Origin of the sequence: Eubacterium album, assembly GCF_025336545.1 — a bacterium.
Taxonomy (GTDB): domain Bacteria; phylum Bacillota; class Clostridia; order Lachnospirales; family Lachnospiraceae; genus Eubacterium_U; species Eubacterium_U album.
The window spans coordinates 57,672-115,342 of sequence record NZ_JAODBU010000004.1 but is presented as its reverse complement, the minus strand read 5'-3'; the positions used below and the strand labels follow the sequence as shown (position 1 = coordinate 115,342).

Below are 57,671 nucleotides of genomic sequence, written 5' to 3'. Positions count from 1 at the left end.
CTTATTTGAAATTCTGATAAAAGGAATAATTTTATATTGATATGTACTACCAACTATTGCCTGTGTATCTTCGTATCCTGTTTCTTTAAAGTTTGCAATTTCCTTATATTCCCCTGTTTTATTATCTAACTTATAAAGCAGGTATCCGTCTGCATAACTTAAGTTATTCCAACTTAAATTTATTTTCTGGAATCCTTTATTGTTTCCGGTAAATCCAAGTGAATTTGAATCCAAATATTCTTTTGCAATTCTTCTGAATACATTTTCAGCATCAATTAACTTTTGGTAGTTAGTTACAAATTTTTCAAGTGAACTATCAAGCTGGTCATATGCATTTCTTGCATCAATTATTGCCTGCTTTGAATCAAGAGTTATAACATCACCTATACCGTTTATTTTATTTACGACATCTGCTGCTTTTTCTTCACCTTCTTTGTCTGTAACGGTAATGTTTACAGTGTCTATTAATGGATCAAATTTGCCGTAAGTAGAAAGTTCATCATTATAAAGTACATAATTAAATGAAACTTCCACATCAGACATCACTGACGTCAGTGCTCTATCATCAACAGTTACATATTTAGTAACATTTCTTGTTTTTCCATTTGAATAAAAAGCTGTAACTTCCATTCCGCTAGGTTCAAATTTTTCGCCTGCTTTATATTCAAGTTTATCCGGCTGTTTTGTTACCTGTATTTTTGTTATTTTGCTTCCAAGTGCCATCATGTATGCTGAGTCGTTTTTAAAATACATTGTTCCATAATCATCCGAAATCAAACTGCAGATTGCATAATTTGCCTGAGCACCTTTTGGTGAAAACAAAACGTTATAATCATTTTCGTCCTCGTACTCACTATCTCTTGTTATTATTGCTTTGGTCTGTCCAGGTTTATCTTTAAGCACTCTTATTTTTCCAGGCTCATAGTTATCTATAAAATACACATATGTATATCCGTCTTTATCTTCATATCCTGTTGTTGCAAGTCCACTTGTCTGAGGATATCCTCGTGTACTTAAGGTATAAGCAATACTCATATCCTCCAAATTTATAACCGCAATATGATGACCTGAATTAACTCCGAACTGTTCTTTTCCCTTAACTCCAATATAAGCCCTTTTATTGCAAATAACCGGAGTTGAAGTACTAGAGCTTCCTATATCCATTTTTTTTACTTCTTCAATTATTCCATCTGAATCAATTTTTGCTGAACAGAAATCTCCACCTTTTGATGTGAAATAAAATCTTTCTGTTTCTTTATCAAAACTAACACTACATCTAATATCGCCTCTTACATCATCATATTTTGATATAAGATTGCCTGTTAACGAATCAAGAACTATCAATGAACCTTTACCTTCTTCATCCGCTTTCGCTCCATCATCTGTTCCTACTACAAGATATTTGTCACATACATAACTTCCTGCCCAGTAAAATCCACCTTTTGATGTATATGTCCAGCTCGCTGTCTTTTTTTCTGTTTTGTCATTTACATCTTCATCTGTAACTGACAAACAAACATAATTTGCATTTCCTGTCTCACCATTCCAAAATCCTGTATAAATATATCCGTTGTGATAGGTAATCGGTGAATTTGGCTGACCATATAATGGGTCTTCATAAACCCATAAGGATTCTAATGTATCTGCATTAAATGCCTGTATTGCTCCACTTGCAAGTGCAACAAATATCATTCCGTCTGCATATGTTGGAGGTGTAATATTAAAAGCTGAGGTTCTTATCATGTTTCCACTTTTAATTACTTTTCCTGTTATGGTATCTACCTTTACAATCGATGTCGCTGTAGTATATACCAAATCATCTCCAACAAGAATCGGCGAACTTGGTGCCCCGCTTCCAAATCCCGTACCAACTTTTTCTGCCCAATAAAGCATAGAATTTGTATAGTCAGTAGGTGTTAATGCTTTTGTCACACCATTATTTTCATCATTGCCTCTGAAATTACTCCATATAGAAGTAATTCCTTTATTTATTGCATTATTAACATCAGCTTCTTTTAGTGTTGCATCTATATTAGTATTTGCTCCTGCAACAAAGCTTCCACTTACAGATTTATATCCGTATTTAGTAACGACATAAGTATATTTTTCACCTTCAAGCAAGTTTTCTGCCGTAAACTGCGTATCAACAACATTTTTACCTGCTATAATTTCTCCATCACTATTTTTTATCTGAATAATACTTCCGTTCGTTAATTTAAAATCTGTATTAGCAAGATTTATTTTTGCAATTTTAATTATGTAAGTCGAATAACTGCACTCATCTTTTTTAACACTAATCTTTATTCCATCTATTTCTGTGCTAATATCAATCTTACTGTTTCCATCAACAGGTTCGTCATTTACATATATGTTGTAATTTTCATCATATGGAACTATCTGTGTTTCTATCTTTTCCAAATTTTTCGGAATGCTTATTTCATATTCGTAAGTATCCCTGTTGAATTCAGGTTGTATGGAAATATTTCTGCCTGTTTTTTTATTTGCAAATGTAATACCTTTTAATGTTGTCTGTCTTTTTATATTGAATGTGTATTTTTCTACAACTTTGCTATAAGCTGCTGTTAATACAAATTTATTATCAACAGTTCCTTTTTCAATGATTTTTCCCAGTTTCTTTCCCAGTTCATCATTTCCACTGATAATTATTTCTTTGCTTTCACCATTTGTATCCGTATAGTTAGCTTTAATTTCTGTTCCATCAGGTACACTTTCTTCCAATCCCACCTTTACGCATACTGAATCTTCATAATCGGGAACCGTAATTGTATATGCTTTTGTATTTGCATCAAATGGTGCATCAAACTTATAAGATTTTGAATTATCTGAAATGCCATTACTTATTTCAATGTTTTTTATTAATCTGCCGTCATATTCTCCGGGATGATTTTCTGTTGTTTCTTCTGATACGTTTTCTCCGGAAACATTGATTACTGCAATTGGTGGTGCAACGCATGCATTTCCTGAACTCAATTTATAATTTTCATAAGTTGATGTTGATGAAACATAATAAGTTCCGGGTTTGTCAAATGTTAATGTTATCTGTCCATTATCGTCAGTTTCCTGACTTAATTCTTTCCAATTATCATTGTTATAATCCGACACCGCCTGCAAAGCATTACAGTACACTACTTTTTCACCGGGCATCGCTTCACCTACGAAAGATGAATTACCATCATTTGCTGCATTTGTTGCAGTTCCCCTCATTGTCAAAGTTATGTTTTCATTTGTATGTATGTCAAAAATTCCGGGATTTGTACACTTTGTGCTTTCACTTGTAAAAAATGAAAATGCACCCGTGTGATAGAAATCCCAATCAGAAAACATTGCCACATCGATTTCCATTCCATCTTCAAGCAAAATGTAGTCAGATGTTGACCCCCATCCTGCTGCCTGAAGTGGATATTCGTGATCAACATAATACATTAAGTTTTCATCATGTCCCCAAAATCTTGTCATATATAAACTTGTTGCAGAACCGGAAATACTCATTGCATCCTGTAATCTGTCATTTACTACAAATTTTTCTCCTTTTCTAAGATAATACTTTTCAAGCATTTTAATGAAAAGATGAAGTAATGTCGGTCTTTCTACAATTTTATCACTATTGTATCTTCCACCTTCTTCAAATGAATCTGCTTCATATCTGTAGTAATCCTCCATACCATATTCAGCTAAGTCAAAATAACTTATAGTCACAGGAATATGGCACAAAACAGTTTCATTATCATCATTTCCCGTTACAAATTTTCCATCTTCACTCAATGTAAAATAAACTGTAACGGTACCTTTCTCTTCTGTTTCTCCATATACAGTAATTAGACTTCCACAATTAGCAAAACATGTGGTTATTACAATTATTAAACTTAAAATCCATCCATAAATTCTTTTTTTCATTTCGTTCTCACTCATTTTACTTTATATGTTTTTTCATAAACTATTTGCTACTATCTTATATTTCTCTTATTTTGCATTTAAACATTATTTAAGGCTTCCATATTTATAAACAAATTTCCATTTAAATTTCTGCCATTTGCTAAGTTTCAGGAAAATATCTTTTCTAACATTTTCACAGTAATATTTCATTTGATTTACCTGCTCCTTAGTACAAGTCTTGTTGCTATATCTTGCCTTTTGATATAATGTCATCATTTCCAAATATCCTGCTTCACACTCACTCTCATAAGCCTTTAGAAATTCTTCATATTTTTCTAAATTCTTAAATCTATTAGTTTTATCAATGATAAAGTATGCATTCATAAGATATGAAAATAAATTCATTATTGCCTTATTTGTATTGGCATTGTTGTTATCCTGTTTTATATTTTTTCTGATAAAATATAATCTTATTTCATAGATAACAGCCGTAATAATTGCAATTGCTAATAAACTGCAAATAATCCATATCAGGTAATTTAATTCAGATTTATTTTTATCATTATCATCATTTTTTTCTTTTTCAGGTTCTTCACCATTATAATTATCTCTGTCTATTTCCTGACTAATCTGCCTGTTATCATTTGTTTCATTCTCCAAGCCCGATGTAAAGCTGTCATTCATTCCCATCAAATCCATATATGATTTAATAGTTTCAAATGGAATCCATCCAACACCATCCTGATAATATTCTGCCCAACAATGAAAATTATTCTTAGGTATGTTAATAGTGCTGTTATCATCAGCATCTTTCACATCATCCTGCGTAATAAGATATCCTTCAACATACCTTGCCGGTATTCCAAAGTATCTGAACATTAAAACTGTTGCCGTGGCATAATCCTTGTCATTACCCACTTTTTCAACTTCCATAAATTCATTTACGAAGTTTCCATAATCATTTATCCCCTGAAACTTTTTACTATATTTAATATTTTTATTTAAATAATTTAGTATCTCTGATTTCGCGTAACTGTATGAATCATGATTATCATTATCTTTTTTCAAATATGTACCAAGTATTTCCTTTTGCTTTACTGTCAAATCCAAATATGTTTTATATACAAATTCATTATAGTAATTTTCGTTTTTTAAATACTTTGTCGGCTTATCTCCATTATTTTTAAGATTTTCCACAATATCTGAATAATTAGTCACTATGTTATCTGACACATCAAGTTCATATTTTCTTGTGCCATATAAGCCTTTTGACAGAAGCTTTTCATCTCCTATTTCATCTTTATCTGTTAACCCATCATTATCTGAAACATATTCATATGGTGAATAAATGTATTTCGAAGATGCCCCTAAAACATTAATAGTCATCTTGTTTATATCAATTTCACTATTGCCCTCGCTTTTTGCATTAAACAATTGTGTCTGCCCATAAAAATTTTCTTTATGTAACCAGAAGAATAAATCTGCATACTTGTACAGTTTCTTTTTATCTGTTTCCTTCCAACCGTTTTGTGAAAAATCTCCTGCCACTAAGCCTTTCAAATAATAAGACTGTGGCTTTGACATTTTTACTTTCAATGCAATCTTATTTTTCTTTAAATATCTCAAATCATCTGTTTTATGATTTATATTTTGGTTTAAGTTCTCCAACATCTTATCTGTATTAGTCTCATATGATATTGGAACACATAAAATGCTAATAACAAGCATTGAAAAGACTATTAATACTTTACTTTTATTATTTTGTTCAAATGCACTGCTTAATCTTTTTTTATTTAGGCAAATTATATTTGCAAATATTAAAACTGCTGCCATAAGGCAACTTTTTTTACCACCAAACATTCCCTGAATAACTACTGTGACTATTATTCCAATTGCAAATACTGCCTGATTTTCATATTTAATTGCAATATATAAAACAATTGCAATTAAAGCTAATAGTCCTATTAAAAGCAAATCCATTTTAAAGTCAGGATTTAATATGTACTTTTGAGTAATCATTCCATAATTTTTTCCGATTAAATCAGAAATATCATTTAAAATAACTTTCATATTTAATCCAAATGCCGTTATCCTAAACTCTGTCACTTTAAATACAAATCCTGTTATTCCAACCAGAACAATTAATTCCATAATCAAAGCCATCAAAATATCTGTTGATTTTTTATCTTCTTTATTCAGTTTTCTTAAATCAACAGTATTTTGATTTTTCATATTTTAATTGTCCTTTTTTGTTTATTTTAAATTTTTCTTTCTTAATTATTTGAGTTTAATTTTTCTTCCTTGCTTTAAGTTATTTGAGTTTAATTCATCATCTACAGTAAGCCACGTAACGCCTTTTGCCGCTATATTATGTACATCAGATTTTGTTTCTGCCACTATAACCGTATGTGCTTTTTCAAATGACATTTTTGCTATATAATTCTCATATTCTGATGTCTTGTTTAAGCATTTTCCTGCTGCTAATACTTTAGGTAATCTGCTTACTAAATCCTGTTCACTTCTTATGTTATATGAAATATATTTTTCTTTATCTTCCTGCCACCATCCTATAGTATGAGGAATATTTTCGTTAAAAAGATTCCTACTTAATGATATGAACATTTCTGCTAAAGCATCCGCCATTTCATATTTGGAATTTTCAAATCGGTTGTCAAAAATTAATATGATTGAATCTTCTGCCTCTTTAGCCATTTTTTTAACCATTGGATTTTCATATTTACCTGTTAATTTCCAATGGATATTTTTAATGTTATCTCCAATCTGATATTCCTTAATATCAAATACCTCTCCTGAAACTCCTGCTACATTCTCCATGAATTGCCATGTATCTGACGCTTCCTTTGCATTTGAATTTCCAAGTTCAATATCTTGTGTAATGGTATACGGCATAACATATACCTGCTGACTTTCATTAAAATTTTTCTTAATAGACGCTATTCCCCAAATATCAAATATCTCGATATTTTTCAGTTCTACCTTTATGCATCCACAATATTTAGATTCAAGTTCAAGTGGCATTTCACTTTTCTTTGTTATACCAAGGAACAAATTCTCTTTAACTTTCTTTGTCTCGCCTGTAAGTATGTTCTTTATTTCAAAATTAAGAACCATCTCATTTAATGGAACAGGGTATTTATTGTTTACTATTATTTTTCCTGTAACATTTTTGCCCTTATCCACTACATTTGTGAATTTAAGTTCTGCATTTAAATTCGTAGTTGCTAATTTTGCATAGGCAAATGTAAGTATTCCTGTCAAAATCATAATTATAGGAATTATTAAAAATAATTTCTGCCGCCACACTACTGCTGATATCAGAAATAATAACAGCAGTAAAAAAAATCCTAAGCTCTTTCTATTCATTTTCTACACTTTCTATTATTTCTTTCATTATTTCGTCAGTGTTTACTTCATTAATCATTGACCTTGATTCCACAATTATACGGTGACTGCATACGTCTTTAAAAATATATTGAACATCCTGTGGCACTACATAATCTCTTCCACCAAGCATCGCTTTTGCCTTCGCCATTTTGCAAATTGCCAATGCTCCTCTAGGGCTGATTCCTAATTTTATGAGTTCATGTTCTCTCGTTTTTTCTACAAGCTTACTTATATATTCATAAATTTCATCTGACACATAAATATTCCCCGCCAATTCCTGCAGGTTTATTAATTCATTTTTATTAATAACATGCTTTACTTTGTCTAACGGATTCTCATGATGTCTGTCTTTCATAATTTCTATCAGATTATTCATATCCGGATATCCCATATTAAGTCTAATCATAAATCTGTCTAACTGAGAATTTGGAAGACTTTGTGTTCCAATCCATCCTGTAGGATTTTGAGTTGCAATTACAACAAATGGTTTTTCCACTGTTCTTGTAACTCCATCTACCGTTATCTTTCCTTCTTCCATTACTTCAAGTAACGCAGATTGGGTTTTGCTTGAAGCTCTGTTAATTTCATCTGCAAGCAATAGATTTGTCATTGCACACCCTTCCATATATTGAAATTCGCCACTATTTTTGTTATATACCGAAAATCCTGTTATATCTGATGGAACACTATCGGGTGTAAATTGCATTCTCTTATAATCAAGTCCTAATACTTTACTAAAAGTTAATGCCAATGTAGTTTTTCCTACTCCCGGCACATCTTCTAATAAAATATGTCCTCCGGCTAATATCGCCATTAATACTTTTTCTATGATTTCATCTTTACCTATTACAACCTTTTTAACTTCTGAAACAATATCTTCTATTTTTTTATTCATCTTTAATACCTTTCTTTTGAAAGCCTAGTCGTTTAATATGTAACACTATATTTATCTTTGATACCATAAGAACCGCTTGACGGATTATATCCTCCAATATCCTTTCCATATGCCAAAGTGTATCTAATCTTTATATCATCACCATCTTTTGGCTTATATTCCGACATTCCGTATTCTTTATATTCATCATTAACACTGTACGCCCAACCTGAACCCTGACAGAAATCAAGTTGTCCTAAGCTATCCATGTCATATATGTACTCTCCGGTTGAAGGGTCTATATTAAACTGAAGTCCATCCTCAATGATTTCATCTTTTAATTTATCATCAATCATCCAGCCTCTTAAAATTCCCGGTCTTGATATAGTTTCAAGATAAAATCCTTTATCCACTGTTCCGCTGTTTGTATATGAGAATCCGCTTTTCTCTATAGCACGTTCAAATATATCTGCTGCGTTATCTCCATAATAAATATCTACTGTTTTAGGTCTTAATAGGACTCCTAAATGAATAACCTTCGCATCGATGCTTACTGTTGCCGTACCAATAACGGTTCCTTCATCTATATATGTACATTTTAATTTGTAACTATATTCCTTATACCTTCCATCGCTGTCTGTTATCTTAACTTCAAGGCTATTGTCTCCATTTTGCAAATTAAGCAAATATCCAACATAATTAGCAGACCATCTGTACTGAATTTTCTTTCCATTTAATTTAACTTCAATTCCGTCATAATAAATTTTATTTTTCTTATAGTCCATTGCCCCAATGTATAAGGTAAAACTCTCGCCCTTAACCTCCATTCCATCAGTGACATTTATATATGAAATAACCGGTTCAGTATCTTTTGTAGCCAACGGAACATATTTAATTGTAAAGGTTTTATTCAAGGATACATTTCCTGAATCTGTTGCCTTAAGTCTAATGGTGTTATTACCAATTTTTAAACCGGAAGTATATGCTCCTTCATTTCCTGTAATTATGTTTCCATTAACAATTACAGATAATTTCGCCTTATCTGTTCCATTTCTTATAACTGCCTGAAATTCAATATTTTCTGCATTAACTGTTTTATTTTCCAAATCGGTTTCAATTCCAAAACCATCCTCATATTCAAGAGTTATTTCATACTTTTTTGTAATCGAATATTTATCATATTCAGCTTTTGCGACTATTGTGTTTTTTCCTTTTTTTAAAATTACAGAATATTTGCCATCTTTTCCCGTTATATTTTTACCATTTAACGATACCTTTACATCTGCATCATTTTCACCCATTTTTGCCTGCAAATTAAATTTGAAAAACGGATTGTTTACAGTCTGGTCCTTCAAATCTGTTGATATAAACAAATTGCCTGTATCTACATTTACCGTATATTTTTTCTTTGCAATAATTTCACGGCCGTCATCTCTTCTGTAATTAACCACTATTTCTATAGTATTGGTTCCTTCCTTAAGAATAACTCTGCCATCAAAATTATTTATCTGCTCATCATTCACATACACTAACTGTTGTTCTACCGTAAGACTTTCAACTAAATGTGTAATCGTAAATGCATATTCATATGTAGAAATTGTTTCTCCATCTATAATTGAAGTTGTAAAATATAGGGTTTCTGTTTTTTGATTAACCTTATTAGCAAAAGATTTACCCTTGCTTTTACCTGATTTTCCTTCATCTGCGGATTCTTTTCCATTTCCTGATTTGTTAGAAGTGCTTTTAAGATTTACATTTCCATTGCCATTTCCATCTGTTTCATTATTAGTCTCTTCACTGTTGTCATTACTGTCATTATTTTCTTCATTATCTTCGTTATCTGAATTTTGCAAATTAGAATAATCATTAAATTCATCTACCTGCAAGCCATCGTTTTCATACACTTTAGATGCCTTTGCCTTATTATTCATTGGGTTTACCGGTGTATCCCCCTTGTGATACCGAATCCCCCACGTTCCTATGATTAAAGCCATGGCAGTAAGTATAACTATTATTCTATTAATAATCCGTTTATTATTTTTCACCATAGCCTCTCCTAATTTTTCTCTTTAAAAAATGGCAACAAAAAAAACACATCCTCCTCACCCGGAAAATATATTTAAACCGCATATATGGCAGGTCTCCTGACTCAGCTTCATCCTTAAAAGCGCCTTCCCGGTTTCCCAGTGACATATTGCTTTCTCGTCTGCATTACAGTAGTGGTGACTGCTTCGGGTTCTAACCGAATTCCCTATTAATCGACACGAATATAATTCTGTCAAACCATATACTGATATGAAATTTAAATCGTATTAATGATAGCATTATTATTTATATAATGCAATTCTTTTGTATTGTTAATTAGCAAAAGAGTGACTATTTTGGTCACTCTTTTACTCTTAATATACCGTATAGTCTATAATTGAACCTTTGTAGTTTGCTTTATACACATATACATAATTGTTTATACTTTATCTCAACTCCTTCAAATGGTCTAAATTATTAACTATAGTGTCGTGCTTGAACATTGTACATATTAAAGTATAAACCTTTTTCGTTTTCCATTAATTCCTCATGGCTTCCCTCTTCAACTACTAAACCATTCTCCAAGACTATTATTCTATCGCAGAATCTGCATGATGATAGTCTGTGAGAAATGTAAATTGCTGTTTTCCCATGAACCAGTTTGTCAAAGTTCTTGTAAACTTCGTATTCAGAAATAGGATCAAGTGCTGCCGTAGGTTCGTCAAGAACAACTATAGGTGCATTCTTATACAATGCTCTTGCAATAGCAAGTTTCTGAGCCTGACCGCCTGATGGTTCAACACCGTTTTCCACAAACATTTTATAAATATGTGTGGAATCTTTTTCTTCAAGGCTGTTAATCCAATCCTCAATTCCTGCAATCTTGTATATTTCATCTAAATCAACTTTTTTATCCTCAAAAACTGTTACGTTTTCCTTAATTGTAAAGGCAAAAAGTCTGAAATCCTGAAATACTACAGACAACAATCTTATATATTCCCTAAAGCTGTACTCTCCGGCTTCCCTGCCATTTATTAATATTTTTCCTTCGTAATTATCGTATAAATGACATAGTAACTTTATGAAGGTTGTCTTTCCGGCACCATTTTGTCCTACAATGGCAACATGTTCTCCTGCCTTAATTGTTGCAGACACGTTTTTAAGAATATACTTTTCTGTGTTTGGATATTTAAAACTTACATCCTTAAATTCAATTTCACACTTATCAAAGTTTGCCAAAATATCTTCTGTTTCTTCTAAAGTTATATTGTCTGACAATCCGTTTTCCGCTGCTGAACTATCAAATTCATTGTCTTCAACAGCTACACTTTCAACAAAATCAATATAGGACTTTAAAACTGAAGATGTATAATTCATTTCAAGATATGAATTAACTATGTTTCTAATTGCACTTGCAAACTCGCCTGTAGCCTGAAATAAACTTGAAAACTCGCCAATGGAAATGGTTTTGTTAAAAATATTTACCACCAGCAATATATAAATGGTCATATCACTTACAGAATAAAATATATTATTTACATTCCAATATTTCAAGAATCCCATGAAATATTTTTTACTTGTATCATATATTCTGTCCACATAGCCGTCATATTTCTTTTCAAATATTTCTGACGCGTCATAAAGACGAATGTCCTTTGCATATCTGCTTTCCTGCAATTCAGTATTAAAATATGTACTGCCTCTTTCCACATTGCTCATTTCTTTGAAGAACTTACGTCTGCCCTTGTTTACTTTCGATGTGGTATAAGAGTTTACCGCAAAAGAAATAATTACAGGAATCATTAACCAAGGAATTCTTGTACAAACAAGAACCACAACTCCAAGTGCTACAAAGAACTTAGTGATAATGTTTGCCAGTGCTGTAATAAGACCATTAACCTGTCCTGTTTCATTTAATGCTCTTTCCGCATTTTTAATAATATCTAAAACATCTGTGTCCTCTGTATTTTTAAACTTCATTTTAATGCAGTTCATACATAAATTGGTTTTAAATATTCTGTCAAACTTTTCGCCAATTCTTGATATGTTTTCTCCTGTCCACTTCTTAAGGTTTGAACAAATAAAACTTCCAATACAAATAAAAGCTACCCAAAACACAATCCAAAACATATTTCTCTTAGATTCATCTGCAATTTCATCAATAAGATACTGGGTTCCAAGAATTGTTACAAAGGGAGACAGTGAATTTACAATTATGTTTAAAATAAGAAAAGCATAATATTTCTTGTCATTCTGCCACGCAAATTTTCCAAAAAACTTAAAGCAACGGATATTATCTTTATTATTTTTCATACTACTGTCCTCCCTCCATTTCAACTTTTAATGCTTCTACACCTTCATTGATTTCTAAATCAGCATCTTCCACATTATCGCTGTTTTTTTGTTTTTCATCATAATATTGTGACTGAATGCCAAACATATAAGCATATTTTCCATTCTTAGCCATTAGTTCTTCGTGAGTTCCTTCCTCAACAATTGTTCCATCTTCAAACATTGCAATCTTGTCGCAGAACCTTGTACTTCCAAGTCTGTGTGAAATAAAAACTGCTGTTTTTCCATAAATCATATTTTCAAATTCACGATACATTCTGTCCTCTGCCAACGCATCAAGTGCTGCTGTAGGTTCGTCCAAAATAACAACTTTTCCATCTTTATACAAAGCCCTTGCCATGGCAAGTCGCTGTTTTTCCCCTCCTGACAAATCAATTCCTTCTTTATCAAAAATTTTTAATAAATTAGTATGTATGCCCTTTTCGTATGAATTGATTTTTTCACTTAAACCACTTTGCTCCAGCACCTCATTTATCTTATTCATATCAGTTTTGTCTTCCTCTGCAAATGAAATATTCTGATAGATTGGCATTGCAAAACATTCCACATTTTGGAATACAGGTGAAAACAGTTTAAAATATTCTTCCCTGTTGTATTCTTTTATGTCAACATCATTTAAAAGGATTCTTCCTTCACTTGGTTCGTACAACTTCATCATAAGTTTTATGAAAGTAGTTTTTCCGGCACCGTTAACGCCAACTACCGCAAGTTTCGCTCCATTCTTAATGGTTAGATTAACATTCTTTAAGACATAATTATCGTGTCCCGGATACTTAAAGCTTACATTTTCAAATCTAAATTCAAACTTATCAAGATTTATTTCTGTAATGTGACCATCTTTTTCATCTGCTGTTTCCCTGTCTTCCTTCCAGTCAACAAAGTTTCTGTAATCATTAATCATAAGACTATTAGTTCTCATATCTGAATAAATCCAGTTAACATATCCTACTGACGCATGGAATGTAGATACAAGTCCAACATAAAGAACAAAATCCGATATCTGATACGCACCTGTAACAACATTGTAAACAAGCCATGTGTACATAAGAATCTTCTGAACAATCAATACTGATCCAAGGCTTACTTCCCACAAAACCATTCTGTTGTGATGTTTCCTGTTTAATTCTTTGTATGTTTCATTTACACCTGATAACTGATTGAAAAATGCATTTGACATATTAAAAAGTCTGATATCTTTTGCAAAATCAAAATTCTTTGTAGTTGACTCTAAGTAATTCATTTTACGCCATGTTGGTGCCATTGCATCTGAAAACTTGATCTTATCTCTTTTTGTAAAGAAAGATGAAATCTTTACTATTCCAAAAGATATTACAATGAAAATTATCATCATTAATATATTTTGGATTCCTATTAATGCCGCTGACAAAATCATTAATGTTCCCTGGGCAATAAAATTTCTACTTTGGTATAAAACTCCATGAAATCCCTTGCCTCTGTTCAATGCTGTTTTTGCTCTTTGGGCACAATCAAGAAAATCCGGTGATTCCATGTTTTTAAAGTCAGTATGAAATAACTTGTCCATTCTCTTCTTTTCAACATAGCCTTCTGTCTTTCGATATTCAAACTCGAAACTGTTGTAACATGTAGTGCTGATAACATCTAAAATCATCATTATTAAGCAAATAATTACTGTATACATAATTATTGTGTTAAATGGCAAATCATCCTCAATAAATGACAGCACATATTTAGGAGCATATGAATTTAACAAAGTACCCACTATGTCTCCTATAGGCTTAATTAATGTAATTGCCAGCAGTCTTAAGTTACTCTTTCTCTCAATATTCAGGGCATAAATAAAATTATTTAAAAAGCTATATTCCTTCTGTTTTTTCATATGTCTCCTCTTTACTAATGTTACATCTAATTTAATTTTGCGACTTTCATTTTCACATAATTAAAATCAGAAATAAAAGTATACTTTCCTTTTCCTTTAACTTCTTTAACAAAACCTATTTCTTTTAATTTTTTCATAACATTCCTAGCCGTTGAAGTTGAACATTTCAATACTCTCTATCTCAGGAGCACCAAATATCTGATTAGTTTCAATTTCTTCATATATTTTTAATATGTTTTTTCGTTGGTTCATTATAATTCTGACTCTCAATAGCAAACTTTATATTTTGAAAAGACAACTTTTTACTCTCAATAGTTAACTTTTCAGACAAATAGGCATCTTTTTCAACGTTGAAATTATAAATGACTGCGTGCAACACAAAAGCATTTGTATGATAAACTGAAAGCTATTGGTGGATATACATTCTGGTCATATTGGGTTCTCCATCTCCCTGTACCATGCACAAAAATTCCCAACCGTATCTTTCATAGAAACTGGTATGGTCTGTAATCAAATAGACAGGTGTTATGTTTTTTGATTTTAAATCTTCTACAACCATATTAAGCAGATGTCCTGAGATGCCCTGACATCTATATTCCTCTTCTGTGTAGACTGCACAAACATTCGGAGTGAGATCTTTTCGAGCATGGAAATCGTTCTCGATTACTCCCAGCCCACCTACAATTTTATTTTCATCCAAGCAAATATACCAACCATATTCTGTTTTCTTATTCAGATAAGCTTCCATACATTCAAGATAAGCTTCTGTTGGAACTCCCCATTTACTGTGAAACCATTCGGCTGCACAATTTTTTAGTTCTGGCTTTTCTCTTAAAGAAATATACGTGTAATTTTTCATTTTTTCACCATAATCCTTTTTCAAATTTCTTTATCTCTACAAATTTTTATCTATATATTTAAAATAAGGTTTCTTATTAACCTCTGTACTATGTTCCAAATACCATTTAACACTATCTCTCAATCCGTCTTCTAATGATATGGTTTCTGGGTATATTTTGTTTTGACATGATACATTCTTTTGCAAAGTCTATAGCCTCTTTTACACTAATTCTACAACTTACATTTTATTCAAATCAATCCAAAATCTTTGTTCCATAACACCATCAACTACAACTTCGTTTTCTAGTATTCCTCCATTGTTTTCAATACTTTTAGCCGAACCGATATTTCCTTTATCACAAACCATCAGAACTTTATTTATTCCTAGCTTTCTACACTCGTCCAAAGCCAACGATATCATTTTTGTTGCAATCCCTTTTCTTCTCTCTGATGGACGAACACCATCTCCTATGTGTCCACCATTTAATAACAACTCTTCGTTTAAATAATGTCTAATATTTACAGCACCTACAACAATGTTTCGTTCTTCATCTAAGCAAAAAAACGTAGAATCAGGAACTAAGCCCTCACTCGTGTCTTTTACTTCCAGATTGTTACAATAGTAATCAAAATCACTATAATCTAAACGACCAATTACACAAGGTATAATTTCTTCGCCAGTATTATTCCACTCATCCAACATATCTACGATTTTATTACGATATTTATTTGTTGCTTTTACTAACTTAAGTTTCACAATAATACCTCCGTCACTAATCCTTTGTTATTAGAATTTATATATCTCCTCTATAATGCACCAATTCCGCTTTGTATATCAAATTTATTTTCTCACATTATATCATCTTCATCTTCTAAATTCCATTTTTCATCTTGGTATTCCCCCTATTTTGATTATTAAATTAATTATTTCTTTACCAATCTTCTCATTATAGATTTTCCTATTTGTAATGTACCAAATCGTATGGATAGTATTTCATATCTTTTAATATAGTGTCATCAATACCTAATAATTTTACAATAGCACCAGCCTCAAAACTCCAATATCCGCAATATGTATAATCGCTTCTATTATGTGAATCATAGTTTTCTCTCCGCGAATTATACCAACCTTTCTTTAATATTTGCTTTAAATCCGATGGATTTCTTGAATTTTCAATGAAATCTTTAAACTTCTCATATTCTTTTTTGAATAACAATTTTATATTATTATCAAATTCTTCACCTATGTAAGTACATGCCAAAAATTCAAGTAACCAATCCTCCTTTTTGCTTTTTTGAAGGAGATTGTAAACTCTTATTATATTCTTCTTTTCTGTTTCAAGACATATTCCTATCGAGAGCATTCTCAATGCCCGATTGTAATTATCCGGTTCAAATACATATATCCATTTCTCAAAAATATTCTCGTACATTTCTTTTATTTCACAAATGTTATCCCCACGCGAATATCTCGCAATCAACATATACTCTTCAATTAAGCTCATTGCATATTTTACAGGTTTTACTCTTTCTTCTTTAACCTCACCTTTTTCAAATGCTGCATTGTATTTCAATAGCATTTCAGTTCGTTTATCAATATATTTATCAAAATATTGTTTAGGCATTATTTTATCTCTCATATTTTACTCCAATACTGTTTTAATAATTTAGTAGTTTACTTCTTCTCCCTGATATCATGCATTCCATATATATTTAAGTTAAACTTACTATATCAGTACTTCTTCTTGGTTTATATTGGCATATTTGTCTATTTCTTTCTGCCATCCTTCAATTGTTTTTTCAGTGATTTTGCTCCAATTTTCTGCCGCTATTACTGCTTTTTTCCGCTCCTCTATCGTTCGTACATGACCTATTTTTTCACTTTTGCACATTGAAAAAAACTCTATTATTGAATCAGCGATTTTCATATCTTTATAGCCTTTCTCATGGTCGCAGAAGAATATTTGCCCCTTATTATCTTCCTTAACTCCAATAGCATAATAATTGCCCCACGTATCTTCTCCTATTGGCATACAACTTTTACTTTCAAAATTTTTCATATGTTCCTCTATGCTATTTTTAGTGTTAATTCCATATAAACATCTAACTATTTCTTTTCTTTTTCCCTTTATTAAAATTGTCTTAGGAGTATCCCCTCCGTTATATTTAAGCAAAAAATTTTTATAGTTCTCTTCCAATAAAATTTTATTTCTGATTTCAAATTCTTCTATTTGCTCAATAGAGCCATTACCATATTTTGCTATTAACATTTATTTTCCCCTTACTCCTGCAATATCATCATTATTGCTATGGTTAATTAGTAAAAGAGTAGCTATTTTGGTCACTCTTTTACTCCTAGTATACCGTATAATCTATAATTGAACCTTTGTAGTTCACCTTATACACATATACATAATTGGTCACTTTATCATTTTTATACTTTACTTTAACTAGTTTAAATGGTCTTATTCTGTAAAAAAACTTATTTCCCGTCCAACCGATACAATCAATCTTTGATTATCATCTATATCTTTCAAATCATTTTTCAACTCACTCACATCGAACATGCCCTTTTTTTCTGCATCTTTACTCCAATTGATTAATGATTCTTTTGTCCAACACCTAAATGTGGGTTTATTTATTATGTGATTACATTCAAATCTTGTTATTTCTTTAATTCTAATAAAATGAAACATCCCACTTATTACGAGAATTATAAGGATTAAACCAATAATAAGTCCTTTTTTAATTTTTTCATATCCTTCTCCAATTACTCTATTATTCAGTATTCTAAAGTATTTTAACCTTTTCTCCTAATATAATGTATAGTCTATAATTGAATCTTTATAATTCACTTTATACACATATACATCATTGGTCACTTTATCATTTTTATACTTTACCTCAACCAATATAATTAGGTGAATTATTGTTTTTATATTATTTTGCAAGTTCCATCATTTTTTCCAGAGACAATCCATCTACGATTATAGACTTTCCCTTTTTGCATGCATCCACTTTGATTTTTTTAATAGCAGCATAATAATCAACTTCTCCTATTATTTTATCTAACGTTGTACTTACTAATACCATCTTCCACTCATCAACTTTTTTTCCATCAACTTTATATTCCTCTTTAGGATTAAGCGGAAGAATAGTACAATTTCCCTCCGTTAATGCAATAGCACCAAATACTCTTTTGTCTGCGTTTGCATAAAAATGTGGTGTTGCCACAAATGCATTATCCATGTTTTTTTCTTCTTTATTTCCATTTAGTTTATTGAATAATCCCATCTCTTTCCTCCTTGTAATGTACCAAATCATATGGATAGTATTTCATATCTTTTAATATAGTGTCATCTAAGCCTAATAATTTTACAATAGCACCAACCTCAAAACTCCAATACCCATAATAATTATTATTGCTAAGATTGTGTGCATTATAGTTTTCTACATTTGCATTATACTAATTTTTAGACAGATAATTTTTTATTCCCATTATTCCATCGGATTCAATAATTATTTTTTTCAGTTTTCCGTATTGTTTTTTAAAGAGCAGTTCAATATCATTATCAACCTCTTCACCTATATATGACTTGACTAAAAACTCATAAAGCCAATCCTCCTTTCTGCTCGTGCAAAGCATTTCATACACCTTCATAATACTATTTTTGCTTACTCCCAAACATATCCCTATTGATAACATTTTAATATTTTTATTATAATAATCGGGTTCAAACACCTCTAACCATTTCGGAAAAACATCCTCATATATTTCTCCAATTTCATCAATGTCATCACCTCTGGAATACTTGGCAATCATTATATTCACGTCAATATTATTAATAAGTGATTTTACTGCTTGTATTCTATCTTCTTTAATTTGCCCATCATTTACATCTGCACTATAAATCAATACTCTTTTCATTTGTCTTTCTATGTATTTGTCAAAATATAATTTATTCTTTATTTTATCTCTCATATTTTACTCCAACATTGTTTTTGTATAAGTACGCTTTCATTCTGCTATTTCTAAACTTTTCTTCCAAGCGCAAAATCTGCTTTCCTTTGAAGTTTAACAGTAACCGGTCCCATATATCTCTTTGCAATTTCCAGTATATTTTTCTCATTTCCCAATATTTCCAATACTGTTACCGAAAAAACATTATTTAGATAATCATCAGCATTAATACTTACATCTTCAAAATAGTCAAATATTACTTGAAGTTTTTTCTCATCTTGATTTTTTTTAAGGAGTTCAATCACTTCCGGCATTATTATTTCTTCAACAACAATAGTGTCTAAGCGTTCTCCATACTCAGATATATGTTCTTCAAGTCTTTCTCTAGTTTCAGGAAAAATTTTCATCATTTTCTTCAAAAAATTATCTATTGTCATTTCATTACTTCTTCTTGAAAAATATCTTTATATTTTTCGTATTCCTTTCTACACAAATTTCGTAATCCGTCAGTAATATTATCTTCTTTTCCATTAGAAATTTTTAAGGCAGAAAATTTGTGAACTCAATATTTGCAAAAGAGTGCCTATTCAGCCACTCTTCCACTTCTAATATAATGTATAGTCTATAATTGAACCTTTGTAGTTCACTTTATATACATATACATCATTGGTCACTTTATCATTTTTATACTTTACCTCAACTGGTTTGCAAGGTCTAAATCTATAAAAGAAACTTATTTCCCGTCCCACCGATATGACTAACCTTTGTTTATCATCTATACCTTTCAAATCACTTTCCAACTCACTCACATCAAATGACTCTTTTCTTGCCGCCTCTTCACTCCAATTAAGCAACGACTCTTTTGTCCAACAAACAAATGACGTATCATCTGTTGGTAATTTACATTCAAATCTTGTAACCTCTTTGACATAAATAAATTGTATAAAGCAATTTATTAGTATAATCATTACGATTAAGCCAATGCCTATTCTTCTAATTTTTCTTTTCATAATCACATTCCATTAATATAATTAGATGAAATATTGTTTTTTATTATTTTGCAAGTTCCATCATTTTTTCCAGAGACCGATTCTTTATCTTCACCTTCAATTATTATATTATTCTTATATCAAAAAATGACATAATATATCTCCTTTTGAATTATCAATATTTTTTCTCTTTAATTTTGCCAACACTGATAATTATTATTCTTCCATTACAATATTACTTCTTCTTGAAAAATATCTTTATATTTTTCATATTCCTTTCTCCACAAATTTCGTAATCCGTCAGTAATATTATGTTCTTTTCCATTAGCAATTAAGCGTGCTTCCCTTTCTTCAATGGTAGATTTGGCAAAATCACTAATCATTTCGCTGTGTGTTGCTTCAACAAATCCTTGAAATGTATCTGAAATTTTTATATTCTTAAAACCTCTTTCATGATCGCAAAAATAAACAATACTATTATTATTTGCAGAAATGCCGATAGAAAAATAATTTCCAAAATTGTCAACTCCAATTGGAATACTATTATTTTTCTTCCAATCAAAATAGATCATATTTTTCTCAATGCTTTGTTCAACATTTAACCCATATAAATATCTAACTGTTTCTGAAACTTTTCCTTTTTTAAATATAGTATTTGGTGTTTCTCCTCCATTATATTTTATTAGGAATTTACGATAATACTCATCAAGATTAATTCCATATTTTCTTTCAAATTCTTCTACCTGTTCTATTGAACCATTTCCGTATTTTGCTATTAGCATCTTAATCACCTCCACATATACTATGACCACCAATATGTGTAAATTGACTATGTATATCTACTCTTACAAATTTTATAACACCATCAATTACATCATGATGAGCAATATATCCCTCTGGGACTTTTTCTAATCCATAATCATCCATTAGCACTTGGATAAGTTTTTTTGTATCTGTTGTTCTATTTCCAGTAAATGAACCAATATTTACACCTTCTAAATCTGGATTTAGATATTTAGTTGGAAATTGAATATATCCATCAATATATGGCACTGAATCTCCCACTGAATTTGTATATGTCCATGTTAAATGTCCATTATTTATATCAATTTTTATAGTGCCACCTTCCGCAAACCACTCTTTTATATCCCTTGAATATTTAGGTTTACATTCATTTACGAATTTACCTACTTTCCTATAAAAGTAATTCTTCATACTATTCCAGTCACTAAACTCTTGACTGCATGTACCATATTTTATTACTGCATTAGTATAAATTATACTATATCCATTTTTTAATTGATTTACTGCATCATCACCATACTCTTTAACTAACTGAATCGCAAGTTTTGTATCATCTTCTGATAATTCCTTAATAATATCAACTAATTCATCCCCATACTGTTCAATTAGCCTTTTTCCATCATCTCCAAAAGGTCTAAGCTTATCTACAATATCCTGACCATATTTTTCTGCAATTTTTTCCCAATAGTCACCTAATGGTCTTTTATTTGGATTTGTATCCGGATCTGCGTCTGGATTTAAATCCGGGTCTGTGTCTGGTTTCACAGGTGGTGTTTTTATTGTTTTTCCGCCCCACTTCTTAGTGACAAATTTATAAAATCCTGATTCATCAAAATTTATTTTTGCACTAACAGAAGATATTAATCGTGGCATTGCAACTTCAAATATTAAAAACATCGCCCCGGCTTCTACAGCTTTTCGAAGTATATCGCTGCCATTCTCAACACTTGGATCAATTATGTATTCATAAGCATCAATTCCAACATTTCCTGCCTCTGTTATTGAAAATATTGCACCCGCCATGCTCAATAGAATTATACAGGTATCCAAAATGCTGATTCCTTCACTTATTGTGAGCGCAACTCCAATCATTGCCGCAATCGCACTCCATGCAAAGTATGCAAATACTGCAATTGCAAATATCGCTGCCACTGCAACTATGATTGTGAAAAGAGTCATTGCCAAATCCTGTGATGATTCACCGCCACACAATCCGCCACTAATCATGTAAGCTGCTTCCCCTGTTTCAGGATTTAGTGTTATATAGCCTGTCCCATTCCAATCATAATACTGTATGCTTTTTTCTGGAACTATTACCGTTTTTCCATTATTTAAAGCTTTTTCGATTTCATTTTTCGCTGCTTTGTCAATTGACAACGTATTTAAAATAGTCTTATTTTCTTCTGAAATAGTGACAATATTAATGCCTCTCTCTTTAGATTCTTTAATGATGGAAACAGAAGAAACTCCTTTTGTATTTGTGGCTTCACCCACAACATATCCTTCAAGGTATGACCCCATCAACCCACTTGCCATCATAAAATTCTTTATGTTGGCATTGTTTCTAACAATTTTTTCTGTTTTTTGGTGTATATTTTCTTCCTGATTATATGCTAATCCAACAGTATCCGTATCAACATCTATATATAAAGTACCATCACTTATTGCAACAGGTACTCCCATAATGTTATTAACTTTTGGAACATAACCTACAATACATTCACCAATACTTCTAGCCCATTGAACGTCTGATGCCTTTGCTATGAGTTGATCATAGTAATCTACATAACTAAAATATACTTCTCCAACTGTATTAGTCAAGGTTGAAGTTGCCTGTTCTAAACTTATTTCACCACTTTGTACCTTATCGACGCACTCTTGTAATTCATTATGTTTATTAGCAAGGCAGTTATCATTTATCGTATTGTAATCAAATGTAATACCATATACTCCTCCGGCTATTAATGGATTTTCAACTTTTACATTTTCAATTCCTGCTTCATCTATATCCATTATAAGATTTGTATATGTCCCGGGTATCTGTTCATTTCCTTCAAGCACTTCATTTTCATCAATAGATATAACCGGTTTTACCCTGACAAGATACGAAGGCGTCGAAAATAAACTTCCATATTTTTCTATTATTTTTTCATCATCTTCAGATGCGGGTTTGTAAGTTAATGATATTTTATGTCCATATAAATCAGCAGTATAAAATGATATACTTGCATCGGGTGTCCCAAGAAACACTTTACCATACAAAGAACTTTGCAAAGAAAATGTAACCTTATCTATGAAGTTTTCAGATAAATAATCATCATCATATACTCTATCAATAACAGTATATGGAAGATTTGATGGCAAATATCCGGTTTCATCTTTTACGATATATCTCAACCCTATTGCATTAGACATTTCTTTTATGTCAATATTGTTATTGGTTAAATAATTCTCTATATCATTTTGTATCTGTAAAAAATCTACACTACTTTTCTCTAAGTCACAATTAAATATTTCTGAATAATCCGATTCAATTAATGCTTCTTTCAATTCATCTTCTTCAGATAAATTCTGCATTTTTCTTACTTCATCTGAAAGTAATTTTTCAACACTATTTTTTTCAGTTTCATCTTCATATTGCTTAAACGATGGATCAAGTTCTATCCAAATCTCTTCACCTTTTATTTTTCCGGCTCCTCTATATGTATCATAAGGAACCTTTACCTTAATCCATGTATGCTCTATTCTAAGTTTTGTAATATTTCCTTTTTCGTCTTGTCCATATTGAGTTGGAACACCCAGCATACTCATCGCATCGACTGCCGCTTTTTCTGTTTTAACCCCAAGCCAATTCATTGCCCTATTAATGTCAATATCAATATTTCCAACTACAAATTTTGCATCATACCCTTTATATCTATATAGTGCTATTAAAAGAGACGCCTGATCTAAATCATTGCCTGCTCTTTGCTCATATGTTCCAATTGCACCAAGTCTAAGTCCTGTGTACTGCTTATACTGATAATTGTTTCTAACGTATTCATACACCTCAGCAGGAGTCTTTAATTCATCTGCTATTTTTCTGATTTCGTCATTCAATTCAAGATATGAATCATTTGCTTCCGGAGTAACTGATAACTCTGTCAAATTAGATTCAACTAGTTCCTCCCCAACTATTTTTTCAGTATCATATCCATCTGCCACACCATGAGCTTTATCGTTATATTTTACTTCCGGCGTTTCCACCTTTTGAATATCATCTATTTCATTAACAATGTCTTTTATTCCTGTCTCAATTTCAGCTGTTGCCATTAAATCCAGATTTTCTGACAATTTGATAATACTACTGTTAATTTTTCCAAGTCCTTTTTCAACTTTTCCCTGATATTCTTCTGCCCTATTAATAATTATTTCTGAATCAGCTTTTTTCTTAGCTTCTTTTACTTCTTTTCTTACAGACTTAGTTATTTCTGCAATTGAATCACTCATATTGCTTAAATATTGCTTTATGTCTTTTTTTGATGTTGTAGCATCATTCAATTGATTTACTGTCTGTGTTAAATTTAGAATTTTTCTTGCTGACTCTACTTTTATCTGCGGTTCTTCATATTTAATTTCATTACTTACCTGTTCTTTTTTGTTATTTTGCTTTTCAAACATTTCAGGTACATATGAAGTCACAGTGACAATTGCAACAACTAATGATACTGCAATTATCATATTATATAATTTATTTTTAAACATGCTTAATGACATTGTTATACCCCTTTTTGCTCCGTCTCATCTTTTTTCTTTAATGCAATACATATTACAATTAATGCAATGCTTTGTATTATTAATGCAATTCTTATTTTGTCCTTTATTGCAAAATCTCCGGTTAATGGACTTATTAAAGTTCCGGTTTTCTTGTGATTATTACCAATACTATTATTTTTATTGTTATGTTTCCTATAGATGTTGTTTTGTCCTTCTTTCTTTGGAACGTATGACACTTTATTACCACTATTAGCTTTTTTATCAACATCTTTATTCGCAACAGCATTTCTATTTATATTAATCTTGCTACTGTCTGTTTTGTCATTACAATTTACATTATTATCTTTACAATTATCACCATCCTGACTGTCATAGTTGTCACTTTTATCTTCTATTTTTTTAGTTTTAGCAAATATAGCTTTAATAGATGCGTCCTTTTTTGGCATGCTAATACTTATATTTGAACTATTAACCTCATTTGATAACAATTCAATATCATCTGACACCCATCTGTCAAACACATAACCCTCTTTGGCTGTTGCCACTATATGTATTAATTCTCCACACTTATATTCACCATTTGTTATGTCTACACTTCCACCTTTATCTGCATTTACTGTTAACTTATACATATGTTCTTTTAAAGAAATTCCTGTTGCATCTAAAGCTGTCATTTCATTGTTTAATTCCGCTATCAAAATAACAATATAATCCCCTTCAAAGAGATTCTCAGTATCAATGTTTATGGTAGTTTCTTTAGTTTGTTCAACATCTATGTTTTGTTCTTTAACGTAAGTGTTTTGCTGATTATTTTTATTAACAAAGAGTACTTTTACTTTTACATTTTTGTCATCTAAATTACTTACATTATCAAAGCCAACATTAGCCTGTAATTCATCTCCAATAAAAGCTTCTTTATCCGACATTACTATATTACCTGAAAGCAAATCCATTGTTACTTCCTGAATATTCTCTGACTTGTTATGCGAAAAAATGTTTAACTCATTATTATTTATTATGTTAGTCGTACCATCTTCATTTTCATCGTAGTTCTCTTCATCATCTGCGACTTCCGGTACCATAGTACTTACATCAGATACCACATCAAAAACTATATCATCAAGACTGACTTCAACATTTTCATCGTTTTCATCTACGTAAGAAAATTTAATATCTTTTAACAATTCTACCTGTCCTTCTAAAGAAAGATTTGATAATAGAAATTTTATATTTATCATTAAATCTTCACCGACACTTAAATAATTTCTGTCAAATTTTATTGTTGTAGAGCCATCTTCATTTACATTTCTTCCTACAGGTTCTACCCCAAATTGCACATTATCAATTGGTATGTTTTCGCCAACCGTCATAGTCAGATTAATATCTTTTCCCGCCATTTTGAACATGTCTCCTAAGAGTTCAGTTATACATGTTTCAATATTATCCCTTGTTGCAGCATCGAAAGACAATCCCCCTGTAATTTCAGCTAAATGATCAAGTTTTTTCAATGCATTTTTTTGTGCATCTTCTGACTCGACATTAGAACTCATAAATACCGAAAAGACTCTAATATTATCATTTATTAACTCATCTTCCCGTATATTTCCTAAATCCCAAGGCCATCCGCTGCTAACACCATCTGAAAAAATATATATTGATTTATCTCTATCCTCAGATTTTTTCAAATCGTCAATACTCCAATTAAAAGATTGATTAAGTTTTGTTGCACCGCCCGGAACTATCTTATTATCTAGTACTTTATTTAATAATTCTTTATCATTTGTAAAATTTTGGACTGCTCTGTCGCGATTTATATACCTTATTTCCATTCGGTCTTCCGGTTGCATATTTTCCACAATTATTTTTGCACCTTCAGAAGCTTTTATCCAATCCTCACTACTCATACTACCTGAATTATCTAAGATAATTACTATATCCATAGGTCTTCTCTTAATATTTTCAGACAATCCTTTACCCGCTAATTTAAAATTTATATTTACTTCATCTGTATAATTATATATGTAATTTGCATTCGTATCGTAGTCTATATCTATTCTATTTTCATCTTCTGATTCATACACTTTTATATACGCCGTCTTTGTTTTTATAACTTTATCGTCAGCCTTGATATTAGTTTCTACACTTAATAATGATGTTTTTTCTATTTCCGGTTCAAATGAAAACTCATCAAACATTATTTCTCTATCTTTACAGTCTATGTTTACCTTTTCGGCATCTGTATATAGCTTATTTCCTTCTTCATCTTTTACGATAATTTCACGTGTTACACTTTTATTTATATTGGATAACACATATGCTGAAGTATTGACCTTTATACTTTTACCACAATTAAGCTTGTATGCTTTGGGAGATACTGAGCATGTTAAACTTGTAACATCAAATGTTTCATACACTTTAATTTGCTTTGTTTTACTTGCCACTACTCTCATGTCAGACTTGTCAACCACCATTATTGATATTTCAAATGTTCCTTTTTTATTTTGGGTATTCCAAACATATATGTTGTCTTTTGTTTTATTAAGTTTGGTTGTGTAGTCGTCATCATCTGAAATTGTAACAATAATCTCATAATTATCTTTCATTCCAAAAATAACCGGAATAACTTCTATTTCTGTATATGCACCTATTCTTTCTTTGTCAGCACATAGTTTCACATCTTTAATTTTCACATAATTTAAATCTAATTTTCCACAAGCCATTTCATATTCATTTATTAAACTTACATATAGTGATGTTAGCTCAACATCACTATATATACTTCCGTCTTCGCCAATTTCATCTGATATTAATGCTATTCTATTAAGAGTATTTTCATCATTTTTTGCAAGAGCAATTGATGCCATAAGGGTGTCCTTAATTTTTTCTTCCCCAACACCCCATAACTTATCTTCTTTCTCATTCTTTAACAGATACGATTCTGCTTGTTGTGCTACATTTTTTACACTACTGTTTATATTTCCCTCTAAATATCTGTTAACTGTCTTATATGTATAAGCAGTTAGATATATATTAGGATTTCCGTCTACAAACACAAAACTTCCATCATTATTCTGTGCTCGTTTAATGTATTCCATTGATTTATTCATTTCTGCACCATAAAATGAATCACATTCTAACATTCCATTGACTGCAAGAACAGTGTCTAGAATATCACTTTTATATCCTTCTACTAAACTGAATCCACCATCTGTATTTTGTAATTCGTTCCATTTAGGTTCTTCCATATTAATGTGATAATATTTGTTTTGTTTTGATGCAGCATTATATTTTCTAAACAAATCATCATTACTGTTTACTTCTATATCTTCAAGATATTTTAATGCGGATATCTTCTCATCTGCAAATGTATTTTCATATTCTAAATTTTCAAGCAACTGTGTTGTGTAATATGTTTTAAGATTTTCTCCAAAACTTCCATCCTTTTTTTGTTTTTCCTTAAGCCACAATAAAGCTTTTACTTTGCTTTCATTCATTTTTTCCAATGTTATTGTTTTTTTTGAAAATGCATTTATATTAATATTTAAAGTTATTGCCTCAACCATCATTGCAAAAATTAATACATAAGCTATTTTTCTCAATGTCTTTACTTTCATTTTTCCCTCCATATACATATCAACTTTATGAACACGTCACTAAAAACGTTTCAATTTTTATACGCATTTATTTTATTACTTATACCCTTAGCATCATGTGAAATACCCTCCTGAAAAATTATAGAAAAATGAAGCTGGATTAAACTGTACTTCCTACAATCCATCCAGCTTCTTATATATGAATCTCAATTTTTTCCCCCTATTTATTAGAGTCAGATATATTTTACCAAAAAAAATGCTTCAAAACATTTTTTTGCGTAACTTGTATCATTTTTTGCGTAACTTGTCATTTTTTGCCTGGGGAAAGGCAATTTTTTGTAGTTTTATATATTATGTGATGTCGAATTTTGTCGAATATAAAATAGTTTTGGCTATACATTTAGCAATAATGCTGTAGCTTCAACCTCTTTTTCTTTAAACTCAAGTTCAAATTCTCCCTGATATTTTTCTACTATACGCTTTATACTTTTCAAACCAATTCCGTGGTATTCTTTATCTTTCTTAGTTGTTTGTAATTCATTATTTTTATTTCCATCATAAGAATTTTTTACTTTTATTATTATAAATTTCTTCTGTGGTTTTATTACAATACTTACGTTTCCATTTTCGACTTTTTCAGCAGCTTCAATTGCATTATCTAGGAGATTTCCAATTATATTTGTAAAATCAATTTCATCAACAATACATTTATCAGGAATGTTTCCATCTGCATAAAAATTAATTCCCTTATGCTCTGCCGAGTTTTTCTTTGTTGCTAAAACAGCATCAATAACTTTATTTCCTGTCATTGCGTAATGTGTCTTTATTCCTAGTTGTTGTATTTCATTATTTAAATATTTTTTTATCTCCGCTGTACTTTCCTCTTCAACAAGCTGTGCCAATGTAATAATATTATTTTTATAATTATGAATACTTTCTCTCCACAAATCAAATGCTCTCTCTGTGTCTTCAAGTGATTTGCTAAGCATTCTATTTTGCATTTCAACTAATTCTATGTTTTTCTGTTTTTCATAACTGTCGGCCAGTTTAAGTATGAAATACAAAAGAAGCACTCCCAATATCATATCTGCCACAAAAAATATAGTGCTTATTAATGCAACATTTGAATCCTGCTGTTTTAATCCTAAATATATAATTGAAAAATTTGATGCGAAAATAAAGAATGCAACACATCCTATAATTGCTGCATATTTTCCTGAAATAATCCTTCTTTTGCTAACAATTTTATCAATAATCATTATTACCAGAACTAAAAGTACTTTGCTAATTACCATACATACATATCTTGTAGGACTTTTATCTTCAATAGAAGATTGATTTGTCAGGAATAAGGTTACATATACAACTACAAACTCTACTGCTGTTATGATTACACCATATAAAAATACCAATAATATGGCGAACTTCTGTTTTTGTCTGTATATAACCCATTGAATGATAATATACATAATCATAAAAGAAAATGATAAAATAAATGAAACCGTCTTTATGGTATTTAAACCTGTTATTATCGCTGCCCCTATCAAAGAATACAAAAATATTTTCTTTCTGTATTCATCATTTTTTTCGCCTATAAATATTCCACAAAATATACAACACATTAATGTGTCAATAAAACTCCCCAAATACTCTACTACCCAATAAAAAGCTATCATACTTTCTCTCTCCAATACTTTAATAATGTCTTTTTAACATCACTCATCCTCGTTCTGCTAACCGGCAGTTTTTCGTTATTATCCAGTGTGATTTCAACTTTAGAAAACTCACTTACATATTTAATATTTACTGCACATCCACTATAGATTTGAATGAAGTTATTATCATCCAGTTCCTCTAAAAAATTTTTTAAACTTTTTCCAATATACATTACTCTTCCATCATACATGCATATTTTTAATTTTCTTTTATCCACTTCTATATGCATTATTTCAGAATTTTTTATTTTTTTATTTCCTTCATCTGTTTTAATTATTGTATATTTATCATCTTTATCCTTTAAAAGTTCAAAAACATCTTCTAATACCTGAGGCAGTTCCTCATCTAACCGTGTCTTTCTCATATATCTAAATGGTTGATATTGTATGGCATCAAACACCATCTCATCATGTGCCGATACAAATATTAGAGTAATGTTTAATTTTCTTTTTCTAATTTCATTCGCAATCTGTAACCCTGATATATGAGGCATATCGATGTCTAACATTAGAACATCTATGCTTTCTTTTTCTTCACAGATTTCATTTAGCAAAATATTACCATCCGTATAAATAAATATCTCAGTATTGTATTTCATATTCTTTGATATTTTTATGATTTTTGTCTTCATATTATCAATAAATATTTTATTGTCATCGCATATTGCAATATTAATATTCATTATATTTACCTTCTCCGTTAATCTTTATCTTTATTTGTATTTTTCATTATATCATAATTCGTAGCTTTGCTGCTTTGGTGTCTATCATTATCGCAATTTGCCGTTCGCTGTAAAGCTACAAGTAGCTTTTCGCTCTCCCCGCTCATTATATCACATATTCTAATCGATTTTGTTTCAATTTTCTTTCTAAAGGTGTTGAAATTCTTTATCAAATGGTTTATTCTAAATTTAGATTCCATACGACTGGCGGATAAGTGAGAGCACTCACAGGGAGTATGGAGATGTATCGAAGCCGACCGCCTGGGCAACCATTTAGGTTTCCCAGGTGGTTTTTTTATACCCATTTGGCAGGATTTGCGTAGGCTATGTCTTATAAGGCACCTTGCTTACCTTTCTATATTTGGAAACCAAAGAAAAAATTTTTTATAAAGGAGAAACACTATGCAGATGTTATCACTTGAAAATGAATTAAAAGAAAATGCGTACCCTGGAAGAGGAATCGTAATCGGTAAAACTCCTAATGGCAAATACGCAGTAACAGCTTATTTCATCATGGGAAGAAGCGAAAACAGCAGAAACAGAGTTTTTGTCGAAGATGGCGAAGGAATCCGTACTCAGGCATTTGACCCTTCTAAATTAGTAGATCCAAGTCTTATTATCTATGCTCCTGTTCGTGTTCTTGGTAACAGAACTATCGTTACAAACGGTGACCAGACAGATACTGTTTACGAATTAATGGATAAAGGTCAGACTTTTGAGCAGTCATTAAGAACAAGAGAATTTGAACCGGACGGTCCTAACTATACACCTAGAATTTCAGGAGTTATGCAGGTTGAAAATGGTTCTTATAATTATGCAATGTCTATTTTAAAGAGCAACAACGGTAACCCTGATGCATGCAACAGATACACATTTACATATGAAAATCCTGTAAATGGAGAAGGTCACTTTATTCATACATATATGCATGATGGAAATCCGCTTCCAAGTTTTGAAGGTGAACCAAAGCTTGTTTCAATTAAAGATGATATGAACGAATTCACAGATATGCTTTGGAACAGTTTAAATAAAGATAACAAAGTTTCTTTATTTGTAAGATATATCGATATTGAAACAGGGAAATACGAAACTAAGATTATTAACAAGAATAAATAATTTAAAGATTGGAGATTTATAATGAAAGAATTAGAATTAAAATATGGTTGTAATCCAAATCAGAAACCATCAAGAATATTTATGAATGAAGGTGAACTTCCTATCGAAGTTCTTAACGGAAAACCGGGATACATCAATTTCCTTGATGCGTTCAATGGTTGGCAGTTAGTTAGAGAATTAAAGAAAGCTACAGGACTCCCTGCTGCTACATCTTTTAAGCATGTATCACCTGCCGGAGCTGCTGTTGGTCTTCCTTTAAGTGAAATCGAATCAAAGATTTATTGGGTTGATGATTTAGGAGAATTATCACCACTTGCCAGCGCTTATGCAAGAGCCAGAGGTGCTGACAGAATGTCTTCATATGGTGACTTCATTGCTCTTTCTGATGTTTGTGATGTTTCTACAGCAGCAATCATTAAGAGAGAATTCTCAGATGGAATTATCGCTCCGGGTTATGAACCTGAAGCTTTAGAAATGTTAAAAGGAAAGAAAAAAGGAAGTTACGCGATTATTCAGATTGACCCTGATTATGAACCTGCTCCAATCGAACATAAAGAAGTATTTGGTGTTACATTTGAACAGGGACGTAACGACTTAAATATTGATGAACATTTCTTTGACAATATTGTTACTGAAAACAAAGACCTTCCTGAAAAAGCTAAAATTGACATGGCAATTGCTATGATTACATTAAAATATACTCAGTCTAACTCAGTATGTTTCGTTAAAAACGGTCAGGCAATAGGTGTAGGTGCAGGACAGCAGTCAAGAATTCACTGTGTAAGATTAGCCGGACAGAAGGCTGATAACTGGTTACTTCGTCAGGCACCACAGGTACTTAACCTTCCATTTATTGAAGGTATGAAACGTGCTAACAGAGATAATGCAATCGACCTTTACATTGGTGAAGATTATATGGATGTTCTTGCAGATGGTAAATGGGAAAGTATCTTCACAGAAAAACCACCTGTATTTACAAAAGAAGAAAAACAGGCATGGTTAGCTCAGGCTTCAGATATTACACTTGGTTCTGATGCATTCTTCCCATTCGATGACAATATCGAAAGAGCTGCTAAGAGCGGTGTTAAATATGTTGCACAGCCTGGTGGTTCAATTCGTGATCAAGATGTTATCGATGCTTGTAACAGACATAATATGGTAATGAGCTTTACAGGAATCCGTTTATTCCATCACTAAAATATTATTTCTGTAATGAAATTTAATGACAGATTACTATTATTTAATTATAAAATTTTGTAATTTGAATAAATCATTTCAACTAAATAAATATATAAAAGCAAAGAAATCCGGCAGCACTTAACCGTCTGCCGGATTTCTTTGTTCAATAAAAAATATAAAGATAAGATGACCTGTCCACTTTTTATTTTTTATCATTTGTAGATAACGCTTTAATAACTTTGTCATAATCCACTGAAACCACCTCAAGAAGTTCATTTACCTTCTCCATTTTTCTTTAGAGAATCGACTAATGGAATAATATGATTATACAATTGGTTTAAACTTAAGTTACCTGTAATCCCCTTCAATGCATTTGCTGCCTGAAAAGCCTGTTCTGCGTCTCCTTTGCTTATTGCTTCACACATTGTGTAATAGTTTACATCCTTTGGAAATGTAAACAAAAATCTTTCATACAAATCCTCCTTGTCATTAAACCTTCTTATTCCATCGTTAACATCAATTCCCGCTTGTGTTAACAATTCCTTATTCATGACTTCCTCCTTTAGAATAAGATGTTCAATATACTTTGCTTTATGACTAAAGCTAAAATGTTGTACAAAAAAGTCCTGGCACAGCACACCAAGACTAATAAAGTGCAACTGGCTGCCATTTTAAAGGCCCTATAGCTTTGCGTCACAGGTTTTCACCTGCTTTGCTAAATATATTTACTATATTTATAGTATATCGCTTTTTTTATATATACAATGCGATTTACAATTTGTTTACAGTTTTCGTCAATTTGTCTATACAAATTCACGTTTACTATAAAAATTTCTTTAAATATGAAATACCTTTTTCAATCTTTCATCTTCATATAATACCTTCTTTGCCAAATCTCTATATTCTTTTTCATGTAAATAAGTATGTCTGTGAGGCTTTATTGAAGGTGCCATATCTATTGCCTTTTCATAGTCTTTGATATCCAAGTCTAATTTCTCAACAAAATTCCAAAATCCCGTATCGGTAAATATTGTATTTACTCTCTTATATCTGTGATTCTGAACAACGCTCATTAGATAAGTTGCAATGCCAACCTGGACTCCGTGTAATTGTGGTACAGGAAGCATTTTATCAAGAGCATGTGAAATCAAATGTTCACTTCCACTTGTAGGTGCACTTCCTCCTGCAATTTCATTTGCGATTCCACTCATTGCAAGCGAGTCTAACAACTCTTTTAAGAACAAATCATCTTTAATACTTTCAAACGGTGTTCTTACAAAACTATTTACAGCCTTTTTTGCAATCATCATTGCAAAATCATTTAACTCTGTATAACCTTTTTGATCTTCATACACCCAGTCATAAAGTGCCGTAATTTTTGATACCATATCTCCAATTCCTGAATAAATAAATTTTTCAGGAGCACTTTTTATTATCTGTGTGTCGGCAACAATTCCATATGCCATTCTTGCCGGAACCGATGTACGTCTTCCATTAACAAGAAGTGATGCACTGGCACTTGAAAAGCCATCACTGGATGCTGAAGTAGGCACGCTTATAAATGGTAATTTTCTAAGATATGCGGCATATTTTGCACCGTCAATAACTTTACCACCACCAATACCTACTACAACCTGTGCTTTAGAATCAATGTCAAATGCAATCCCTATCAATTCTTCTATTTTAATTGAATCCATTTCTCTGTAGCCAAGCACATTGACTCCTGCATCTTTAAGTGACTTCATTACTGTCTCACCAAACATGTCTATTAAATCATTTCCAAAATATATTACGGCATTAGACATCCCACTTGACTTAATATAAGTTCCAAGATTTTCTAATGTTCCTTTTCCGACTTTCAAAATTGTAGGTATTGCTATATGACTTCCACCCATTATTGTGACTCCTTTGATTAACTTAATATTATTTATGCCGGGAACATTAATCTAAAACCTATCCAATATGTAATGATTTCAAATATTTCCCGGCATAATAAATTTTATATTTTCTATAAATTATTCTTTGACCAATCCATCAGGCTCTTTGAAAAATTAATTGTTGCTGTTGATGTCCAATGGCATCCGTCACCGCCATCACATGATGATTTCAAATATCCTTTTCCATCATCAAACAAACCTGTGTAATCATAATAATATACATTATCTGTTGCTGCTGCCAAATCTGAGTACGCTTTATTAAATTTCAAACGCTGTGATTTCTTTGGCACATTTGCAGTACTTCTTTTGCCCGTTGGTGCTATTGGAAGAATGACTATCTGTACATTTTTATTTTTCTTTTTAAGTTTATTTATCATTGTTTTAAAATTGTTGATTGTAGGAGTTGTATTGTCAGTACCTGATTCATTCATTCCTATTAAAAAATATACTCTGTCAGGATTATATGATGCAACTTTTTCTATACCTGTAGCACTTTTTCCATTAACTTTAAATTTCTTTGAATTTATAAATCCTGAACTACTTACACCTACACTACTTATAAAATGTGTTCCCTTTGGATACTGATTCTTTGCCCAAAGTTCAATTCCTTCAACATAGCATTCTCCTGCAACTACAATACTTAAATCTTTAGTTGCAGCCTTTACATATTTAGCCTTTGAAAGACTGCTTTCTCCCATGCTTCCGGCAACTGTTCTTATAGCCTGCACTTTATAGTAGTATTTTTGACCGCCTACTGTATTTGTATCCACGTAATTTCTGGTAGTTGTTGATGTAAGAAGACTATAAGTTCCACCCTTTGTTGTAGCTCTGTATACTTTGTAACTATTCGCTTTTTTTACACGATTCCATTTAATCTTAACTTGTTTTTCAGTTTTATTCTTTACTTTAACTGTCGGAGCATTTAAAATTATGCTCTGATTTTTTTCGTGATTTTTTACAGTTTCTGCCTTAACATTTTTTACATATGAATACTTCTGAATCCCATTGTCAAATGAACTCATTTCACACATTCCTGCCAAAATAAGTGCTATTGTGCATGCCCATGTAAAAGTAATAAATTTTTTCATAATTATAATCCACCTTTCTGATAAAATAGCAATGTCTAAAAATCCATACTAAGTCTTGTTTCAACATTAGGTCTTACATATGTGTTTGCAACATGCTGATGTTTTGGATGTGTCTGATATGCCTTCAATGCATCCTCATTTTCAAATTCACTATCCATCATTATATCAGCAGATGAAGATGGCAAATATTCTATTCGGATGTTCATTTTTAACAATCCGTCAATCTGTCCTTCTAATGCTTCTAAATTTTCCTTTATATCTTTCTTCGCCTGTACCTTTTCTTCTTCTGTTAATGTTTCCTTTAACTTCCATAAAATAATATGCTTTACCATTTCATGCCTCCTAAAATTTATTCTTTCCACACCATTGTAACCGACCTAAATAGTTTTTTCAATTGTTGTAGACATTCATATTTTCATTATGGTACTATAACTTTTGAAAACGATAAATTTATTATTAAGAATTAATTAAAATTTAAGGTCAATATCATTACATTTTTAATCTGACAAAATTTAGCAAAATTGCATTTGTCGTCGCTGGTTCAAATCGACATATATGTAGTTTGAATGAAACCATCGTTTGAAATTCAAACTACATGTTGAAGATTTAGAACTGTTGCGAGTGACAAGTTGCACAAGCGTAATTCTGTTAATTTTGTCAGATTGAAATATAAATGAAATTATACTTATTTACGGAAAGGATATTTTAATATGGCAGCAGAAACAAAATTTACCGGAACTGATACTTATGTAGCATCTGACGATTTATTAGCAGCAGTTGAGGTTGCAACAAAGCTTCAAAAGCCTTTGTTAGTTAAGGGAGAACCGGGAACAGGTAAAACTATGCTTGCTGAGGCAGTTGCTAAAGCTCTTGACAAAGAATTATTAATTTGGAACATAAAATCTACAACTAAAGCTCAGGACGGTTTATATATTTACGATACGATTCAAAGATTATACGACAGCCAGTTTGGTGTAGATGGTGTGGATGATATCAGCAGATATATCAAACTTGGAAAACTTGGAGAAGCATTCAAAAAAGATGAACAGGTTATTTTATTAATTGACGAAATAGATAAGGCTGATTTGGAGTTTCCTAACGATCTTCTTTGGGAACTTGATAAAATGGAATTTTATATTAATGAAACTAAAGAAACTGTTAAGGCAAAAATCCGTCCTATAGTTATCATTACTTCAAATGCTGAAAAGGAACTTCCTGACGCATTTTTACGTCGTTGTATTTTCCACTATATTTCATTTCCAAATGCAGATTTAATGAGACAGATTGTTAATGCTCATTTTGAAAATTTAGAAGAACATTTGCTTGAGCAGGCAATGAAAACATTTTACTGGATTAGAAGTATTAGAGATGTTAGAAAGAAACCTAGCACATCTGAATTTATAGATTGGATTAGAGCTCTTATGATTGGTGGCGTTGACCCTGATTCTATTGAAAAAACACTTCCATATCTTGGTGTTTTAATTAAGAAGGATGAAGATTTAGAAACAATAAAACAGATGAGCTTATAGGAGGGAATTTATGTTTACTGACTTTTTCTATGTATTGAAAAATCACGGATTAAACATTTCTACCACCGAATGGCTTATGCTTATGGACGCTCTTGATAAAGATTTGGCCCATTCAAATTTTACTGATTTCTATTATCTTTGCCGTACAATTTTAGTTAAAAGCGAAGGTGATTATGACAAATTTGATATTGCCTTTCAGGAATATTTTAACGATATAAAAGATAATTCTTTTGATATGAGTAAAATTGATGCATGGCTGCACAATGATGTTGAAACGGGCAAGAAAACTGACCCAAGCAAATATATAGACAAGCGTACCGAGCGTGAAGCCAAGGAAGTTCATCGTAAATTTGAGGAACGACTTGGTGAACAGAAAACTGAGCATCACGGTGGAACTTACTGGATTGGTATGGGCGGTGGCTCTGAATTTGGTAAAAGAGGTCACGTAGCCGGTGGTATTCAGTTAGGAAATGAGGCCGGAATGAAAACTGCTTTCACTGTTATGGGCGAAAGACGTTATAAAGATTTCAGACGTGATACAAAACTTACAATGCGACAGTTTCAGGTTGCTTTCCGTGAACTTCGCCAATATTCAAGAAAACTTGATTTGCCAAAAACTGAACTTGATATCGACGGAACAATTAATTCAACCTGTAATCAGGGTGGTTATTTAAAATTAGAATTTCAACAACCAAGAAAAAATACTGTAAAGCTTATGCTTTTATTTGACAGTGGTGGTTCGATGTATCCTTATAGTTCTTTGTGTAACGAGCTTTTTCAGGCTGTGCATAAAGCTAATCATTTTAAGGATGTAAAAACTTTTTACTTCCACAATTGTATTTATGCTAAATTATATAAAACACCTGAATGCGCAAGTGGTGACTGGATAGATACTACATGGGCATTTAGAAATTATGATAAGGATTATAAAGTAATTATTATTGGCGATGCAGGTATGGCACCTGAAGAATTCAAAGATAAAAACGGTAATTACAGTGGTCCAAACGGTGGACTTTCAGGTAAGGAATGGATTGAACTTTTTAAGAAAAAATATCCACACAGCATTTGGTTAAATCCTTCATATCACTATGGAGATTTGAACAATATGTACTGGATGGAATCTGAAAGAGTAATTCGCGAAAACATCGACATGTTTCCTTTAACTGTTGATGGACTTAAGCGTGGAATAAAAACACTTATGTATGATAAGAAGAAATAAAGGCTCGTGGAGCTGGTGACCGGTCTTTGATTTATATGTCGGACTTGATTTTGGCTCGTGGATGCGCCTGACGACTTGTGATTGTGTAAGTCGGACTTGATTTACGGATAATATTAAATCAATTTTCGTCCGTAATATATTTTAGTAATTTAATTATTTTGAATTCTACAATTAAATTATGTAAACCAAATTACGGATAATTTTTCAATTTGAAATATTATCCGTAATTTTATTTTTACTTTAAATTTATACTGAACCTATGGGCGTGGGCACATACACTTCATCTGTTAATTCTGCATTTTTATCTGCTGTTCCTGTATCAAAGAATATCTCACAAGGCTTTCTCCTTTAAGATTTTCCTTATGCATATCAACTGCAGTAATCTGATTATTTTCATAAGTAGTGTAATAGTAAATTCCCTTTGTCGCATTGCAGCATGAAGTATAAATAGTTATTTCGTATTTACCCTCATCTACTTCACAACATCCTCTTTGTTGTTCAACTGAACCTAAAATATGAAAGAACTGACTAACACTCTCATTTTCCGTTTCCCCTGATTTGGAATTCATTTTTGTAAACGCTACTCTTACAAATCTTGACCCTGAAGACAAATCTCCCGGCATTCCAATTGCACCCATTCCTCTGCTATATGAATTAAGTTGCAAATTATCTGAGAAACTGTTAGTCGGTTGTTTTGATGATAAATGCATGTAATTGTTAAGTTGAAACATCTGCTGTTCAAATGGTGGATTATTAGTCAATACCCCTACCGGATTGTCATATACATGTAATCCCGATTCAGTTGATTCAACTGTTATTGCTTCATTTGCATCTGCTATAATCCAGTGAAGACTTGCCGCCGGCAATTGCTCGCTAAACTGAGTTCCTACTAAATTCATTTCACTTAATACTTTTCGTGCCTCTTTTACTGATTCACATTGTCTAAGTATCCATGGTATAAATTCGTATTGTGCTACATTTTTAGTGTCAGATTTTACTTCACTGTACACAGCATTTCCTACGAAATTGAGTCCTGCCATTCCTAATCCTTTTTCATTTATCGCATCATAATATAAAGGATAATCATTTACAACAAATGCCATTCCAATAATTGCATAATTATTTTTTGCCTCAATTCCATGTCTGAATTTCAATTTATAGTTTCTTGGTGTAATCGTAACTTCCTCATTATAAGAAAATTCGTAATCAAGTGTTCTGCCAAAATAAAAATCTTTTGTCTTATATGTTGCTGCTGTACACATATAATTTCCTCCATTTTCTACTTATAATATTTAATTTGTAAAATAGGTAAGTTTAATTTTAGGATGTTCCACTGCTTGGAGCCAGTAATGGTTCAAAAATTATTACACTTCAATATAATATGGACATATGTCTTCATATTTCCCATTTTTCAATCTGAATCCATTAGGTATTATACCCAATTGTTTAAATCCAACACGTTCGTATAAATGTCTTGCATGTACATTTGTTGCCACTACAGCATTAAACTGAAGCACTTTATAGCCATTATCGTAAGCTTTTAAAATGCAGTCTTTTACTAGTTTTTCTCCAATATGCAATCCTCTGCTTTTTGATGATACTGTGTAACTTGCGTTACAGATATGTCCGCATCTTCCTACATTATTTGGATGCAGAATGTATAAGCCTAAAATTTTTTTCATCATTCAATTCTTCCATTCATAAAAAACCCCTACATATCTGCCAATATGTAGGGTGATTCTGCCATCATTAATTATTATTTTTATGCTCATCCCAATTTGTAAAACCTATATCGATTTTATCATACTTTATTGCTCAGTTCCAGTATTTTTCTCCCTATTGCAACACCTGAACCGAAAACGCTGTTGTCTGTGGTGGAATGCTTGCCGTCTGGAAATTTGCATGATTTACTCTAACTAATTGTCCCGGTCTTAAGTTTCGTAATCTGATTCTGTTTCCTTCTCTGTCTGTTATAACTGTATTATTATTTACGATAAATCTCGTTTGTGAATTAATATCATTTCTATTTCCCGTATAAAAAGAGCTGTTCTCCAAATCTATAGATGCAATTCTGTCTATTGTTACTGAGCTAACCAATTGCTGACTTCTTCCCTGTACAATAATTAAAAATGCATTTGCCTGTGGTGGAATACTTCTTGTCATAGCACCTGAAAAAATTGCATTAATCCACATACCTTCCTGTATGCAACAAGTACATAAATTTTGTCCTCTAAAGTTAATAATTTTTGTATTTCTATTTATATTTAATCTGACCTGCTGCCTATTGTTTCTTCCCATTGATGTATCATTATATGAAACTACAATGTAGCCTCCCGCAGTATTAAAACATACCGATTCTTCAACAAACCCATTATCTATTCTCATTATATTTCCTAATTGAAACATAAGTCCATTTACATTACTATCCACCATAAACCTCATATTATATTTCTGATAATATTTATTATATGTTTAATTAAGATAAAAGTGTTGAAATGAGATTTACTGCACATAACAAAAAATGTAGATATTGGTTACCATTCATACTAAGACCTGAATTACACCATATTGGGCAATGAATACAAAAAAGAGACGCTGAACTAATCTTTTTAGCTCAACGTCCCTTTTTTATTAAGTAAAATTATTTAATTGTAACTTTCTTCTTTGCTGAGTATGGACTGTAAATCTTCTTGCCATTGTTTTCAAAGTAACTTCTTACTCTTACATAATATGTTTTCTTTGCTTTTAATTTCTTAATTTTGATTGATGTCTTCTTTGTTGTCTTAACCTTTGCAGCTTTCATGTTCTTCTTTAATGAATACTGAACTTCATATTTTTTTGCTCCGCTTGATTTCTTAAACTTTACAACCATAGCTTTCTTCTTAGGTGTTACTTTTGTAACTTTAACCTGTGAAGGTGACATAATATCAGCTACAACAGAGAAATCTTTTACTTCGATTGTACCACTCATGTTGTTTTCATCTTCATATTCTCTTAATAATGCACCGAATGCAAATTTAACACCTACTGTAGGATTTTTAACTCCACTCTGGTATTCTGACTTAAGTGATGGAATCATAAATGATGCTGTTACTGTAACCCATCCGTCATCTGCTGTATTCTTGCTATCAAGTGCGATAAATGATGAGAAATCTTTGTTGATGTTAGCATCGCCTGTTGTAAGAACACTTGCGCCACCAATTGTTGCTGTTAAATTTGTTAAATCTAATGCAGCACCATCTTTATCATTATTATCAAATACTTTGAAGTGAACATGTTTAACATAGTTATATTTTCCTGTTCCTTCATTATAAGCTGTACCATCAGCTCTTTCTACTGTCTTTGTAAGTTCATTTGATAATGTACTCTTAATCTTGAATGAAAGATTGTAATATCTTCCTCTTTCAACGTTCATAATCTGAGTTGCTGTAACTCCCCATGGATTAGACTGTGTAACTTTTCCTGTGAATGGATTCCAGTTAGCACTCCATCCTGTACTTACAACATTCATTGTAAATGATGAAGCTGTCTTAGCTGTTAAAGATGCATTTTCACCATAACTCTTGTAAGCATTAGCTGTGTTCATGTAACTCTGACCATCTTTAATTAACTTGTCTTCCCATTCACCATTGTCTTCTCTTGTATGAAGAGAATATGATGTCCATTCATTCTGTGATACGTTAGTTCCCTGTGCAACTGCTGCTGATGTAACTCCTGCTGCACCAATAATCATTGTTGCTGACATAGCTACTGCAGTAATCTGTTTAAATAACTTTCTCATTTTTCTTCTCCTTTTCAATTTGTTACTCTAATCATATATCGAAAACGTTTTTATTTCAATAAAAGAATGCAATTTTGTTGTTAAAATTTTCTTAATTTTATCTGAAAAATGTTATTTGATTGTTAAATTTGAATAAATAACCTATTTACACAATTCTTCTTAATTCGACCTTTCGATTTAACACTCCTTTTTTCCAAATCATCAAATATACTTTAAATTCTATTGAGTCTTTTACCTCAACAAAAGGTTCTTCAGTAATGACTGATGCCTCAATTCCATCTTTACTTAACTCTTCCTTTAACTGTTCTGCTTTCTTTATATATTTTTCTAATTTTTCATTTTCTTTTCCAAAATTTCTCACAGGATAATTTTCCGACGCTTTCACAAATATATTTACCAAATAATCAACCAATTCTTTGTGAGAATTTCTATGTAACATAGAAGCTATAATTTTTGCGACACATTTTTCAGGATGATTTTTATAAAATTTCAGCATCCTTTGCATTTTTCTGTCTCTAGTCAATTCTGCCATATCATACATTACCTGAATTGCTTCATTTGACGGAGTCCATGGATCGTCTTTTGGAACAATATATTTTTGTGGCACTGACGGATAGCAGCAATAATTTAAAGGTGGAAAATCCGACAAATGTGCTAATTTTAATTCTTGATTATTACAATACTCTTCTCCTAAATATTCCCTTTTGTCCCGCACTATTGCAATCTTATATTCAATATTTCTTAAATATTCGTATCCTTTCACCCAAAAATGTCCGATTTTTCCGTAGTTGTATAAATGATTTTCCATGTACATTTTTTGAAAAAATATTGAAAATACTGATTCATTCTGATGTACTACCATAACATATTCTTTTTCATTTCCGGTTAGTGAAGCTGTAACACTACCTTCAAATTTACTATCATATGTGCCTGTTAGTCTTGCATTGTCAAATACAATGAAGCTTTCCACTGCATCATTCATTATGTATATCAGTCTGATTTTTCCATTCTCAGGTTTATCTGATACAAGTTCAAACTGCCCCGATTCTAGCAGTCTTTCTAAATTATATAAAGTCTCAAGTTCTTCCTGTTCATATTCTGTATTTTCATTTGTAACATCTATGCTTTGATTTTCCATTGTTTTTCTCCAAATTTATTATTAATCTCTTTTTATGATTATCATTCTTACGAATTTTTATAAAATAAAACAAGTTTAATTTAATAATAACTTTTTATATACGATACCTATTCGTAGCACGAACCAATCCATAGGCATCAAAGTTGGTAGCTTTTGCCCCAACATCTTATATATTTATTATACAGTATTGTCTGTACAATTTTTATATCTTTTACGTAATATTTTAATATAAAATTAATGATTTATTATTTATCATAAATGCATAAAGCAACTTAAATATATGTTTTATATTTTCACACCATGTTATAAAATATATATACAATTTATTTTTTCTAATTATACAAATGAAAGGACTTAAGTGATTTTTATGAGAAGAAAAGACCGTGAAATAACAGATTTTAATGAAATAATCGAAATAATCCGCAAGTGTGACTGTTGCAGACTTGCCTTTAATGATAAGGATTTTCCTTATATTGTACCTCTTAATTTTGGATTACATGTTGATGGCGATAAAGTCGAACTATATTTCCATTGTGCTAAGGAAGGAACTAAATTAGATTTAATCAGACAAGATAACAGAGCCACATTTGAAATGGATTGTGGTCACAGATTTATAATGTATGAAGAAAGAATGTCATGTACCATGGGGTATGAAAGCGTCATTGGACACGGAACCATTGAATTTGTACCGGATGAAGATAAATTTGATGCATTAAAAATTCTTATGGCTCAGTATCACGAAGAAGATTTCAAATTTAATACAGATATGATGAAAGTTACTACTGTCTTTAAACTTGTTGTTTCTGATATGACAGGTAAAAGAAGAAATAATGTTCATTAATTAATGTAAAATATTATAATTGGGTAATATTGTAGGAATGCGTAGCATGGGACAATCATACACATTCTTGGCTGATTAAATATTTCTCTCTGATTGTGGAAATACGTAGCATGGGACAATCCAAAGGTATCAAAGTTGATGGCTTTTTCCCCGACATCATATCAAATAAAAGATTAACTAAAAAAAGAAATCCATATATTAACAGGTACCGCTCTAAAATTGCACTCTTTGTCAGTAATTAGAATCTGATACCATGCTACATTGGATTTCTTTTTTATGTTTTAAATATTTTTATTTCTTTTCTTTTTTCTATATTCTCTTGGACTTTCTCCCATCATTTTTTTAAAAATTTCTGCAAAATAGCTTGAACCGTTAAATCCACATTCATAAGCAATTTCCGTCATTTTCATATCTGTTCCTAAAATCAAATCGATACTTTTATTTATTCTGTATTCCGTGAGATAATCATTAGGACTTTTGTTCATTATTCCTTTAAATATCTTGCAACACTGGCTTCTACTTACATTTCCCGCTGCTGCAATTTCTTCCAGACTAATTGTATTTTTATAATTCGACTGAATAAAGCCAATCATTCTATGTAAGGTATCTGTCCACGGTGACACTCCAATTCTCTCTACACCTTTACAATTTAATCTCTTTATTATTGCTGACATTAATTTGTAAGCTCCTGCAACCATATCAAATTCATAAGCATCCACCTTTTTTTCCAATCGTGACATCATTGTATTAAATGTATTTGTCAATTCATCATGACCTCTGTCTCCTTTTCTAAATACAAAACTCGAAAACTTAGAGTCGTAAAAAAATGGATTTACGTATTTTTCTGCCAATTGTTTCGGATAAACTAAAACATTTGTAGGGACCAATATTCCATCAAATATACATTCCTCATAATTAATATGCCTGTGTCCATGAATCTGTTGACTGTTAACAAATATAATATCTTCTTCGTTCAATTCTATTACATTATCATTTACTAAATAATTCATTCTACCTGAGACAATTCTAATAAATTCAATATCATCATGCCAATGCATTATCCCACACATGTTAGGATAGTTTGACTGTTGCTCTCTCACTGCATATATTGGTATGCTTTCTATGGTATATGGTATAATTTCCGAATTATCCGTTCTAAGTCTGATGTTTTTAATTTTTTCCATTATTTACTCATCTCCTGTAATAATTAATCATAATCCAATATCTTTTATCGCTTTATGTTTAATAAGCTTTTATTATATTCTTTAATGTCAAATAATCTATGTATTGTATAAATGTACTATTGTTATAATCTTTTTATACTATTGTTATATTTATATTGTTCGATTGTTACATTAATTTTTATATAATTATAACATATTTTTATTTTTTTGCACTATTGTTATAATATATAAATTTGATATTTGTATTATTTTTGCATATTTTTATGTATTATACTTATAGAAACTAAATCTTTCATAAATTATTAAATAAAAAGGAGGCACCTAGATATGAACAAAGATATTGAATATGTATGGGATGAAGAACTTATGGACCTTGTGCCTGTTAAGAAATAACTTAACTTCCGACACAACTATATAAAAAATTTTAAACATCGTTAGAAATTTCATTAACTCACCTAAAGAAGCATCTCCAAATTATGGAAATGCTTCTTTTAACTGTTACATACACTGTTCCTCTTTTATTAATTGTTATTGCATAGGTTTTCAGTTTTTTCATTTTCTTTTTGAACAAAAAATATCCAAAAATAATATATGAATATTCCTATATTTATTACCGCCAAAACCGTAAGCATATGTTCCTGCTTGAATAAATATGATGAATAAGTAAAAAATGTAATTAATTGTAATATAATACATGGAATAATCGTACGCTTATAAAGCAATGCAAGCATAATTGCAAATATCTCATATAAATATCCATATCTCTCATGCATGTGCGGCATAGTAAGTACTGCTATGTATACAAAAATAAATGCCAACTGTAAAATTTGTTCTTTATTAATGTTTGACATTTTTTTCATTAAATAATAAAAAATCATTCCTATTATGCATATTGATATCATTGTAGCAGCAGTTGAATATTTTATATTTAAATCTGCCATCTCTGTAGAGAATATGGCCCATAATCCCGGATAATTAGATGTGAGACTTGAATTATAAGCCTGTGTCTGATTTTTAAAAATTAAAAACACATCCCAAATTTTTCTACCATAAATAATTCCAACACCACTTAAAACAATCATCATAAATGGTACATAAAAAATTTTTATAATAGAAAATTGTTTCTTTATCAGATAAATTATAAAAATAAATGGGAGCAAAAATATAGCCTGCAATTTTAATGAAAGAGCAACCCCATATGCGATAAACATAAAAGAATACTTTTCTTTTATACAAAAATATATTGTCCACGCACAAAAGGTTGCATATATCGAATCGCATTGTGCCCATGCCGATGAATTAAATATAACTATAGGTGAACATACAACAAGTACAAAAGTCCAAATCATATACAAACGATTTTCAGTTAATTCTCTAATGACCATAACACATGCTAATGCCAATAAATAATCAAAAATGCACGATATCACCTTATATGTCACTAATGGTTTAAGCGGTAAATATGTAAATAAGGCAATTAGTGTCTGGTACAAAATACAATAATCACCTGTCTGTTTAGAAAGTGCATCTAAGCCTCCGCTATTTTTAATTTCTTCATACCATGGTAGTAAGAAATAATTGGCATCACCTGATACGATTGGAAGCAATCTGTTTCTTATATAAATAGATAATATTGTTATTGCTAACACAAATAAATAATCCGAATATTTAATTAAAATATCTACAATTTTTCGTTCGTTTTTTAACATAATTTTTTCCTCTTTTTTATTCAAAATAGCCGGATAACACATTTCATTGTTTACATATTTTAGCCCAATATCTGTTATTCCTTCTTCATTTTCTATAATTATCGGATGATAATTTTTAGAATAAAAAGCATAATTTAGCAATGAAAAATGTGCATCTAACATTGCCGGAATCATAAGAATACATTTTTCATCAATTTTGTTTCGTCTATCCTATAAATAAAATCATCCCCTAAAATAATATTAATTAATAATATATCATCTTTAGAGGATAATTCAATATTTAACAAAATTTTTTCTGCTTCTTTACTTACTCTGAGCTACTTTTATTCACACTTATCCTTCCAATACCCACCCGTTATTCATCACACGTAATCTTTTCTGCAAAATCTCTTATAAGCAACACTAAATAAAATACTTACAATACAGGTTTGCACCAAAATACTAATCCAATCATAAGCTTTAAACGAAGTAAATAAATGATTTTCCATAAACCATGAACCACAATCATTCCAGCTTGAAGCCAGATTAAATGATATTAACAAATCAAACCATGTGTTTGTAGAAAATTGTAATACATTTAATAATCCCAACATTGTAATGACAACAATAATTATACTTATGTAACTATTGTTAGTTACTAATTGAATGGCACTACTTAAAACACTGATAAGTATTATCAACACTGTTGCGTAGCATATTGTGAATAAAAGATATTTTGCATAACTCATTTTCGCATAAGTAATGAATGGATATTTAAGAATTCCTCTCGATTCCATAGCCATTGCCGATGATAATGAGGTATTCCAAAGTCCTTTATAAGAAATATTTGCGAAATAATATCCTAGAGTTCCTATCATCAAAATACCATTAATAACACTCCCGGCAATCATTGCACTTATCATTTTACTTTTCTGAATTGTTCGTCCCTTTTTGGTCGCATATACTATTCCTGTCGTATTGTTTATCCTTTCATAATCCATTAAAAATAATGTGCATATGCTTATTACAACAGCCATTTCCAGCAATAGTTTTTTAAATATGTTGTAATAAAGCAATTTATGTAATCTATATACCTGACCCGGATAAGTTAATTGTGTACTTTCTCCATCATTTTTTATTTCTTCTACTCTTTTTTCTAATTTTTTATAACAGTTGTCTATAAACAGTTTATACTTTCCACTTGGATTGTAATCATACAAATCCATTTTAGTATTTTTTACAATCTGCATATTAAAATCATCATATATTGAAACAACAGAATTCAGATATTCTTTATCAATTTTGTCGTTTAGAATATACTGATGCGTAAGTTTTATGTCTTTCTTATAATCATGAACCTGCATTTCAATATTCAAAATATTAATGACAAGAAAAAATAACATTAATATCCACACAATAGGATTTTTTATTATTTTTCTTATTTCATATTTTATCAGCAAATTACCACTTCCTTTTTCATCTATTAACAAATTTTTATACTTTAATTTTACTTATTAACAAATAGTTATCTTTTAATCTGCTTATTAACAAATAACTACATCTTTTTTCTTTTCATATTTTGCTAACGCTACTGCAATAATCAAACCAATAATTGTAAAACTTATGCAAATCAATATAGGGCGGTAAACATCGTAAGTTATTTTCATTTTGTTTTCTATTATCAAATATCCATACATTATTTTATTAAAAATAATAGCTATGATAACCGTAAAAGGAATTGCACTTGCAAAACCAACCACATAATTTAGTGATATTTTTGATATTAAAAAATACAGCATTATAAGTGACATAATTGCAAATATGTATAGTAATAAATTTAAGCAAATATATGTACCAAAATTCAAATCATACCATGAATTAACTCTTGCAGTGCAATATATAGGACAATCCAAATATTTTCCAACTCCTCTAATTATCAAATATACATAAAATATAATTATATGTGCTATTCCAACTAAAACGGTAGTAATAACGGTAGCTGTTATTCTGGTGTTAACCAAATTTCTTCCATGTTTTGTAGTATAAAATAATGTATTCACATTTCTTATTCTTTCCCGTATCTGATAAGGTATTATCAATAAAGCAGAACATATTAACATTAGCAAACCAATCAAAGGTAAATCACTTTTTACACATTCAGCTGCATCTTCTGATAAAAGCGACGTGTAATCTCTTGTATATAGTTTTTCCATTCTTTCAAGAAATTTAGGATTCAGCTTATTTACTTCCCCTGTATGTCGTCTTACATTTTCTGTTATATTACTCTCTGCATTTTCCCTACTAAGCCCTGCAAACTGTAACCCTGTTTCCCATTCCTGCCAGTAATCCACCTCCTGAATCAGAAATGTTTCTTCAGCATAGCTTCCAAATGAAATGTCATTTAATTTTTCTTTTACCTTATCATCCAGTCCTTCTTCTGAGCGCATTGATTTGTAATCTTTATAGTTAGTTATACCTGCATTTTTCAATACTTCATCCCCTGCAATATACTTGTCAACTTTTTCAATATATTCTTGTTTTATTTCTTCTAACTTATTTCTTTTACTAACCGGTAATTTTGTTCCGTATTCTTTCATTAATATGGTGCATAGTTTATCTTCTGCCCCCATATTAGATGTAGCAAAATAATTAGTGCTTAAAAACATATTGTAAAATAATGCTGTTAGTACAAAGATTACAAGCACGATTTTTATATTAAATATCTTTTTTAACTCAAATTTAATCATATTTTTCTCCTATTAACCATTATTATGTTAATTGTAATTAACTAAAAATACATCTTCCAAATTTGGTGAAACACTTACCTTATTATCATTATCCGTTCCATCATCTGCCTCGTCAAACACTCTTATTGTCATAAATCCTTTTTCCTGTCTTGCTGACAAAACAATATACTTTTCTTCCATCTTTTCATATTCTTTGTCACTTACCTGCATCTCAAATACCTTTCCTGATAACTCGTTACAAATATTTGCTACGGAATCCATTTTGTAAATATGCTTATCTCTTATAAGAATTACCTGATTTGCAATTGATTCAATATCTGACACAATATGGGTAGATAGTATGACTATTCTATCTTTTGACAATACTGAAATTATATTTCTAAATCTTACCCTTTCTTTTGGGTCCAATCCTGCTGTTGGCTCGTCCAAAATCAATATCTTAGGGTCATTTAACATTGCCTGTGCAATGCCAACTCTCTGAATCATTCCACCTGAAAATTTTCTCATTTTCTTGTCAGCATTTTCTGACAATCCTACCATTTCTAACAAATAATCAATTTTTTCTGCTGTTTCTTTTTTAGGTACTCCCTTTAAAGCTGCCAAATATGAAAGATACTGCTTTGGAGTATTATTTTTGTAATATCCAAAATCCTGTGGCAAATAACCAAGCAATTCCCTATACGCCGCTCCCATTGTTTTTATATTTACTCCATCATATAAAATTTCACCCTCAGTAGGATTAAGCAAAGTTGTTATCATCTTTATAATGGTCGTCTTTCCTGCTCCATTTGGTGCTAACAGTGCATATAATCCATTATCCATGTTTAAACTTATATTTTCTACTGCCGTAAATTTTCCAAAATTTTTCGATACATTATTAAGCGTAAGCATTTTCTTTTTCCACCTTTCTTAAATAAGCTATAAATATTCCAAAACTAATAGCTGCAATTGCAACACAAACAACAGTAGGCACTGTATTTAGCATTGTATTTATAATTAATGAATTATATTTTGATATTCCTGTCGTTCCCACTATCCATGCTATGCATAAAAAAACTATATTGTAATAATTATTAAACCTGTCATACAGCCATAGTGATACTACAGAAAAAATAAATGACGTAGCAAAAGCAATAATGACTATTTTTAACTGATATTTAACATCAGTTATAATTAACAGCATTGCCTCATTGATGACGATTGCTAATATACTCACATACAACATTCTAAGTGTAATAATATAACTTTGTGAGTATTTCAATGTGCGTTTAAGTTCTACTATTGCAGACTGTTCTTCATTCCACATTGATAGTGCAAAAAATGACACATTAATAACAGGAAACATTATTATTATCATGTATTCAGGACTTATATAATCATTTATTGAAAATGAAACATATCCTAAAGATATTGCAAACAAATATATAGCAAGTGACATTAATACAAGTAATTTTGACTGATAGAATATAACATTTATTCCCGGTCCTAAGAATAGATTTTTTAGCCTTGTAATCAATGGCTCTTCCTCTTTTTTAGTCGCATCAAGTATAAAATTTATACTGTTTTGTTTTTCGATTTGTGTAGGGTACTCAATATCAAATTTATATTTATTTTCCATAATTACGCTAACTCCTTTTTCAACATTTTAATCATCGTATAATAACGCGTTTTAACCGTGTTTTCTGAAATACCTAATTCCTTAGAAATTTCTTTAAATGATAACTCCTCAAATATTTTCATTTGGAATATCCTAATCCACTCATTGTTATATCCGGATATAAGTATCATCACATCCTGAATCATTTTTTCATTTGTCATTTTATTAATAATCATTTCTTCCTGATTATCATTCGTCCCGATGTAATCTGTTTCTACCGGACCGGCTTCTAATAATTTTTGTTTATAAAATCTGCTCCGATAAAAATCTGTTATTTTATTTGAGGCCAACCTGTAAAGCCATGTTCTAAAAGAAGCTTTTTTCTCATCATAGCTATGTAATCCATTTAATACTGCTATAAAAATGTCCTGCGTCATGTCCATCGCTAACTCTTTTTCCTGAAGTTGTTTATAAGCATAAACATAAATTTCGTCATAATATCTGCTGACCAGTTCATTTGCTGAGTTTCTGTCATTTTTCTTTTTTATCTCTCTAATAAGCCTATAATCTGAATGCATTCTTTTTCTCCTGTAATTTGTATTACATTATTATATACGAAAATTAATTGAAAATAGTTTTAATATTTATTATATTGGAGGAATTTCTTATTTAATCCCTCTTTTTCTACTTATAATTAACTTTATGATAATTAATATATTAAAATTAAAATCAGACAGATAACCTAGATTAGATATATTTAATAAATGATTTAGATATTTATTATCTAAAAAGATATTACAAACTCAAAATGCCACTTGATTTTATTTCAATCAAGTGGCATTTTATCTGGACACTCCTAATTTTGACATCATGAGTTCCTGTATTACTTACATTTAATGCTTTTTACTTTACTCCATTTTGTGTATTTTTTCTTTCCTTTTGTTATGTTATATGCTCTTACTCTTACAAAATATTTCTTACCGGCTTTAAGTTTTTTAATCTGCATTGAATGCTTATTTGTTTTCACAATTTTTTTATTCTTTGTGAATTTCTTATTCATTGCGTATTGTATCTGATAGCCTTTGGCATTAGACACTTTATTCCATTTAACTGTTATTGTCTTTTTCTTTTTAGATGATAATTTTATGTTAATTTTTGCTTTCGCAATTTTAGTTTTTTTCTTAGTTTGATTTGTTTTATCTGCGTTTTTATTCACAATCTTGCATTGTATTCCATTTGCTTTAGCATACTGTGCTGCATATGAATTTTCAGTTGTATATATTGTAACTGAAATAACCGGTTTTCCACTGCCAATCCAGAAATATCCTGTTTCGAAACAACTTTTTCCTATGCTATTAACGCTTGCAGGAATTGTTATTTTTTTCAAATTTCTACAACCATAAAATGCTTCATCCCCTATCTTCTGTAAACCTTTGCCAATTTCAACTTCTTCTAAATTATCAAAACTTTTAAATTCATTATCCGGAATGCTTGTTATTCCTGACTTAATTACAATTTTCTTTACTTTGTTCCTTATATTTGTCCATGTGTTGTCAGATGATGAATAACTAAATCCTCTACTTGTTGATGAAACCGGATATCTATAATGAACTTCTGTATCAATATCTATCGCACCTGAACCTGATATTGTTAATGTTCCATTTGAAGACTCAAAATCCCATGTTGCATTTTGTCCTGCTACACGATATATTTTTTTATCCATCTTTCCACTATTAATATCTATAGAATAAAAATCAACCATATTTGAACTTGATGCATAATATATAATCTTTGAGCCATCTACAATCGGATGACAATCTGAAATTGGTGCTGATGCCGTAAATTCCTGACTAATTTTATTACCATTTCCATCTACAAAAATGTAATGTAAAATAGATGACTCTAATAAATCTTCTGTCCCTGCAGTCTGACTTTTTCCATATTCTTCCCATGAAATCATAAACTTGTTATCATTTATTTTTGTTATTTGAGTTCCAATAAAACAACTTCCATCATCTTTATAGTTAGTCATCCATTTTATCTGTGTATTTTCTTCATCAAATTCATTCTGTGAAGTAACTGTAAGATAAATATTATGTGCTGTATTCGTATTTACAACTTCATATTGACTTTGATCTATAGATGTTCCCAAACACAAAACATTATCTGCCGAAACAGCTAAATCATCTACACTTGCATAACATGATATAGCCCATGCGGATGTATGCTCACCACCATATTCAAGTAATGGGATTGATTCTGCTCTTAATGAATCAGCATTGTATTTTGTAAGTTTAGTATATCTTGAACCTTCACTTTGTTCTAAAACATACAAATTTGAATTCTTCTCAACTATGTATTGTGCAAAAGAATGCCACAAATCGCTTTTAACTATCTGACCCGTCATTGTATTTTCATCCACGCTAATCATTAAAAATCCCTGATGTCCCTGCTTATACATTGGGTCTACATAGCCCTGATGCCCTGTTACAACAAATAATTTTCCATTGTATTCTGTCATTTCAACACACCCATAGTCAAATGGATACCTTACTTCACCACCAAATAAATTGCTGTTTCCTGTAATTGATGCTGCTCCAATTCTGTTCCAATCTTTATCATATTTTATTACACGAATTACCTCTGCAGTATCTGATTCATCAGTGTTGCTTACTCCTTCAACCAAATAATAGCCATTATTTCCTGCATAAAATCCACCCCACATCGGCAATTCCATGTTTATATTTTTTCTGCTCTGTATATTAAAATTCTTGTCATAATATTCTATTCCAATGTTTTCTTCATTATAAAAAACACGCATATATCCATTCGCCAAATTAACCAGCTGTGACTTCTTTCTTAATGATCTGTTCAAATTATCATATGCTGTCGGAATTAATCCGTTATCTGCTTTAACCTCTTTATTTGACACAATTCCATATGAACAACTTAACGATATTGTTAATACTGTTGCTACAAGTTTATTTAAAAAATTTTTCATTTTATTTTGTTTCATTTATAACCTCCTGAATATTTCTATAAGGAACATCCGTAAATAATTCCCTTAATTCATCTGCTACACCTAAAGCTGTTGCTATCTTTGTAAGACTTATTAGCGATATCTGTCCTGTTGCTTCAAATCTTTTTATTGAGCCATAACTAACTCCACTCATATTTGCAAGTTTTTCCTGAGAAATAGAACGTCTTTTTCTTACCTTTCTTAATCTATCTGCAATTTTTTTCCAATAAGAGAAACAAACGGGTAAAGCCAGAGCTGATGCAGTACTGGTTACTCGTGAAAATATATATGGAATACAAATAAAAAGTGATGCCGATACCTATACACGGTTAGCTAAACAGGTTAAATATTATAATTTATATATTAAAATTAACCCCAAAAGTTTAATTTCATATTTAAAAATTACAATATTTATACAGAAACTTATTTTCAATCACATAATTATCGCCTACATAATTTCAAAAATCATAATCCGTTCTCTACTATCATTTCCGTCAAATAAATCTCTGCAATCAATCTCATCATAATACATTAATTCGTCTACCGTCATTAAATACGAAATATATTCATCTGATGGATAATAAAAAAACAGTTGTATCGTTCTTATATTTTCATAATAAGAATCTAGTATCTGTGCAATTACTTTTTGCAAGATTTCTACAGAAAATGGGTTAAAGAAATAAATCTTATCCACACTTTCAAGTACTTCAAATTTCTCTGCATTTGCAAGTTCAATTATGACTTTATTAGATGACACTGCAGTTTCTTTATTTGTCATTGCCTTTTCATAAATACGCTCATCGTACTCAATTCCAATTGATTTGCATTTTGTCTGATATGCCATAAAATAATCAACTCTTCCTTTGCCGCATCCATAATCAATCAATGTATTATTTTTACGTATAAGCCCACTGTTGGCAAGACGCTCTAGCACTGAATACGGCGTTGGCTCATAAGGATATCTATATTGGTCTGCTTTTGAATCATCTCTTCCTGTGGTGCGAATCTTAAGAAGTTTGTCCCACCTTATTTCGTTTTTGTCTTGTTTCATAATTTATCGCAAAAATGCATATCTCCTATCTTACACTTTCCATTTTTTGACCTATTAATATCAGTAACTCAATTACTTATTCACCTTATTCATTCCCTTAACAATTCCTACGGCAATTGTTTCTAATGTCTTATTTGAATGATTACTACTCTTATCTCCCACTTCTAAATCTACAGAAGGTATTGTAGAATAGGAAGTTTGAGTCAAATCAATTCCCATTACACCATTCCCATATATTTTAACTCCGGCATTTTTCATTCCCAATACGAGATTTTTTCCTAATTTGTTATGTTTTTTCCAATTTTTAGAAACCGGATACATATTTTTATATGACTGATTATCTGGAACACCAATATAAAAAGCCCCTTTATTTGATGAAGTCGAATCATAATGAAGTGCAATATGATAATCTGCGCAGTTATTTGCATATACAGTTCTTCCTATATTGTCTATCTGAGCATCTTCGTCTTCCCTAACCATTAAAACATTATATCCTGCTTTTAAAAGTTTCTGCTTAACTATCATTGCCAAATTTAATGTAGCCTTTGCTTCAGGTGTCCCGTCATTTAAAGTAGTTCCACCATTAATTGATGTAGCTCTTATTGCTCCCTGCGAAGTACTTCCGCCGGTTACTTTAGCGCTACCATCAGGATGGCATAAAGTCTTAACACTTTCACCACCTTTAGTTCCATGTCCTGCATTTATGCAAACAGTTTTGTTCTTAACCTTTGATGCTCTTGAAAAATATAAAACAGCTGAATCTGTATGCATTTTTGAATAACTTGCAAATTCCCATTTAGAATTCCACGAAATTATTTCAGCACAGCTACTCCAGTCTGAATAATATTTACTTCTACCCTTCTTTGCATATCCTCTGACTCTTACATAGTAATTTTTCTTACTATTTAATTTAGCAAGTTTTGTAGAATTTTTATTTTGACCTTTTATCGTTTTAATTTTTGAGTTTACAAAATTTTGGTCTGTAGAATATTGAATCTGATATCCATTAGCCTTACTATTTTTAGTCCACGAAACTGTAACATTTCCCGGCTTTCCTGATAATATATTAATATTGCTTTGCTTAAGGGAATAATTTTTAACTTCCGGCAAGACTTTACTTTTATCTTCTTTTACGGCCTCTGTATTACCTGTAGAAATTTCTTCTGCTTCTACTATAGAATTAAATGCAATATTACCCGGCATTTTAAGTCCGTTATTATTAATTTCTGCAAATACAACTGTTGTTACTATAATCAGTCCTGATGCAATTATTTTTTTTATTGTATTTCTGTTCATATACTACCACCTTTCTTACTTACTCTGATAGATATTTATTAAGTGCAAATAAATTTAGCGGGGAATTTTTCTCAAATCAAATTAACCCATTTATTGTTTAACCTCTTATATTTTTTCAGAAAAGGCGAAATCCTAAAGAATCCGGACTTCGCCTTTTTATTATAAATACATTTTTGCAACCGCTACTAATACATCTTTATTTGTCTTATATATTTTCTTATACATGCTGTTTTTTACAGGTGCCGGTGTTAATCCTGTTTCTAATGTACAATTTAGTATATTTCTGGCATCAAGATAATCACTGAATGTTCCATAATGAGTCTGCCCACTTATTATGTGAGTATAATGTGTCATGGAATAAAGCATATTGCTAAGCTTTGTGTGATTAAGATGATACATAACTTCACCTGCCTGATGATAACAAATTACTACATCTGGTTTAACTTTCTCTACTACCGATACCTGTGCCTTGG

Annotated in this window: 46 protein-coding genes, 2 pseudogenes and 3 riboswitches (2 of these 51 cut by a window edge); of the genes and pseudogenes, 5 read left to right on the top strand and 43 right to left on the bottom strand. The window is 30.9% G+C overall.

The features are described 5' to 3' along the window. The 21 genes and pseudogenes from N5B56_RS05120 to N5B56_RS05025 all read right to left on the bottom strand — a co-directional run. On the bottom strand, window positions 1-3,915 hold the 5' portion of the coding sequence (locus tag N5B56_RS05120; protein ID WP_260978497.1) for a cadherin-like beta sandwich domain-containing protein. 336 nt of this gene lie to the left of the window's left edge; 3,915 of the gene's 4,251 nt are visible here — the first part of the coding sequence; its start codon is at window positions 3,913-3,915; its stop codon lies beyond the left edge, outside the window. An 84-nt stretch (window positions 3,916-3,999) separates the two neighbouring features. Next, window positions 4,000-6,126: a transglutaminase-like domain-containing protein gene (locus N5B56_RS05115; protein ID WP_260978496.1), complete on the bottom strand. Its 2,127-nt coding sequence runs from the start codon at window positions 6,124-6,126 to the stop codon at window positions 4,000-4,002. 45 nt (window positions 6,127-6,171) lie between these two features. Next, on the bottom strand, window positions 6,172-7,278 hold the full coding sequence (locus N5B56_RS05110) for a DUF58 domain-containing protein (protein WP_260978495.1): 1,107 nt from the start codon (window positions 7,276-7,278) through the stop codon (window positions 6,172-6,174). After that, window positions 7,271-8,194, bottom strand: coding sequence for an AAA family ATPase (locus N5B56_RS05105; protein ID WP_022087965.1), 924 nt, complete (start codon window positions 8,192-8,194; stop codon window positions 7,271-7,273). The genes N5B56_RS05110 and N5B56_RS05105 overlap by 8 nt, the downstream gene beginning before the upstream one ends. 32 nt (window positions 8,195-8,226) lie before the next feature. Continuing rightward, window positions 8,227-10,221, bottom strand: a complete 1,995-nt coding sequence (locus N5B56_RS05100) for a DUF4430 domain-containing protein (protein WP_260978494.1) — start codon at window positions 10,219-10,221, stop codon at window positions 8,227-8,229. 69 nt (window positions 10,222-10,290) lie between these two features. Further along, window positions 10,291-10,476, bottom strand: a riboswitch (cobalamin riboswitch). A 199-nt stretch (window positions 10,477-10,675) separates the two neighbouring features. Continuing rightward, window positions 10,676-12,511, bottom strand: a complete 1,836-nt coding sequence (locus N5B56_RS05095) for an ABC transporter ATP-binding protein (RefSeq protein ID WP_260978493.1) — start codon at window positions 12,509-12,511, stop codon at window positions 10,676-10,678. Window position 12,512: 1 nt separating this feature from the next. Next, window positions 12,513-14,408, bottom strand: a complete 1,896-nt coding sequence (locus N5B56_RS05090; protein ID WP_117909977.1) for an ABC transporter ATP-binding protein — start codon at window positions 14,406-14,408, stop codon at window positions 12,513-12,515. Window positions 14,409-14,814: 406 nt separating this feature from the next. Further along, the gene (locus N5B56_RS05085) at window positions 14,815-15,291 is read right to left on the bottom strand and encodes a GNAT family N-acetyltransferase (RefSeq protein ID WP_346432189.1); all 477 of its coding nucleotides are present in this window, start codon (window positions 15,289-15,291) and stop codon (window positions 14,815-14,817) included. A 195-nt stretch (window positions 15,292-15,486) separates the two neighbouring features. Next, window positions 15,487-16,005, bottom strand: a complete 519-nt coding sequence (locus N5B56_RS05080) for a GNAT family N-acetyltransferase (protein WP_117909976.1) — start codon at window positions 16,003-16,005, stop codon at window positions 15,487-15,489. Between the two features lie 202 nt (window positions 16,006-16,207). After that, window positions 16,208-16,888, bottom strand: a complete 681-nt coding sequence (locus tag N5B56_RS05075) for a PoNe immunity protein domain-containing protein (RefSeq protein WP_117909975.1) — start codon at window positions 16,886-16,888, stop codon at window positions 16,208-16,210. Between the two features lie 87 nt (window positions 16,889-16,975). After that, window positions 16,976-17,518: an SMI1/KNR4 family protein gene (locus N5B56_RS05070; protein WP_022089252.1), complete on the bottom strand. Its 543-nt coding sequence runs from the start codon at window positions 17,516-17,518 to the stop codon at window positions 16,976-16,978. Between the two features lie 670 nt (window positions 17,519-18,188). Then, window positions 18,189-18,542 (bottom strand): DUF4299 family protein, encoded by a 354-nt coding sequence (locus N5B56_RS05065; RefSeq protein WP_260978492.1) that lies wholly within the window; start codon window positions 18,540-18,542, stop codon window positions 18,189-18,191. Continuing rightward, window positions 18,526-18,687: pseudogene (locus N5B56_RS13505) on the bottom strand (PoNe immunity protein domain-containing protein); the annotation flags it as partial. The pseudogene N5B56_RS13505 and the gene N5B56_RS05065, both read right to left, overlap by 17 nt. Window positions 18,688-18,714: 27 nt before the next feature. Beyond that, window positions 18,715-19,230: a PoNe immunity protein domain-containing protein gene (locus N5B56_RS05060; protein ID WP_260978491.1), complete on the bottom strand. Its 516-nt coding sequence runs from the start codon at window positions 19,228-19,230 to the stop codon at window positions 18,715-18,717. A 50-nt stretch (window positions 19,231-19,280) separates the two neighbouring features. Next, the gene (locus N5B56_RS05055) at window positions 19,281-19,646 is read right to left on the bottom strand and encodes a DUF7674 family protein (RefSeq protein WP_260978490.1); all 366 of its coding nucleotides are present in this window, start codon (window positions 19,644-19,646) and stop codon (window positions 19,281-19,283) included. A 168-nt stretch (window positions 19,647-19,814) separates the two neighbouring features. After that, window positions 19,815-20,219: a hypothetical protein gene (locus N5B56_RS05050; RefSeq protein WP_260978489.1), complete on the bottom strand. Its 405-nt coding sequence runs from the start codon at window positions 20,217-20,219 to the stop codon at window positions 19,815-19,817. 206 nt (window positions 20,220-20,425) lie between these two features. Next, a complete protein-coding gene (locus N5B56_RS05045; RefSeq protein WP_260978488.1) occupies window positions 20,426-20,980 on the bottom strand; it encodes an SMI1/KNR4 family protein in 555 nt (184 codons plus the stop codon). Window position 20,981: 1 nt separating this feature from the next. After that, window positions 20,982-24,758, bottom strand: a complete 3,777-nt coding sequence (locus N5B56_RS05040) for a transglutaminase domain-containing protein (protein ID WP_260978487.1) — start codon at window positions 24,756-24,758, stop codon at window positions 20,982-20,984. A gap of 2 nt (window positions 24,759-24,760) precedes the next feature. Continuing rightward, entirely contained in the window at window positions 24,761-28,372 is a 3,612-nt protein-coding gene (locus N5B56_RS05035; protein ID WP_260978486.1) for an InlB B-repeat-containing protein, read from the bottom strand. Between the two features lie 371 nt (window positions 28,373-28,743). Then, entirely contained in the window at window positions 28,744-30,027 is a 1,284-nt protein-coding gene (locus N5B56_RS05030) for a sensor histidine kinase (RefSeq protein WP_022088549.1), read from the bottom strand. Continuing rightward, window positions 30,024-30,749 carry a LytR/AlgR family response regulator transcription factor gene (locus N5B56_RS05025; RefSeq protein ID WP_022088548.1) on the bottom strand — a complete coding sequence of 242 codons (726 nt, stop codon included), beginning with the start codon at window positions 30,747-30,749 and terminating at the stop codon, window positions 30,024-30,026. Before N5B56_RS05025 ends, N5B56_RS05030 begins: the two co-directional genes overlap by 4 nt. A 229-nt stretch (window positions 30,750-30,978) precedes the next feature. Then, window positions 30,979-31,062: riboswitch (ZMP/ZTP riboswitch) on the top strand. 128 nt (window positions 31,063-31,190) lie between these two features. Here N5B56_RS05025 and N5B56_RS05020 point away from each other — a divergent pair. Next, window positions 31,191-31,904 (top strand): IMP cyclohydrolase, encoded by a 714-nt coding sequence (locus N5B56_RS05020; protein WP_260978485.1) that lies wholly within the window; start codon window positions 31,191-31,193, stop codon window positions 31,902-31,904. 21 nt (window positions 31,905-31,925) lie between these two features. Further along, window positions 31,926-33,101: a phosphoribosylaminoimidazolecarboxamide formyltransferase gene (locus tag N5B56_RS05015; protein ID WP_118565198.1), complete on the top strand. Its 1,176-nt coding sequence runs from the start codon at window positions 31,926-31,928 to the stop codon at window positions 33,099-33,101. A 254-nt stretch (window positions 33,102-33,355) separates the two neighbouring features. Here N5B56_RS05015 and N5B56_RS05010 read toward each other — a convergent pair whose 3' ends face one another. From N5B56_RS05010 to N5B56_RS04995, 4 genes are all read right to left on the bottom strand, one after another. Beyond that, window positions 33,356-33,634, bottom strand: a complete 279-nt coding sequence (locus N5B56_RS05010; protein ID WP_260978484.1) for a hypothetical protein — start codon at window positions 33,632-33,634, stop codon at window positions 33,356-33,358. Window positions 33,635-33,734: 100 nt separating this feature from the next. Continuing rightward, window positions 33,735-33,810: riboswitch (cyclic di-GMP riboswitch) on the bottom strand. Between the two features lie 109 nt (window positions 33,811-33,919). Next, window positions 33,920-34,978 carry an iron-containing alcohol dehydrogenase family protein gene (locus N5B56_RS05005; protein ID WP_022088544.1) on the bottom strand — a complete coding sequence of 353 codons (1,059 nt, stop codon included), beginning with the start codon at window positions 34,976-34,978 and terminating at the stop codon, window positions 33,920-33,922. Between the two features lie 113 nt (window positions 34,979-35,091). Then, window positions 35,092-36,108 (bottom strand): SGNH/GDSL hydrolase family protein, encoded by a 1,017-nt coding sequence (locus N5B56_RS05000; protein ID WP_260978483.1) that lies wholly within the window; start codon window positions 36,106-36,108, stop codon window positions 35,092-35,094. A 35-nt stretch (window positions 36,109-36,143) separates the two neighbouring features. After that, complete coding sequence (locus N5B56_RS04995) at window positions 36,144-36,440, bottom strand: Dabb family protein (RefSeq protein ID WP_022088542.1); 297 nt, start codon at window positions 36,438-36,440, stop codon at window positions 36,144-36,146. A 378-nt stretch (window positions 36,441-36,818) separates the two neighbouring features. On the opposite strand from N5B56_RS04995, the gene N5B56_RS04990 reads away from it, so the two are divergent. Together N5B56_RS04990 and N5B56_RS04985 are read left to right on the top strand one after the other, a co-directional pair. Next, window positions 36,819-37,637, top strand: coding sequence for an AAA family ATPase (locus tag N5B56_RS04990; RefSeq protein ID WP_260978482.1), 819 nt, complete (start codon window positions 36,819-36,821; stop codon window positions 37,635-37,637). A gap of 10 nt (window positions 37,638-37,647) precedes the next feature. Next, window positions 37,648-38,856, top strand: coding sequence for a VWA domain-containing protein (locus tag N5B56_RS04985; RefSeq protein ID WP_260978481.1), 1,209 nt, complete (start codon window positions 37,648-37,650; stop codon window positions 38,854-38,856). A gap of 287 nt (window positions 38,857-39,143) precedes the next feature. On the opposite strand, the gene bsh is transcribed toward N5B56_RS04985, so the two are convergent. The 5 genes and pseudogenes from bsh to N5B56_RS04960 all read right to left on the bottom strand — a co-directional run bounded on the left by bsh (window position 39,144) and on the right by N5B56_RS04960 (window position 43,775). Then, the gene (bsh, locus tag N5B56_RS04980) at window positions 39,144-40,118 is read right to left on the bottom strand and encodes a choloylglycine hydrolase (protein WP_260978480.1); all 975 of its coding nucleotides are present in this window, start codon (window positions 40,116-40,118) and stop codon (window positions 39,144-39,146) included. Between the two features lie 102 nt (window positions 40,119-40,220). Beyond that, window positions 40,221-40,532: pseudogene (locus N5B56_RS04975) on the bottom strand (N-acetyltransferase family protein); the annotation flags it as partial. A 160-nt stretch (window positions 40,533-40,692) separates the two neighbouring features. Next, on the bottom strand, window positions 40,693-41,289 hold the full coding sequence (locus N5B56_RS04970; RefSeq protein WP_313958656.1) for a hypothetical protein: 597 nt from the start codon (window positions 41,287-41,289) through the stop codon (window positions 40,693-40,695). 208 nt (window positions 41,290-41,497) lie between these two features. Next, a complete protein-coding gene (locus N5B56_RS04965; RefSeq protein WP_117909951.1) occupies window positions 41,498-42,637 on the bottom strand; it encodes a fibronectin type III domain-containing protein in 1,140 nt (379 codons plus the stop codon). A gap of 145 nt (window positions 42,638-42,782) precedes the next feature. Then, a complete protein-coding gene (locus N5B56_RS04960) occupies window positions 42,783-43,775 on the bottom strand; it encodes a DUF3878 family protein (protein ID WP_117909950.1) in 993 nt (330 codons plus the stop codon). 367 nt (window positions 43,776-44,142) lie between these two features. On the opposite strand from N5B56_RS04960, the gene N5B56_RS04955 reads away from it, so the two are divergent. Next, on the top strand, window positions 44,143-44,616 hold the full coding sequence (locus N5B56_RS04955) for a pyridoxamine 5'-phosphate oxidase family protein (RefSeq protein WP_117909949.1): 474 nt from the start codon (window positions 44,143-44,145) through the stop codon (window positions 44,614-44,616). A gap of 281 nt (window positions 44,617-44,897) precedes the next feature. On the opposite strand, the gene N5B56_RS04950 is transcribed toward N5B56_RS04955, so the two are convergent. The 13 genes from N5B56_RS04950 to N5B56_RS04890 all read right to left on the bottom strand — a co-directional run. Next, entirely contained in the window at window positions 44,898-45,800 is a 903-nt protein-coding gene (locus N5B56_RS04950) for an AraC family transcriptional regulator (protein WP_260978479.1), read from the bottom strand. A gap of 521 nt (window positions 45,801-46,321) precedes the next feature. Beyond that, window positions 46,322-47,683 carry a hypothetical protein gene (locus N5B56_RS04945; protein WP_260978478.1) on the bottom strand — a complete coding sequence of 454 codons (1,362 nt, stop codon included), beginning with the start codon at window positions 47,681-47,683 and terminating at the stop codon, window positions 46,322-46,324. A 188-nt stretch (window positions 47,684-47,871) separates the two neighbouring features. Further along, window positions 47,872-48,948 carry a hypothetical protein gene (locus tag N5B56_RS04940; RefSeq protein WP_118565192.1) on the bottom strand — a complete coding sequence of 359 codons (1,077 nt, stop codon included), beginning with the start codon at window positions 48,946-48,948 and terminating at the stop codon, window positions 47,872-47,874. A gap of 84 nt (window positions 48,949-49,032) precedes the next feature. Then, window positions 49,033-50,235 carry a hypothetical protein gene (locus N5B56_RS04935; RefSeq protein WP_118565191.1) on the bottom strand — a complete coding sequence of 401 codons (1,203 nt, stop codon included), beginning with the start codon at window positions 50,233-50,235 and terminating at the stop codon, window positions 49,033-49,035. A gap of 27 nt (window positions 50,236-50,262) precedes the next feature. Next, window positions 50,263-51,126 (bottom strand): ABC transporter ATP-binding protein, encoded by an 864-nt coding sequence (locus N5B56_RS04930; RefSeq protein ID WP_118565190.1) that lies wholly within the window; start codon window positions 51,124-51,126, stop codon window positions 50,263-50,265. Next, window positions 51,113-51,853, bottom strand: coding sequence for a hypothetical protein (locus N5B56_RS04925; protein ID WP_022088528.1), 741 nt, complete (start codon window positions 51,851-51,853; stop codon window positions 51,113-51,115). The genes N5B56_RS04930 and N5B56_RS04925 overlap by 14 nt, the downstream gene beginning before the upstream one ends. Before the next feature lie 2 nt (window positions 51,854-51,855). After that, window positions 51,856-52,410: an RNA polymerase sigma factor gene (locus N5B56_RS04920; RefSeq protein WP_118565189.1), complete on the bottom strand. Its 555-nt coding sequence runs from the start codon at window positions 52,408-52,410 to the stop codon at window positions 51,856-51,858. Between the two features lie 305 nt (window positions 52,411-52,715). Then, a complete protein-coding gene (locus N5B56_RS04915; protein WP_260978477.1) occupies window positions 52,716-54,848 on the bottom strand; it encodes a leucine-rich repeat protein in 2,133 nt (710 codons plus the stop codon). Continuing rightward, window positions 54,835-55,068, bottom strand: coding sequence for a helix-turn-helix domain-containing protein (locus N5B56_RS04910; RefSeq protein WP_346432192.1), 234 nt, complete (start codon window positions 55,066-55,068; stop codon window positions 54,835-54,837). Before N5B56_RS04910 ends, N5B56_RS04915 begins: the two co-directional genes overlap by 14 nt. Window positions 55,069-55,299: 231 nt before the next feature. Next, a complete protein-coding gene (locus N5B56_RS04905; RefSeq protein WP_022088524.1) occupies window positions 55,300-55,902 on the bottom strand; it encodes a class I SAM-dependent methyltransferase in 603 nt (200 codons plus the stop codon). Window positions 55,903-55,974: 72 nt separating this feature from the next. Then, on the bottom strand, window positions 55,975-57,198 hold the full coding sequence (locus N5B56_RS04900; protein ID WP_117910586.1) for an N-acetylmuramoyl-L-alanine amidase: 1,224 nt from the start codon (window positions 57,196-57,198) through the stop codon (window positions 55,975-55,977). A gap of 159 nt (window positions 57,199-57,357) precedes the next feature. Continuing rightward, window positions 57,358-57,597 (bottom strand): M14 family metallopeptidase, encoded by a 240-nt coding sequence (locus tag N5B56_RS04895; protein WP_022088522.1) that lies wholly within the window; start codon window positions 57,595-57,597, stop codon window positions 57,358-57,360. Window positions 57,598-57,650: 53 nt separating this feature from the next. After that, window positions 57,651-57,671, bottom strand: partial view of a M14 family zinc carboxypeptidase gene (locus tag N5B56_RS04890; protein WP_117910585.1) — the final stretch only. The gene runs 1,068 nt beyond the window's last position; the window shows 21 of its 1,089 coding nt (coding positions 1,069-1,089); the start codon falls outside the window, past its right edge — the gene reads right to left on this strand; it ends in the stop codon at window positions 57,651-57,653.

What these genes read in the sequence shown, in the direction of transcription:
- N5B56_RS05115 (WP_260978496.1), bottom strand. Translation starts at nt 6,126, where the DNA reads ATGAAAAATCAAAATACTGTTGATTTAAGAAAACTGAATAAAGAAGAT.
- N5B56_RS05110 (WP_260978495.1), bottom strand. Translation starts at nt 7,278, where the DNA reads ATGAATAGAAAGAGCTTAGGATTTTTTTTACTGCTGTTATTATTTCTG.
- N5B56_RS05105 (WP_022087965.1), bottom strand. Translation starts at nt 8,194, where the DNA reads ATGAATAAAAAAATAGAAGATATTGTTTCAGAAGTTAAAAAGGTTGTA.
- N5B56_RS05100 (WP_260978494.1), bottom strand. Translation starts at nt 10,221, where the DNA reads ATGGTGAAAAATAATAAACGGATTATTAATAGAATAATAGTTATACTT.
- N5B56_RS05095 (WP_260978493.1), bottom strand. Translation starts at nt 12,511, where the DNA reads ATGAAAAATAATAAAGATAATATCCGTTGCTTTAAGTTTTTTGGAAAA.
- N5B56_RS05090 (WP_117909977.1), bottom strand. Translation starts at nt 14,408, where the DNA reads ATGAAAAAACAGAAGGAATATAGCTTTTTAAATAATTTTATTTATGCC.
- N5B56_RS05075 (WP_117909975.1), bottom strand. Translation starts at nt 16,888, where the DNA reads ATGAGAGATAAAATAATGCCTAAACAATATTTTGATAAATATATTGAT.
- N5B56_RS05070 (WP_022089252.1), bottom strand. Translation starts at nt 17,518, where the DNA reads ATGTTAATAGCAAAATATGGTAATGGCTCTATTGAGCAAATAGAAGAA.
- N5B56_RS05065 (WP_260978492.1), bottom strand. Translation starts at nt 18,542, where the DNA reads ATGGGATTATTCAATAAACTAAATGGAAATAAAGAAGAAAAAAACATG.
- N5B56_RS05060 (WP_260978491.1), bottom strand. Translation starts at nt 19,230, where the DNA reads ATGAGAGATAAAATAAAGAATAAATTATATTTTGACAAATACATAGAA.
- N5B56_RS05055 (WP_260978490.1), bottom strand. Translation starts at nt 19,646, where the DNA reads ATGACAATAGATAATTTTTTGAAGAAAATGATGAAAATTTTTCCTGAA.
- N5B56_RS05050 (WP_260978489.1), bottom strand. Translation starts at nt 20,219, where the DNA reads ATGAAAAGAAAAATTAGAAGAATAGGCATTGGCTTAATCGTAATGATT.
- N5B56_RS05045 (WP_260978488.1), bottom strand. Translation starts at nt 20,980, where the DNA reads ATGCTAATAGCAAAATACGGAAATGGTTCAATAGAACAGGTAGAAGAA.
- N5B56_RS05040 (WP_260978487.1), bottom strand. Translation starts at nt 24,758, where the DNA reads ATGTCATTAAGCATGTTTAAAAATAAATTATATAATATGATAATTGCA.
- N5B56_RS05035 (WP_260978486.1), bottom strand. Translation starts at nt 28,372, where the DNA reads ATGAAAGTAAAGACATTGAGAAAAATAGCTTATGTATTAATTTTTGCA.
- N5B56_RS05030 (WP_022088549.1), bottom strand. Translation starts at nt 30,027, where the DNA reads ATGATAGCTTTTTATTGGGTAGTAGAGTATTTGGGGAGTTTTATTGAC.
- N5B56_RS05025 (WP_022088548.1), bottom strand. Translation starts at nt 30,749, where the DNA reads ATGAATATTAATATTGCAATATGCGATGACAATAAAATATTTATTGAT.
- N5B56_RS05020 (WP_260978485.1), top strand. Translation starts at nt 31,191, where the DNA reads ATGCAGATGTTATCACTTGAAAATGAATTAAAAGAAAATGCGTACCCT.
- N5B56_RS05015 (WP_118565198.1), top strand. Translation starts at nt 31,926, where the DNA reads ATGAAAGAATTAGAATTAAAATATGGTTGTAATCCAAATCAGAAACCA.
- N5B56_RS05010 (WP_260978484.1), bottom strand. Translation starts at nt 33,634, where the DNA reads ATGAATAAGGAATTGTTAACACAAGCGGGAATTGATGTTAACGATGGA.
- N5B56_RS05005 (WP_022088544.1), bottom strand. Translation starts at nt 34,978, where the DNA reads ATGGGTGGAAGTCATATAGCAATACCTACAATTTTGAAAGTCGGAAAA.
- N5B56_RS05000 (WP_260978483.1), bottom strand. Translation starts at nt 36,108, where the DNA reads ATGAAAAAATTTATTACTTTTACATGGGCATGCACAATAGCACTTATT.
- N5B56_RS04995 (WP_022088542.1), bottom strand. Translation starts at nt 36,440, where the DNA reads ATGGTAAAGCATATTATTTTATGGAAGTTAAAGGAAACATTAACAGAA.
- N5B56_RS04990 (WP_260978482.1), top strand. Translation starts at nt 36,819, where the DNA reads ATGGCAGCAGAAACAAAATTTACCGGAACTGATACTTATGTAGCATCT.
- N5B56_RS04985 (WP_260978481.1), top strand. Translation starts at nt 37,648, where the DNA reads ATGTTTACTGACTTTTTCTATGTATTGAAAAATCACGGATTAAACATT.
- bsh (WP_260978480.1), bottom strand. Translation starts at nt 40,118, where the DNA reads ATGTGTACAGCAGCAACATATAAGACAAAAGATTTTTATTTTGGCAGA.
- N5B56_RS04970 (WP_313958656.1), bottom strand. Translation starts at nt 41,289, where the DNA reads ATGGTGGATAGTAATGTAAATGGACTTATGTTTCAATTAGGAAATATA.
- N5B56_RS04965 (WP_117909951.1), bottom strand. Translation starts at nt 42,637, where the DNA reads ATGAGAAAGTTATTTAAACAGATTACTGCAGTAGCTATGTCAGCAACA.
- N5B56_RS04960 (WP_117909950.1), bottom strand. Translation starts at nt 43,775, where the DNA reads ATGGAAAATCAAAGCATAGATGTTACAAATGAAAATACAGAATATGAA.
- N5B56_RS04955 (WP_117909949.1), top strand. Translation starts at nt 44,143, where the DNA reads ATGAGAAGAAAAGACCGTGAAATAACAGATTTTAATGAAATAATCGAA.
- N5B56_RS04950 (WP_260978479.1), bottom strand. Translation starts at nt 45,800, where the DNA reads ATGGAAAAAATTAAAAACATCAGACTTAGAACGGATAATTCGGAAATT.
- N5B56_RS04945 (WP_260978478.1), bottom strand. Translation starts at nt 47,683, where the DNA reads ATGATTCCGGCAATGTTAGATGCACATTTTTCATTGCTAAATTATGCT.
- N5B56_RS04935 (WP_118565191.1), bottom strand. Translation starts at nt 50,235, where the DNA reads ATGATTAAATTTGAGTTAAAAAAGATATTTAATATAAAAATCGTGCTT.
- N5B56_RS04930 (WP_118565190.1), bottom strand. Translation starts at nt 51,126, where the DNA reads ATGCTTACGCTTAATAATGTATCGAAAAATTTTGGAAAATTTACGGCA.
- N5B56_RS04925 (WP_022088528.1), bottom strand. Translation starts at nt 51,853, where the DNA reads ATGGAAAATAAATATAAATTTGATATTGAGTACCCTACACAAATCGAA.
- N5B56_RS04920 (WP_118565189.1), bottom strand. Translation starts at nt 52,410, where the DNA reads ATGCATTCAGATTATAGGCTTATTAGAGAGATAAAAAAGAAAAATGAC.
- N5B56_RS04915 (WP_260978477.1), bottom strand. Translation starts at nt 54,848, where the DNA reads ATGAAACAAAATAAAATGAAAAATTTTTTAAATAAACTTGTAGCAACA.
- N5B56_RS04905 (WP_022088524.1), bottom strand. Translation starts at nt 55,902, where the DNA reads ATGAAACAAGACAAAAACGAAATAAGGTGGGACAAACTTCTTAAGATT.
- N5B56_RS04900 (WP_117910586.1), bottom strand. Translation starts at nt 57,198, where the DNA reads ATGAACAGAAATACAATAAAAAAAATAATTGCATCAGGACTGATTATA.
- N5B56_RS04895 (WP_022088522.1), bottom strand. Translation starts at nt 57,597, where the DNA reads ATGTATCATCTTAATCACACAAAGCTTAGCAATATGCTTTATTCCATG.